The organism is Mycobacterium sp. SMC-21 (assembly GCF_045310825.1).
In the GTDB taxonomy this organism is placed as follows: domain Bacteria; phylum Actinomycetota; class Actinomycetes; order Mycobacteriales; family Mycobacteriaceae; genus Mycobacterium.
Genome location: NZ_JBJIAO010000008.1, coordinates 1 through 54187, shown reverse-complemented (window position 1 = coordinate 54187; position 54187 = coordinate 1). Strand labels below are relative to the sequence as shown.

At 67.6% G+C, this 54187-nt stretch carries 59 protein-coding genes and 1 pseudogene (1 of these 60 cut by a window edge); 26 read left to right on the top strand and 34 right to left on the bottom strand.

Annotation, left to right across the window (positions count from 1 at the left end):
• On the top strand, positions 1–26 hold the end of the coding sequence (locus tag ACJH6H_RS10755; RefSeq protein WP_406774833.1) for an APA family fibronectin-binding glycoprotein. It extends 997 nt beyond the left edge of the window; 26 of the gene's 1023 nt are visible here — the last part of the coding sequence; the start codon falls outside the window, past its left edge; its stop codon occupies positions 24–26.
• Between the two features lie 61 nt (positions 27–87).
• On the opposite strand, the gene ACJH6H_RS10750 is transcribed toward ACJH6H_RS10755, so the two are convergent.
• From ACJH6H_RS10750 to ACJH6H_RS10705, 10 genes and pseudogenes are all read right to left on the bottom strand, one after another.
• Positions 88–360, bottom strand: coding sequence for a GlsB/YeaQ/YmgE family stress response membrane protein (locus ACJH6H_RS10750; protein WP_020100188.1), 273 nt, complete (start codon positions 358–360; stop codon positions 88–90).
• A 120-nt stretch (positions 361–480) separates the two neighbouring features.
• Positions 481–1239: a lysostaphin resistance A-like protein gene (locus ACJH6H_RS10745; protein WP_406774832.1), complete on the bottom strand. Its 759-nt coding sequence runs from the start codon at positions 1237–1239 to the stop codon at positions 481–483.
• Between the two features lie 53 nt (positions 1240–1292).
• Positions 1293–1547: an Ada metal-binding domain-containing protein gene (locus tag ACJH6H_RS10740; protein ID WP_061001933.1), complete on the bottom strand. Its 255-nt coding sequence runs from the start codon at positions 1545–1547 to the stop codon at positions 1293–1295.
• Positions 1544–2254 carry a 2OG-Fe(II) oxygenase gene (locus ACJH6H_RS10735; protein WP_061001931.1) on the bottom strand — a complete coding sequence of 237 codons (711 nt, stop codon included), beginning with the start codon at positions 2252–2254 and terminating at the stop codon, positions 1544–1546. Before ACJH6H_RS10735 ends, ACJH6H_RS10740 begins: the two co-directional genes overlap by 4 nt.
• Positions 2251–2802, bottom strand: coding sequence for a methylated-DNA--[protein]-cysteine S-methyltransferase (locus ACJH6H_RS10730; RefSeq protein WP_267325894.1), 552 nt, complete (start codon positions 2800–2802; stop codon positions 2251–2253). The genes ACJH6H_RS10735 and ACJH6H_RS10730 overlap by 4 nt, the downstream gene beginning before the upstream one ends.
• Positions 2803–2857: 55 nt before the next feature.
• Complete coding sequence (locus tag ACJH6H_RS10725; RefSeq protein WP_406774831.1) at positions 2858–3382, bottom strand: RNA polymerase sigma factor; 525 nt, start codon at positions 3380–3382, stop codon at positions 2858–2860.
• A gap of 83 nt (positions 3383–3465) precedes the next feature.
• On the bottom strand, positions 3466–4680 hold the full coding sequence (locus ACJH6H_RS10720; protein ID WP_406774830.1) for an HNH endonuclease signature motif containing protein: 1215 nt from the start codon (positions 4678–4680) through the stop codon (positions 3466–3468).
• A gap of 83 nt (positions 4681–4763) precedes the next feature.
• Positions 4764–5996, bottom strand: coding sequence for an NAD(P)/FAD-dependent oxidoreductase (locus ACJH6H_RS10715; protein WP_406774829.1), 1233 nt, complete (start codon positions 5994–5996; stop codon positions 4764–4766).
• 30 nt (positions 5997–6026) lie between these two features.
• Positions 6027–6663: pseudogene (locus tag ACJH6H_RS10710) on the bottom strand (endonuclease).
• Between the two features lie 36 nt (positions 6664–6699).
• Complete coding sequence (locus ACJH6H_RS10705) at positions 6700–7032, bottom strand: TfoX/Sxy family protein (RefSeq protein ID WP_212811316.1); 333 nt, start codon at positions 7030–7032, stop codon at positions 6700–6702.
• Between the two features lie 79 nt (positions 7033–7111).
• On the opposite strand from ACJH6H_RS10705, the gene ACJH6H_RS10700 reads away from it, so the two are divergent.
• Both ACJH6H_RS10700 and ACJH6H_RS10695 read left to right on the top strand, forming a co-directional pair.
• The gene (locus ACJH6H_RS10700; RefSeq protein WP_406774828.1) at positions 7112–8161 is read left to right on the top strand and encodes an ABC transporter permease; all 1050 of its coding nucleotides are present in this window, start codon (positions 7112–7114) and stop codon (positions 8159–8161) included.
• Positions 8162–8164: 3 nt separating this feature from the next.
• Complete coding sequence (locus ACJH6H_RS10695) at positions 8165–9181, top strand: ATP-binding cassette domain-containing protein (protein WP_406774827.1); 1017 nt, start codon at positions 8165–8167, stop codon at positions 9179–9181.
• A gap of 87 nt (positions 9182–9268) precedes the next feature.
• Here the strand turns inward: ACJH6H_RS10695 and lon are convergent, their stop codons facing one another.
• The 4 genes from lon to ACJH6H_RS10675 all read right to left on the bottom strand — a co-directional run bounded on the left by lon (position 9269) and on the right by ACJH6H_RS10675 (position 13665).
• The gene (gene lon / locus ACJH6H_RS10690; RefSeq protein ID WP_318984973.1) at positions 9269–11626 is read right to left on the bottom strand and encodes an endopeptidase La; all 2358 of its coding nucleotides are present in this window, start codon (positions 11624–11626) and stop codon (positions 9269–9271) included.
• A 29-nt stretch (positions 11627–11655) separates the two neighbouring features.
• Positions 11656–12312 (bottom strand): VC0807 family protein, encoded by a 657-nt coding sequence (locus ACJH6H_RS10685; RefSeq protein WP_406774826.1) that lies wholly within the window; start codon positions 12310–12312, stop codon positions 11656–11658.
• A gap of 174 nt (positions 12313–12486) precedes the next feature.
• Positions 12487–12966, bottom strand: a complete 480-nt coding sequence (locus tag ACJH6H_RS10680) for a nucleoside deaminase (protein ID WP_406774825.1) — start codon at positions 12964–12966, stop codon at positions 12487–12489.
• 18 nt (positions 12967–12984) lie between these two features.
• The gene (locus ACJH6H_RS10675) at positions 12985–13665 is read right to left on the bottom strand and encodes a LuxR C-terminal-related transcriptional regulator (RefSeq protein WP_406774824.1); all 681 of its coding nucleotides are present in this window, start codon (positions 13663–13665) and stop codon (positions 12985–12987) included.
• A gap of 436 nt (positions 13666–14101) precedes the next feature.
• On the opposite strand from ACJH6H_RS10675, the gene ACJH6H_RS10670 reads away from it, so the two are divergent.
• From ACJH6H_RS10670 to ACJH6H_RS10660, 3 genes are read left to right on the top strand one after another with little or no spacing between them, the layout of a single operon-like run.
• Positions 14102–14725 (top strand): PaaI family thioesterase, encoded by a 624-nt coding sequence (locus tag ACJH6H_RS10670; protein WP_061001235.1) that lies wholly within the window; start codon positions 14102–14104, stop codon positions 14723–14725.
• Positions 14726–14737: 12 nt separating this feature from the next.
• Entirely contained in the window at positions 14738–15445 is a 708-nt protein-coding gene (locus ACJH6H_RS10665) for an EthD domain-containing protein (RefSeq protein ID WP_267325775.1), read from the top strand.
• Positions 15442–16209 (top strand): enoyl-CoA hydratase/isomerase family protein, encoded by a 768-nt coding sequence (locus tag ACJH6H_RS10660; RefSeq protein ID WP_133427437.1) that lies wholly within the window; start codon positions 15442–15444, stop codon positions 16207–16209. The genes ACJH6H_RS10665 and ACJH6H_RS10660 overlap by 4 nt, the downstream gene beginning before the upstream one ends.
• Here the strand turns inward: ACJH6H_RS10660 and ACJH6H_RS10655 are convergent.
• A complete protein-coding gene (locus ACJH6H_RS10655; protein ID WP_061001233.1) occupies positions 16206–16394 on the bottom strand; it encodes a bacterioferritin-associated ferredoxin in 189 nt (62 codons plus the stop codon). The genes ACJH6H_RS10660 and ACJH6H_RS10655 overlap by 4 nt on opposite strands.
• Positions 16394–17029: a fatty-acid--CoA ligase gene (locus ACJH6H_RS10650; RefSeq protein ID WP_133427438.1), complete on the bottom strand. Its 636-nt coding sequence runs from the start codon at positions 17027–17029 to the stop codon at positions 16394–16396. The genes ACJH6H_RS10655 and ACJH6H_RS10650 overlap by 1 nt, the downstream gene beginning before the upstream one ends.
• 272 nt (positions 17030–17301) lie before the next feature.
• On the opposite strand from ACJH6H_RS10650, the gene bfr reads away from it, so the two are divergent.
• Positions 17302–17781, top strand: coding sequence for a bacterioferritin (gene bfr, locus ACJH6H_RS10645; protein WP_020100210.1), 480 nt, complete (start codon positions 17302–17304; stop codon positions 17779–17781).
• Between the two features lie 113 nt (positions 17782–17894).
• Positions 17895–18377 carry a carboxymuconolactone decarboxylase family protein gene (locus ACJH6H_RS10640; RefSeq protein WP_406774823.1) on the top strand — a complete coding sequence of 161 codons (483 nt, stop codon included), beginning with the start codon at positions 17895–17897 and terminating at the stop codon, positions 18375–18377.
• Between the two features lie 4 nt (positions 18378–18381).
• On the opposite strand, the gene ACJH6H_RS10635 is transcribed toward ACJH6H_RS10640, so the two are convergent.
• Both ACJH6H_RS10635 and ACJH6H_RS10630 read right to left on the bottom strand, forming a co-directional pair.
• Positions 18382–18825 (bottom strand): nuclear transport factor 2 family protein, encoded by a 444-nt coding sequence (locus ACJH6H_RS10635; RefSeq protein ID WP_020100212.1) that lies wholly within the window; start codon positions 18823–18825, stop codon positions 18382–18384.
• Complete coding sequence (locus ACJH6H_RS10630; RefSeq protein ID WP_406774822.1) at positions 18815–20614, bottom strand: amidohydrolase family protein; 1800 nt, start codon at positions 20612–20614, stop codon at positions 18815–18817. Before ACJH6H_RS10630 ends, ACJH6H_RS10635 begins: the two co-directional genes overlap by 11 nt.
• Before the next feature lie 124 nt (positions 20615–20738).
• Here ACJH6H_RS10630 and ACJH6H_RS10625 point away from each other — a divergent pair, with 124 nt between their 5' ends.
• The gene (locus ACJH6H_RS10625) at positions 20739–21650 is read left to right on the top strand and encodes a dienelactone hydrolase family protein (protein WP_406774821.1); all 912 of its coding nucleotides are present in this window, start codon (positions 20739–20741) and stop codon (positions 21648–21650) included.
• The gene (locus ACJH6H_RS10620; protein WP_406774820.1) at positions 21647–22033 is read left to right on the top strand and encodes a cupredoxin domain-containing protein; all 387 of its coding nucleotides are present in this window, start codon (positions 21647–21649) and stop codon (positions 22031–22033) included. The genes ACJH6H_RS10625 and ACJH6H_RS10620 overlap by 4 nt, the downstream gene beginning before the upstream one ends.
• A 4-nt stretch (positions 22034–22037) precedes the next feature.
• On the opposite strand, the gene ACJH6H_RS10615 is transcribed toward ACJH6H_RS10620, so the two are convergent.
• Positions 22038–23321, bottom strand: coding sequence for a cytochrome P450 (locus tag ACJH6H_RS10615; RefSeq protein WP_406774819.1), 1284 nt, complete (start codon positions 23319–23321; stop codon positions 22038–22040).
• A gap of 81 nt (positions 23322–23402) precedes the next feature.
• Between ACJH6H_RS10615 and ACJH6H_RS10610 the strand changes: the two genes are divergently transcribed.
• Complete coding sequence (locus ACJH6H_RS10610; protein WP_406774818.1) at positions 23403–25331, top strand: flavin-containing monooxygenase; 1929 nt, start codon at positions 23403–23405, stop codon at positions 25329–25331.
• Positions 25332–25344: 13 nt separating this feature from the next.
• Here the strand turns inward: ACJH6H_RS10610 and ACJH6H_RS10605 are convergent, their stop codons facing one another.
• Positions 25345–25761: a DUF6188 family protein gene (locus ACJH6H_RS10605; RefSeq protein WP_064859370.1), complete on the bottom strand. Its 417-nt coding sequence runs from the start codon at positions 25759–25761 to the stop codon at positions 25345–25347.
• Positions 25762–25952: 191 nt separating this feature from the next.
• Here ACJH6H_RS10605 and ACJH6H_RS10600 point away from each other — a divergent pair, with 191 nt between their 5' ends.
• Together ACJH6H_RS10600 and ACJH6H_RS10595 are read left to right on the top strand one after the other, a co-directional pair.
• Entirely contained in the window at positions 25953–26405 is a 453-nt protein-coding gene (locus ACJH6H_RS10600; RefSeq protein WP_064859373.1) for a redoxin domain-containing protein, read from the top strand.
• Positions 26402–27259: a cytochrome c biogenesis CcdA family protein gene (locus ACJH6H_RS10595; protein ID WP_226518499.1), complete on the top strand. Its 858-nt coding sequence runs from the start codon at positions 26402–26404 to the stop codon at positions 27257–27259. Before ACJH6H_RS10600 ends, ACJH6H_RS10595 begins: the two co-directional genes overlap by 4 nt.
• A gap of 3 nt (positions 27260–27262) precedes the next feature.
• Here the strand turns inward: ACJH6H_RS10595 and ACJH6H_RS10590 are convergent, their stop codons facing one another.
• Complete coding sequence (locus ACJH6H_RS10590) at positions 27263–27469, bottom strand: hypothetical protein (protein ID WP_226518498.1); 207 nt, start codon at positions 27467–27469, stop codon at positions 27263–27265.
• Between the two features lie 381 nt (positions 27470–27850).
• On the opposite strand from ACJH6H_RS10590, the gene ACJH6H_RS10585 reads away from it, so the two are divergent.
• Positions 27851–29152: a hypothetical protein gene (locus ACJH6H_RS10585; protein ID WP_226518497.1), complete on the top strand. Its 1302-nt coding sequence runs from the start codon at positions 27851–27853 to the stop codon at positions 29150–29152.
• Between the two features lie 104 nt (positions 29153–29256).
• Positions 29257–30021 (top strand): L,D-transpeptidase family protein, encoded by a 765-nt coding sequence (locus tag ACJH6H_RS10580; RefSeq protein ID WP_406774817.1) that lies wholly within the window; start codon positions 29257–29259, stop codon positions 30019–30021.
• Here ACJH6H_RS10580 and ACJH6H_RS10575 read toward each other — a convergent pair.
• Entirely contained in the window at positions 30011–30748 is a 738-nt protein-coding gene (locus ACJH6H_RS10575) for a helix-turn-helix domain-containing protein (RefSeq protein ID WP_226522171.1), read from the bottom strand. The genes ACJH6H_RS10580 and ACJH6H_RS10575 overlap by 11 nt on opposite strands.
• 139 nt (positions 30749–30887) lie before the next feature.
• On the opposite strand from ACJH6H_RS10575, the gene ACJH6H_RS10570 reads away from it, so the two are divergent.
• On the top strand, positions 30888–31229 hold the full coding sequence (locus ACJH6H_RS10570) for a hypothetical protein (RefSeq protein ID WP_226518496.1): 342 nt from the start codon (positions 30888–30890) through the stop codon (positions 31227–31229).
• Here the strand turns inward: ACJH6H_RS10570 and ACJH6H_RS10565 are convergent.
• Positions 31201–32460 (bottom strand): cytochrome P450, encoded by a 1260-nt coding sequence (locus ACJH6H_RS10565; RefSeq protein ID WP_226518495.1) that lies wholly within the window; start codon positions 32458–32460, stop codon positions 31201–31203. The genes ACJH6H_RS10570 and ACJH6H_RS10565 overlap by 29 nt on opposite strands.
• 282 nt (positions 32461–32742) lie before the next feature.
• On the opposite strand from ACJH6H_RS10565, the gene ACJH6H_RS10560 reads away from it, so the two are divergent.
• Positions 32743–33207, top strand: a complete 465-nt coding sequence (locus ACJH6H_RS10560; RefSeq protein ID WP_406774816.1) for a hypothetical protein — start codon at positions 32743–32745, stop codon at positions 33205–33207.
• On the opposite strand, the gene ACJH6H_RS10555 is transcribed toward ACJH6H_RS10560, so the two are convergent.
• On the bottom strand, positions 33204–33935 hold the full coding sequence (locus tag ACJH6H_RS10555; protein ID WP_226518493.1) for a Crp/Fnr family transcriptional regulator: 732 nt from the start codon (positions 33933–33935) through the stop codon (positions 33204–33206). The two genes, ACJH6H_RS10560 and ACJH6H_RS10555, sit on opposite strands and share 4 nt — an antisense overlap.
• A gap of 149 nt (positions 33936–34084) precedes the next feature.
• Here ACJH6H_RS10555 and ACJH6H_RS10550 point away from each other — a divergent pair, with 149 nt between their 5' ends.
• Both ACJH6H_RS10550 and ACJH6H_RS10545 read left to right on the top strand, forming a co-directional pair.
• Positions 34085–34768, top strand: a complete 684-nt coding sequence (locus ACJH6H_RS10550; RefSeq protein WP_226518492.1) for a PAS and ANTAR domain-containing protein — start codon at positions 34085–34087, stop codon at positions 34766–34768.
• Positions 34769–34878: 110 nt separating this feature from the next.
• A complete protein-coding gene (locus ACJH6H_RS10545; protein WP_226522170.1) occupies positions 34879–35439 on the top strand; it encodes a DUF1942 domain-containing protein in 561 nt (186 codons plus the stop codon).
• Between the two features lie 6 nt (positions 35440–35445).
• Here the strand turns inward: ACJH6H_RS10545 and ACJH6H_RS10540 are convergent, their stop codons facing one another.
• Together ACJH6H_RS10540 and ACJH6H_RS10535 are read right to left on the bottom strand one after the other, a co-directional pair.
• Positions 35446–36789, bottom strand: a complete 1344-nt coding sequence (locus ACJH6H_RS10540) for a cytochrome P450 (protein WP_226518491.1) — start codon at positions 36787–36789, stop codon at positions 35446–35448.
• A complete protein-coding gene (locus ACJH6H_RS10535) occupies positions 36780–37163 on the bottom strand; it encodes a hypothetical protein (RefSeq protein ID WP_293019888.1) in 384 nt (127 codons plus the stop codon). The genes ACJH6H_RS10540 and ACJH6H_RS10535 overlap by 10 nt, the downstream gene beginning before the upstream one ends.
• Positions 37164–37232: 69 nt before the next feature.
• On the opposite strand from ACJH6H_RS10535, the gene ACJH6H_RS10530 reads away from it, so the two are divergent.
• The 3 genes from ACJH6H_RS10530 (at position 37233) to ACJH6H_RS10520 (ending at position 39279) form a co-directional block, all read left to right on the top strand.
• Positions 37233–37826 (top strand): TetR/AcrR family transcriptional regulator, encoded by a 594-nt coding sequence (locus ACJH6H_RS10530; protein WP_226518489.1) that lies wholly within the window; start codon positions 37233–37235, stop codon positions 37824–37826.
• 143 nt (positions 37827–37969) lie between these two features.
• On the top strand, positions 37970–38344 hold the full coding sequence (locus ACJH6H_RS10525) for a BlaI/MecI/CopY family transcriptional regulator (protein WP_226518488.1): 375 nt from the start codon (positions 37970–37972) through the stop codon (positions 38342–38344).
• Complete coding sequence (locus tag ACJH6H_RS10520) at positions 38341–39279, top strand: M48 family metalloprotease (RefSeq protein ID WP_226518487.1); 939 nt, start codon at positions 38341–38343, stop codon at positions 39277–39279. Before ACJH6H_RS10525 ends, ACJH6H_RS10520 begins: the two co-directional genes overlap by 4 nt.
• A gap of 33 nt (positions 39280–39312) precedes the next feature.
• Here the strand turns inward: ACJH6H_RS10520 and ACJH6H_RS10515 are convergent, their stop codons facing one another.
• From ACJH6H_RS10515 to ACJH6H_RS10500, 4 genes are all read right to left on the bottom strand, one after another.
• Positions 39313–41550 carry a molybdopterin-dependent oxidoreductase gene (locus ACJH6H_RS10515; RefSeq protein WP_226518486.1) on the bottom strand — a complete coding sequence of 746 codons (2238 nt, stop codon included), beginning with the start codon at positions 41548–41550 and terminating at the stop codon, positions 39313–39315.
• Entirely contained in the window at positions 41547–42119 is a 573-nt protein-coding gene (locus ACJH6H_RS10510; RefSeq protein ID WP_226518485.1) for a TetR/AcrR family transcriptional regulator, read from the bottom strand. The genes ACJH6H_RS10515 and ACJH6H_RS10510 overlap by 4 nt, the downstream gene beginning before the upstream one ends.
• 153 nt (positions 42120–42272) lie before the next feature.
• Complete coding sequence (locus tag ACJH6H_RS10505) at positions 42273–43406, bottom strand: nitronate monooxygenase (RefSeq protein ID WP_267317613.1); 1134 nt, start codon at positions 43404–43406, stop codon at positions 42273–42275.
• A 137-nt stretch (positions 43407–43543) separates the two neighbouring features.
• Positions 43544–44323 (bottom strand): HAD family hydrolase, encoded by a 780-nt coding sequence (locus tag ACJH6H_RS10500; RefSeq protein WP_406774815.1) that lies wholly within the window; start codon positions 44321–44323, stop codon positions 43544–43546.
• A gap of 54 nt (positions 44324–44377) precedes the next feature.
• On the opposite strand from ACJH6H_RS10500, the gene ACJH6H_RS10495 reads away from it, so the two are divergent.
• The 4 genes from ACJH6H_RS10495 (at position 44378) to ACJH6H_RS10480 (ending at position 49734) form a co-directional block, all read left to right on the top strand.
• A complete protein-coding gene (locus ACJH6H_RS10495) occupies positions 44378–45115 on the top strand; it encodes a glucose 1-dehydrogenase (RefSeq protein ID WP_226518482.1) in 738 nt (245 codons plus the stop codon).
• Between the two features lie 154 nt (positions 45116–45269).
• Positions 45270–48137 carry a glycosyl hydrolase 2 galactose-binding domain-containing protein gene (locus tag ACJH6H_RS10490; RefSeq protein ID WP_318984981.1) on the top strand — a complete coding sequence of 956 codons (2868 nt, stop codon included), beginning with the start codon at positions 45270–45272 and terminating at the stop codon, positions 48135–48137.
• 33 nt (positions 48138–48170) lie between these two features.
• Positions 48171–48389, top strand: a complete 219-nt coding sequence (locus tag ACJH6H_RS10485) for a hypothetical protein (protein ID WP_226518480.1) — start codon at positions 48171–48173, stop codon at positions 48387–48389.
• A 37-nt stretch (positions 48390–48426) separates the two neighbouring features.
• On the top strand, positions 48427–49734 hold the full coding sequence (locus ACJH6H_RS10480) for a competence/damage-inducible protein A (protein WP_406774883.1): 1308 nt from the start codon (positions 48427–48429) through the stop codon (positions 49732–49734).
• Between the two features lie 6 nt (positions 49735–49740).
• Here ACJH6H_RS10480 and ACJH6H_RS10475 read toward each other — a convergent pair whose 3' ends face one another.
• From ACJH6H_RS10475 to yaaA, 4 genes are all read right to left on the bottom strand, one after another.
• The gene (locus ACJH6H_RS10475; protein ID WP_226518478.1) at positions 49741–50658 is read right to left on the bottom strand and encodes an alpha/beta fold hydrolase; all 918 of its coding nucleotides are present in this window, start codon (positions 50656–50658) and stop codon (positions 49741–49743) included.
• Between the two features lie 32 nt (positions 50659–50690).
• A complete protein-coding gene (locus tag ACJH6H_RS10470) occupies positions 50691–52112 on the bottom strand; it encodes an amidase (RefSeq protein ID WP_226522169.1) in 1422 nt (473 codons plus the stop codon).
• 24 nt (positions 52113–52136) lie between these two features.
• A complete protein-coding gene (locus ACJH6H_RS10465) occupies positions 52137–53114 on the bottom strand; it encodes a TerC family protein (protein ID WP_226518477.1) in 978 nt (325 codons plus the stop codon).
• 151 nt (positions 53115–53265) lie between these two features.
• Positions 53266–54012, bottom strand: coding sequence for a peroxide stress protein YaaA (yaaA, locus tag ACJH6H_RS10460; protein WP_226518476.1), 747 nt, complete (start codon positions 54010–54012; stop codon positions 53266–53268).
• Positions 54013–54187: the final 175 nt, after the last annotated feature.

The window sequence follows — 54187 nt, the reverse complement described above, 5'->3', positions numbered from 1 at the left end:
CGCCGGAGATGGCCCCCGCCGGATAGTCGCTCAAAAGAATGAGGACCGTGCCCAACCGGGCGCGGTCCTCATTCTTTGTGTCGAGTTCTACGTAGAACTCTTCGACTTCACGAAGCGGTAGAGCAGGACGAGGATCACCGCGCCGACCAGTGCACCCCAGAACGAGTGCTCGATCGGCGGGCGGAAATCGAGCTTGTGCGGTGCGTAGACGACACTGCTCAGCGTGCCGCCGACATAACCACCTGCGATACCCAGCACGCACGTGAGGATCCACCCCATGTCGTCCTTACCGGGTACGACGAACCGGGCGATGGCTCCGACGACGAGGCCGAGAAGAATCAACCAGACGATGTGCATCATTGTCATGACCTTTCGATTGACTGATACATCTCGAGGCTAGCCCGGTTCGGCGCACGACAAACACGTCTGAAACGCAGCAATCTGGTGACGGTTCGGGGGCCACTCGCGGGGCGGGGAGGCCTAGCTGAAGTGCCAGACCGCGGCCGCGGCGAGTGCGCCCATGCCGTTGAGCGACCAGTGCAGCGCGATCGGCGCGAGCAGGCTTCCGGACCGGCGCCGCAGCCAGGTGAAGACGAATCCCGCGGCCGCGGTGGCGACGACGGCCATGGCGACGCCGGCGATCATGCCGGCCACCCCGCCGCCGAGGACGCGTGTGAACCCGACGTTGCTGCTGGTCAGGCCCAGCGAGGTGGCGATGTGCCAGAGGCCGAACAGCAGTGAGCCGGCGGCGGCGACGCCGCGGAATCCCCAGGCCCGGTCGAGTGTGCCGTGCAGTACGCCGCGGAAGGCCAGTTCCTCGGGGATGACGGTCTGCAGCGGGATGACGATCATCGACGCAAGCAGGGCGCCGGAGATCGTCGCGTAGTGGTTGTTGAGGAACATCGGGCGGGTCCAGGGCAGCAGGACGCCGACGGCGATCACCGACCCGACAAGCAGAGTGGCGCCGAGCGCGTAGCGCATGCCGGTCCGCCAGTGCGCGCGGCCGAGACCGAGCTCGGTCCAACCGAGACCCCGTTTCCGGACCAGGGCCACCAGGCCGAGCGCCGCGAGCGGCACGACGACGATGTTCGCCCAGGGGGTCGTGAAGTGGGCCAGCAGGTTGGTCGCGACCAGGACGGCCACCACCACGGCCACATCGATGTAGACGCGCGGGTGCCGCACGGCTGGTGAGCCGGTCGGTGGGCAGGGTGCAGCGGCGGCTGCCGAGGCGTCGATCATCTGTGGCGAGTGTACCGATACGGGGCAATGGGCCAGGTCACACCGGTTGGTGATCACCGACGGCCCTTCCACCGTCGGTACTGCTCGGGTAGGCACACCGCACAGGGGCGGTATCCGGCAGCGGCGGCGGTCTTCTCGTCGGCGAAGAACACCCGGTGGGCACGGTAGCCGCCGGCGGCGATGGCCCGCAGTGCCGACGGGCAATCGAGGCGCCCATAGAGCTTGCTGCGCCGGTGGCCGCCCAGGCGCCCCGGTGTCGCACTGCGATAGGGGCGGCCGGCGGCGTCGAGAAGGGTGTACCTGGTCACGCGGCGTCGTGGAAGATCAGGCCCAGCGTCATGCGGGACCCCGAACGCAGAGTCGAAACACCGTGGCGCACAGGGCCGACGGCCCATCCGCGTTTCGATGCGACCGGCCGCTCGCGGGTGGTGATGACCAGCCCGTGGCCGAACGGAATGGAGATGGCCGAGCCGCGGGACTGAGCGCGCGGCCGCTGTTCGTAGAGAAGGAACTCGCCGCCCGTGTAGTCGACCTCCGGCCGGGTCAGGTTGATGACGACCTGGAGCGGAAAGACCAAGTCCCCGTAGAGATCCTGGTGCAGCGCGCACCAGCCGCCGGCGCCGTACCTGAGCAACAGTGCGGTGGTTCGCGTCTGCCCCGCGCGGTGGCAGGTCGCCAGCCAGTCATCGAAGCTGTCGGGCCACGGCGGGTCGCGGCGCAACCTCGTCCACCAGTCCCGGGCGATCGGCAGCAGCCGAGGGTAGAGGGCGTATTTGAGCTCGGTGACGATCTCGGGATAGGGCCGGTGGAAGTAGCGGTACTGGCCTTCGCCGAACCGGTAGCGGGCCATGTCGATGGTCGACCGGAATCGGGTCGCATCGGGGTAGATCGCCGCGAGTCCGGCGGCCTCGGCCGGGGTGACGAGAGGTCCGGTCAGCGCGCCGCCGACGGTCTCGAGCTCGGTGCGGACAGCGTCCCAGTCGGTGGCGGCGACGCGCTCCTGCCAGACGCTCACGCCGCAGCCTCCAGATCGAGCAGCAGACGCTTGGCCGCCGGACCACCGAGGTAGCCGCCCATCCCGCCGTCGCTGCGGACCACCCGGTGGCACGGAACCACTACGGGCAGAGGGTTTTTCGCGCATGCCGTGCCCACGGCGCGGACCGCTCTGGGGCTGCCGGCCAGTGCGGCGACGGCGGCATAGCTGGCGGTCTGCCCATAGCCGATCTCCGGCAGGTGGTGCAGCACCGCGGCGCGGAATCCGGCGGCCAGCCGCCAGTCCAGCGGAACGTCGAAGGTCCGACGGGCGCGGGTGAAGTACTCGTCGAGTTCGCGGGCCACCGCGTCGAGCCGGGCCGGCGCCTGCAGGATGCGCGGGCTCACCTTGTCGGCGAGCTGCTGCAGCACGGCGTCATGGTCTTCGACGGCATAGGCGACACGGATCAGGCCGTGGTCGGTGGCTGCCAGCAGCAGCGGCCCGACGGGGCTGTCGACCGTGCGGTACGCGACGTCGAGGACCCCGTCGCGCTGGGCGGCGGCCGCCAGCCGGTTGTGCAATTCAGCCATCCGGCCCGGGTCGATGTCGGTGCTGCGCGTCAGGTCGCTGGTGATGGTTTCGGCGTTATTCATGGGTGTCTCTTTTCCCGAGCGCCGTGACTCCGATGAGTTCGGCGCGGTAAGCGCGTCGTAGCGTGGCGATGCCGTCGCTGGCGGCGCGGCGGGCGGCCGCGGCGGTGCCGCCGAGAATCTCGGCGATCTCGTTGTAGGGCAGGCCCCCGAGGTAGTGGTACGCGACGGCGTGCTTCTGTTTGGGTGGGAGTGCATCGACGGCGACCGCGAGATCGACTTCGATGGCCTCACTGTCACGGACGTCGCGCGGAGATGCCGGCTCGGGTACGACGTCGGTGGGAACCGGCTGGCGTGTCCGGGTTCTGGTGATGTCGATGGCCTTGTGGTGCGCGATGGTCACCAGCCAGGCCTCGAGATTCGCATCCGCCGGCAGCTCGGGATAGGCCTTGAGGGCCGCCAGGAACGTCTCTGACCAGGCGTCGTCGGCGTCGTGTACGCCGACGATGGCGGCACAGACCCGGAAGACCGTAGGACCATGGTTGCGCACCACGGCCTCGAATGGCGGTTTGGCTTTCACACCCAGTAGACGCTCCGTCGCCGGTATTTGTGAGGTTTCGATCCTCACCGATTTACCGATGCTAGGTGGCGCGGGTGGTGCGTCTAGTTCGACGACGGTGTGGGTGGTGGTTCGAAGGGTTGGTACCACCACCATTGGGCGCGTTCCCCGGTGGAGCCGGGGCACGGCGGCACATCAGGGCGGGCCGTGGTGGGTGTCCGCGCCAGGGAGCCGCCGTCGAGTTGGCGGCCCGCGGCATCGGTGACGACCAGCCGATCGGCCGGTCCGGTGATCGTGATGACCCGCTGGTGATGCAGCCGATGGTGGTAGGGGCACACCAGCACCAGGTTGTGCAGCTCGGTTTCCCCGCCGTTCTCCCAATGAATGATGTGATGGGCATGCAAGCCCCGGGTGGCCCCGCACCCGGGGACCCGGCAGCACCGGTCGCGGTGCTCCAGCGCGCGGCGCAGCCGGCGACTGATGGTGCGGGTGCTGCGGCCGACGCCGAACGGCTGCCCGTGTTTCTCGAGCCACACCTCGCAGGTGGCATCGCACAACAGCAGTTGGCGTTCCTCGTCGGTGAGCACCGACCCCAGATGCAAGGCGGCCGTGCGCTGTTCGAGGTCCGCATGCACGACGACGGTGGTGCGCTGCCCATGCGGACGCCGTGCCACATCGCTGTCCCAACCGGCCTCGACCACGCTCATGAACGCATCCACACTGTTCGGGAACGGCGGTGCCTGCTCCGACACTTGCCCTTCGGGGTCTTCGTGGTCGCGTTTCCAGTCCGCGACCATCGCATCCTGATGCGACGCCAGCGCGGCATCGAACTTCGCCGCTTCCAGTTTCGGCAGCCGGATCTTGTACGTGACCGAGCCGTCATCATGGGTGGTCTTGGCGATCGACCGCGGCACCTCGGGCTTCGGCTCGGGCTCCGGGCGCGGTTCCAGTTTCACCGCAGTCCGCAACTGGGTCACCGTGGCGCTTTCGGCGAACTGCGCGTAATGCTCATCAGAACCCTCGCCGGCATGCTCGGCGACCACCCCGACCTGATCCAGCGACAACCGGCCCGCCCGCATCGCCTCGGCGCAGCGCGGGAACTCCTCGATCCGGTGCGCCACCGCCATCATCACTTCCGCATTACGCGGCGACACACCGGTTTTCCATGCCATCAACGACGCCATCGACCGGGCACCGGTGGCACCCCAGAGCCCGTCCCGGTCGATCTCGGCGGCAATCTGCACCAGCCGCGCGTCGATCGCGTTGCGCTGACCGGTCAGCTCACCGATCTCGGCGAAGTACGCATCATGCGCTCGCACGGCGACGACTCAACATCGAAAGCCGTTGCGCTGCTGGACATAACACGATCAAACCAGAAGGGTCCGACAAAAACGGCGACGTGCTAACCGGCCAACGTCGACAACGACACCGACGGATCGGCGAGTGCCCCGACATCCACCGGCCGTCGCGACCGGATGAGCTTCTTGATGTCGTCGAGGCCTTCCCAGATGTTGACGTTCATGCCGGCCAGCACGCGGTGTCCACCGTCGAGCCAGAACATGGTGAACTCACGCGTGCCGAGATCACCGCGCGTGATGGCCATCTGGTACTGCGGCGCGTATCCGACGTACTCCATGCCGAGATCGAACTGGTCGGTGAAGAAGTAGGGCAGTTCGTCGTAAGTGGTTGCCGTGCCCAGCATTCCGTCGACGGCGACGGCCGGCTGCTTGAGGGCGTTGGCCCAGTGCTCGGTCCGGATCGGAACGCCGAACAGCGGATGCTCGGCGGCCGCGATGTCGCCGACTGCGTAGATATCGTCATCGCTGGTCTTGAGGGACTCGTCGACGGCGACGCCGCCGTCGGCGATGACCAGTCCGGAGCGTTCCGCGAACTCGACGTTCGGCTTGGCGCCGACCGCGACCAGTACCGCATCGGCCTCGACGGTGGAGCCGTCGCCGAGTCGCAGCCCCGTCGCCTTGTGGCCAGCGGTGGTGATCTCGTCGACCGTGGTGCCCAACCGCAGATCGACGCCGTGGTCCCGGTGCAGCCCGACGAACACCTCGCCGGCTTCCTTGCCCAGGGAGGCCTGCAGCGGCAGCGCGGCGGTCTCCACCACCGTGACGTCGGCGCCCAGCCCCCGGGCACTGGCCGCCACTTCGAGCCCGATCCAGCCGCCTCCGACTATCGCGAGCCGCCGGCCTTCGGTGAGTTGGGCCAGCAGTGCGGTGGCGTCGTCGATGGTGCGCAGGTAGTACACGCCGTCGGCGTCGGATCCTGGGATCGGAGGCTTGCGGGGGCGGGATCCCGTGGCCAGCAACAACTTGTCGTAGTGCTCGTGATCGCCGTCGTTGAACGCCACCATGTGCGCGGTGCGATCGAGCGTGGTGACCTCGGTGCCGAGTTTCAAGTCGACGTCGTGCTCGGCGTACCAGCTCTTGGGCTGCACCGTGAATTCTTCGATGGTCTTCTTACCGGCCATGAATTCCTTCGACAGCGGGGGACGCTCGTAGGGCAGCCGGTCCTCGGCGCCGAACAGCACCACCTGCCCGTCAAAATCCTTGCTGCGCAAGGCCTCCGCGGCTTTGGCGCCCGCCAGCCCGCCGCCGATGATCACAAAAGTGGGTGAGCCGGCCATTCGGGAATCCCTTCATCGATCTGAGTTGGTCTACGCTTCGATGCGTTCGCGGACGGTGTCGTCGAGCGACGCCCGCACGAGTGCGGCAGCCAGCCGCGCGTTCCGGTTCGGGGCCAGGCTGCCGAGCTTGCCGGCGTCCGTCGGCAGGCCCAGATCTTTCGCCGCGGCGAGTGCCCGATCGTCGAAATACGGTTGCACCCAGGTCCAGACGTCCTGGATCTCACGCAGGAAGATGTCGGCGCCCGTGCGGCCGATACCGTCGAACCCCTGCAGGGCCTTGGCTGCGGCTTTCACGTCGTGGTGCGCCCTGATCCGCAGGTTGCGCAGATCGCCGCCGTACTCGTCGTTGACCCGGGTCGCGATGTGGGTCATGCGGGTCGCCGAGCTCTCGTCGTATCTGGCGTAGCCGGCGCGTCCGAACGCCCTGATCATCTTGGCTGCGGTCGGCATCGAGTACCGCGGTGGGCGTGCGCAACCCGGCGCGGAACAGTTCTCGCGCCGCGGCGACCGCGGTTTCCGCGGCGATGGGCTTGCTCGCGAGCATGCACAGCGACAGCAGTTTGAACAGTGGCATCGGCTTGTCGCGGAGCGTTATCCCGGCTTCCTCGGCATACGTCGTACCGGCTGCGTCGAGCAGCCGCGCGACGATCTGTCGATCCCGTGCCATAACCCCCGGCATACCCGATGGCGCGGTGCGCAAACGCTACTTGGGTGGCAGCGTGCCCGCGTAGCCGACGCCCCGGTCGACCCAGGTCTGCAGTTGGCGTTTGGTTTTCAGGCCGTCGGCCGCCACCCGCAGCCAGCCCCGCATCTCGCGGCCGCCCATCACCATCAGTTCGCAGTGCGCACGTCCCAGCAACTTCTCTGTCTCATCGGGCGCAACCCGCACCAACAGGCCACCGTCGTGACTCGCGGCCACGGACATGTGGCCGTTCAGCAGGAACGCCAGCCCGCCGAACATTCGCTTTTCCTCGATGCCGCCGACCGGGCCGAGCAGCTCACGGATCCGGTTGGCCAGATCCTCGTCATAGGCCATGTGGTCAGTCTGCCCCAATCAGCCGTCGGCTTTGGCTATCTTGCCGCTGCGCAGTCAGCGAACACGTTAGATTCCACACGTGCTGATCGCGGCGTTACGTGACCTGCAGTGGCGGCGCCGCCGATTTCTCATCGCGGTCGTCGGCACTTCATTCGTGTTCGCCATGACGCTGGTGCTCACGGGACTGGCCAACGGATTCCGGGTGGAGGCCAGTAACACCGTCAATTCGCTCGGCATCGACTACTTCATGATCCAGAACGGGGCGGCCGGACCGTTCCTGGGTTCGTCGCCGTTCGCGCAGACCGAAGTCGAACGCGCGCAACGGCTTCCGGGCGTGCAGGCCGCCGCCGCAGTGGTCTATGCGGGCACGACGGCACTGGACAACGGGACGCCGCGGACCATGAACCTGTTCGGCGCCCCGACCGCCGGCCCCGGCATGCCGGCGATGTCGCAGGGTCGGCCGCCTGCCACGCCCGACGAGATCGCGGTGTCGTCGACGCTGGGCCGCAAGATCGGCGACCAGATGCACATCGCCTCGCACACACTGCAGGTCGTGGGGATCGTCGACAACTCCACCGTGCTGGCCCAGCAGCCCAATCTCTTCCTCACGACGGTGGGTGCGCAGCGCCTGGTGTACGGCGGGCAGCCCGTCATCGCGTCGGTCGGTATCCGGGGTGACCCGACCAGGGCGCTCGACGGCTACCGGCTGGTGGACCGCCGCGGTGCCATCGACGACATGATGCGGCCGTTGAAGGTCGCCGTCGATGCCATCAGCATCATGGCCGTCCTGCTGTGGGTGGTGGCCGCGACGATCATCGGCATGTTCATCTACATGTCGGCGATGGAACGCACCCGCGACTTCGCAGTGTTCAAAGCCGTTGGGGTGAAGACGAAATCGATGATGGGTGGGCTGGCGTTGCAGGCCGTGTTCATCGCCGTGTGCTCGGCGGCGATCGGCGTGCTGCTGGCGATGGTGCTCGGGCCGATGTTCCCGATGCGCGTCGACGTCCCGGCGGGTGCGTACCTGTTGCTGCCGGTCGTGGCCATCACGATCGGGCTGATCGCCAGCCTGGCGGGCATGCGCAGAGCGGTGACGATAGATCCGGCGATGGCATTCGGGGGGCCATAGACCATGAGCGGCTTACAGATTCGTGACCTGGTGGTGGAATACGGCAAGGGCGCCGACAAGGTCAGGCCCATCGACAATTTCGAACTGGAGCTGTCGGCGGGATCGCTCGCGATCCTGTTGGGTCCCAGCGGTTGTGGAAAGACGACGCTGTTGTCGTGTATGGGTGGAATCCTCAAGCCGACGTCGGGCCAGATCCTGTTCGACGGTATCGACGTCACCACGCTCGGGCCCAAGGCGCTGACCGACTATCGCCGCAATACCGTCGGCATCGTGTTCCAGGCGTTCAACCTGGTACCCAGCCTCACGGCCGCCGAGAACGTCATGGTGCCGATGCGGGCCGCGGGCATGAGCCGCGGCGCGGCCCGGCAGCGTGCCGCGGAACTGCTCGACCGGGTCGGTCTGGCCCACCGGATGACTCACCGCCCCGGTGACATGTCGGGCGGACAGCAGCAGCGCGTCGCCGTGGCACGGGCCATCGCGCTGGACCCGCCGTTGATCCTCGCCGACGAGCCCACGGCGCACCTCGACTTCATCCAGGTCGAGGAGGTGCTGCGGCTCATCCGGGAGCTCGCCGACGACCGCGTGGTGGTGGTCGCTACTCATGACAGCCGCATGCTGCCGCTGGCGGACCGGGTGATCGAGCTGGTCCCCACCGTCTCCAGCACCGAGCGGGAGCCCGAGGTCTTCGAACTCGACGCCGGGGATCTGGTGTTCGAGCAGACGACGATCGGCGACCTGATCTACGTCGTGCGGGAGGGCCGGTTCGAGATCACCCGCGAGATGCCCGACGGCGAGACGATGCTGCTGTTCACCGCGGGCCCCGGCGAGTACTTCGGCGAGATCGGGCCGCTGTTCGGGATTCCGCGCACCGCGACGGTGCGTGCCCTCACCGACGGGGTCGTCGTCGGCTACACCGTCAAGGATTTCCGGGCCCGGCTCGGGCCCGACCGCATCCACGAGCTCATCGAGCACCGCGCGATCCACCTGGCCGACGAACCGCCGTCGGCCGACATCGCCTGAGGGTTCCGTTCTATCCGCGAGCAGACACAAAACTGTCGAATCTCGGTCGAAAATGACAGTTTTGCGTCTGCTCGCGGTATTCGGTTGTCAGGCGGCGTTGGTCACGGCCTCGGCGGCCGGCTCCAATGCCTGGGCGATGATGTCGGCGACGTCGGTCATGGGCCGCACGTCGAGTGCGTCCAGGACCTCGGCCGGGACGTCGTCCAGATCCGGTTCGTTGCGCGACGGGATGAAAACCGTTGTCAGCCCGGCACGTTGGGCTGCCATCAGCTTCTGCTTGACCCCGCCGATGGGCAGCACCCGCCCGTTCAGCGTGACCTCGCCCGTCATCCCGACGTCGGAACGCACCTGCCGCCCGGTGGCCATGGAGACCAGCGCGGTCACCATCGTCACACCCGCGGACGGACCGTCCTTGGGCACCGCACCCGCGGGCACGTGCACGTGGATGCGACGGTCCAGAGCCTTCGGGTCGACACCCAGCTCCGCGGCGTGCGACCGCACGTAGGACAGCGCGATCTGTGCCGACTCCTTCATCACGTCGCCCAGCTGACCGGTCAACTGCAGACCCGGGTCGCCGTCGTTCGATCCGGCCTCGATGTAGAGCACATCGCCGCCCATGCCCGTGACGGCCAGGCCGGTCGCCACGCCCGGGACCGCGGTGCGCTCCGCCGACTCCGGCATGAAGCGCGGACGGCCCAGGTACTCGACCAGATCCGGTTCATCCACCGTGACCGCGTCGGCACCCGACGCCAGCCGCGTGGTCACCTTCCGCAGCGCCTTGGCCAGCAGCCGCTCGAACTGCCGCACGCCCGGCTCACGGGTGTAGTCCGCGGCGATCTTGCGCAGCGCCGCGTCCGTCACCGTCACCTCGTCGGTGGTCAGCGCCGCCCGTTCGGCCTGCCGGGGCAGCAGGTAGTCGCGGGCGATGGCGACCTTGTCGTCCTCGGTGTAGCCGTCGATCTGCACCAACTCCATGCGGTCCAGGAGCGCCGACGGGATGTTCTCGATGACGTTGGCCGTCGCCAGGAACACCACATCGGACAGGTCCAGATCCAGGTCCAGGTAGTGGTCGCGGAACGTGTGGTTCTGCGCCGGGTCCAGCACCTCCAGCAGCGCCGCCGCCGGATCGCCGCGGTAGTCCGAGCCCACCTTGTCGATCTCGTCCAGCAGCACAACGGGATTCATGGAACCGGCCTCGCCGATGGCCCGCACGATGCGGCCCGGCAGCGCACCGACGTAGGTGCGCCGGTGCCCGCGGATCTCGGCCTCGTCGCGCACGCCGCCCAGGGCGACGCGGACGAACTTGCGGCCCAGCGCGCGTGCCACCGACTCGCCCAGCGACGTCTTACCGACGCCCGGAGGCCCGGCCAGCACCATGACGGCGCCCGAGCCGCGGCCGCCGACGACGGCCATGCCGCGCTGAGCGCGGCGGGCCCGCACCGCCAGGTACTCGACGATGCGATCCTTCACGTCGTCCAAACCGTGGTGGTCGGCGTCCAGGATCTCCCTGGCGGCCTTCAGATCCGTCGAATCCTCGGTGCGCTCGTTCCACGGGAGCTCGAGCACGGTGTCCAGCCAGGTCCGGATCCAGCCGCCCTCGGGGGTCTGCTCGCTGGACCGTTCCAGCTTGCCGACCTCGCGCAGCGCCGCCTCCCGCACCTTCTCGGGCAGATCGGCCGCCTCGATGCGGGTCCGGTAGTCCGCGGGCTCCTCGGCCCCGGCGCTACCGTCCAGCTCGCCCAGCTCCTTGCGGATGGCATCCAGTTGCTGGCGCAGCAGGAATTCCTTCTGCCGCTTGTCCATGCCGGCGCGGACGTCCTCGGCGATCTTGTCGTTCACCTCGACCTCGGCCAGGTGCTCACCGGTCCACTCGATCAGCAGGTGGAGACGACGACTCACATCTGAGGTCTCCAGCAGCTCGCGCTTCTGCACGTCCGTCAGGTAGGACGCGTAGCCCGCGGTGTCGGCCAGTGCCGACGGCTGACTGATCTGATTGACGGCATCGACGATCTGCCACGCCTCGCGGCGCTGCAGGATGGCCAGCAACAGCTTCTTGTACTCGGCTGCCAGGGTGCGGGTTTCCTCGGTCGCCTCGGTCTCGGCGATCTCGTCGACCAGAACCCACAGCGCACTGCCCGGGCCGGATGTGCCGGACCCGATGTGTGCGCGCCGCTCACCGCGGACGACGGCGGCGGTTCCGCCACTGGGCACGCGGCCGACCTGGACGATCGACGCCAGGACGCCGTGGGTGGGGTAGCGGTCGTCGAGGCGGGGAGCGATGAGCAGCTTCCCGGCCTCGCCGGCGGCTGCGGCGGCCTGGGCCGCGTCGACCGCGGCACGTGCGGCCTCATCGAGTTCGATGGGCACGACCATGCCCGGCAGGACGATCGGCTCGGTGACAAACAGGACGGGAACAGCGATGGGCGCTGTTGTGGCGTCAGACATCCGTACCTCCAAAGTTGAATCTCCTGCGCTCAACCTTTGGGGGTGTCGATTTGTTCCAGGGTCGTCGGCTCGCCCTGTTGGCGTTCTTCCCAGCGGTTCGCGGCCCGTTTGCCGACCACGAACGTCGCAGTCATCAGCAAGCCGGTGGTGACGAGCGACAACGCCGAGGTCAGAGCGTTGGCGACGTCCACCGGGGTGGAGAAGATGACCGCCAGATGCAGTGCGGTGCCGACGAGCAGACCAACGCCCCACATCGCTGAGAGCAGAATGTGCACGCGCCGCCGGTAAGCGACCGCGGCCGGGCCGGTGTCGTGTTCTTCGGTCTGAACTCGCTCCGACACGATCTGGGTGAGCGGTGTGCCGACCACGCAGCTGCCGAGGAAGACCAGGCCGCCGAGGCCGCCCACCAACGTGTTGCCCGCCAGCAGCATTCGCGGATCCGACGTGCTGACCCCGACGGCCAGGCTCAGGCCGAAACTGAGCATGAGGTAACCCGCGAACGGGTCCAGACGGCGCGCGCTGATCGCGTCGTAGGCGACCTTGCCGCCGGCCAGCACCGTGGCGGTGAGCAGCGCCACATATTCGGACACGCCGGCGGCCCGCAGTCCGTAGTACGCGATCAGTGGCGGAGCGATGTCGAGCAGGACGCCGCGGATGATCGGTCGCATGGACTGTGCCTGGCTCACGGCGACGACAGTATGCGGCGATCCTGAGTGGTAGCCAAAAGCGGGAGCCTGCCGTCTCGGGGGTAACGGCAGGCTCCCGTACTGAATAGTGAAGCACCCGGGACGTCCGGTTCCTCGTGTCGATGCCGAAGAGTGACGTCGCAGTTGGCTAACGGTTGGGACTCGGAACAGGGCTCACGGCCGGAAGTAGGCCGCGTACAGCTCCTTCATGGTGTCGGCGAATTCATCGACGGGGCCGTCGACGGGCACGCCGGGCGCCACGGCCGAAATGGGCAGCGCCGCAACGGGGGAGGGTGCCACGCCCCATTCGCCGAGCCAGCCGCCGAGTTGCGCCGACGACGTGGCGTAGACGATGCGGCCCAGCCCCACCCAGGCGTGCGCGGCCGAACACATGGGGCAATGCTCACCGGAGGTGTAGGTAACCGCGGCGGCGCGCTGCGCGGGATCGAGATTGGTTGCCGCCCAACGGGCGATGGCGAATTCGGGGTGCTGGGTCTGGTCTCCGCCGGAAACCCGGTTGCGGTCCTCGAAGACGACGACGCCGTCGGCATCCACCAGCAGCGAGCCGAAAGGTTGGTCGCCGTCCTCCAGCGCCTCACGGGCCAGCTCGACGCAGCGGTTCAGGTGGCGCAGATCATCGGCGGTGACGGTCATGGCGTGAAGTTTACGGAGTCACAGATCGTCGATACTGATGATCCGATCCTGGATGGCGCGTGCCACCAGCGCGGCTTTCGTGCCGGCCGGGCGGCCGGCGGCGATGTATTTGGCCCGGATGCGCTGCAGGTGGGTGCGCACGGTACTGGGCGCCAGGAACAGTTGCTGCGCGACGAGTTCCTTGCTGTCCGTCCGGAACCACGCCAGGAGCACCTCCTGCTCGCGTGGCGCCAGGACCGGGCGCAGACAGAAATCCCGGTCGTCGAGAGCGGCGGCCACGTTCGGCCCGACATAGGGGAACGGGGTCACGGCCGCCCGGATGGCCTTGAGCAGGTGCTCCCGGCCTTCGGTCTGGATGAGGTAGGTCCGGGCGCCCGAATCGATCGCGGTGCGGATGACGTCGCGGTCGGTGAGATGCGAATACACCACGACGTGGTAACCGCGGTTGTCGAGATCACGCACCGCGGCGAGGCTGTTGGCTTCGTCCGCCTTGAGTCCCAGGACGACCACCTGGGCGTCGTCTTCGGGCACGGGCCGCCGCCGCAGAAACTCCTCGGTGTCGGCGAAGTAGGACGTGGTCGTCGCGCAGAGTGCGTGGTCGTCACGGAGCCAGGCCGCGATGCCGGCATGGACGACTTCGTACGAGTCGACGACGGTCACGCGTGAGACCTGACATCCAGCGAACGGATCGATCCGCATCGGCCTGAACTCCTTAACAACCAGATCCGCCGGCTCGCCGGCAGTATCCGGGATCGCATTGCCGTGTTGTCCGTCGAAGTTTGCTGCGTGCACGCCGGCGGCACTTGTGCCGAAACTCTAGTGCGCGGGTGTGACGATGTACAGCATTCCGGACAAAGGTGCGAATGTTTGGCAATTGTGCGGTACATCGACGTGGCGATGTGCTACCACGGCGCGTGATGGGCGCGGGATCGCGGAACGACGGTCTCGGTAAATCGGCTTTCGGGCATCCTGTATCGCATTTGCTGCAGCCATGTTTCATGGTTGCTACGGCCAGTGCGATCCGTCGCGGTGGTTCGCCTGCCGGAGGCCGCCGTGGCCATGGCGAAAACTGTTGCCGCGCAGGCAATGGGACCCCACTCTCGACAGCCCGATTAGAACGTGTTCTAGTTCAAGGGTGCTCGAGGACACATTGCAGAAGCTGAGCGCCGACGAGGTGGCGCGAATGCGAGCCGTCTACGAACCGCTGACGCAGTCCGTACGCGAACTCATCGACGCCACCATCCGGACAGAGGTCGCCGCCGAGGCCATCGCCGCGGTGCAGGCCGAGATCGACGCCGCCACCGCCCAGCTCCGGGCGCAGCAGCTCGAAGGCTCGTTCGGGATCCGGTTCGGCGCGCACGGCAGCGAAATGCCCTGGGGCAACGCGGTGATCGGGCTCCGCAATCCGATTGCCCCACCGGTGGTCCTGATCCGGGCCGGCGACGGCAGCGTGTCCGCCGACTTTCACCTCGGCGCCGCATATGAGGGGCCGCCCGGCCACGTCCATGGCGGGGTGTCGGCGATGATCCTCGACCATGTGCTCGGCGAGGGCGCGAGCCTGCCGGGGCAACCGCGGCTCACCGGCACGCTCACCATGCGCTACCGGCGCATGACGCGGCTCGGCGACCTGCACACCGCGGCCCGCATCGTCCGGACAGAGGGCATCAAGACCTATGCCGTCGGGCACATCGCCGATGCCGAGGGCATCACGGTGGAGGCCGAGGGTGTGTTCATCACGCCGCGCTGGGCGCGGGACTGACGGGGAGATTCGATGGAGAAGGTCATGGTCACGCTGCGGCGTGACACCGCCGACGACGCCTGGTGCGAGCGTCTGCGCACCGAGGTCGCCGGCGAGTTGCTGGCGCTGGGGGTGCCCGGGCTCGCGGTCAACGTCAAGGACGGCGCGGTCCGGGACTCCCTGATGCTCCTGACGACACTCGATCCGCCGGTCGTCGCGGTGGTCAGCGTCTGGACACAGCAGTACTACGGCGCGCAGATGACCGCGGCGCTGGATCGACTGCGGGCCGAATGCACCGAACTGGCCGCATATCTGGTCACCGAATCGGTGCCGATGGCCGGTCCGGCCATCGCCGTCGGTGAGCGCACCACGGGCCTGGCGAACGTGGCGCTGCTGCGGCGTCCCGACGGCATGGACGAGCGAGAGTGGTTCCGCCGCTGGCACCTCGACCACACCCAGGTCGCGATCGACACCCAATCCACGTTCGGTTACACGCAGAACGCCGTGGTGCGCGCGCTGACGTCCGACGCCCCGCAACTCGGCGCCATCGTCGAGGAGCTGTTCCCCATCGAGGCGACGACGAGCCTGCACGCCTTCTTCGGCGCCGCCGACGACGCCGATCTGGCCGACCGCGCCGGCAAGATGGCCGCCAGTACCTCGGCCTTCGGCGCCAACGTCAACATCGACACCGTGCCCACCAGCCGCTACATCATGCGAAACCCGTTTGGAGACAACCTGTGACCGACGCCGCGCTCGTTCAGATCGACGACACCAACCGGGTCCGGACCCTTACCTTGAACCGGCCCGACGCACTCAACGCGTTCAGTGAAGCGCTGTACGACGCCACGACCATCGCACTCAAAGAGGCCGCCGCCGACCCGGACGTCTCGGTCGTCCTGCTCACCGGCGCCGGCCGGGCGTTCAGTGCCGGAAACGACCTCGTCGAGATGCAGGAGATGGTCACCAACCCCGAATATCAGATGGGGGAGTACGGATTTCCCGGCCTGATCGAGGCGCTGACGGCGTTCCCGAAGCCGCTGATCTGCGCGGTGAACGGCGTCGGCCTGGGCATCGGCACCACCATCCTCGGCTATGCCGATCTGGCGTTCATGTCGACGACGGCGCGGCTCAAATGCCCGTTCACCAGCCTGGGCGTGGCGTCGGAGGCGGCGTCGTCCTACCTGCTGCCGCGGTTGATGGGCCGGCAGAACGCCGCCTGGCTGCTGCTGTCCTCGGAATGGGTGAGCGCCGAGGAAGCGCTGCGCATGGGTCTGGTGTGGCGGGTCTGTGAGCCCGACGACCTGCTGCCGGAAGCCCGGCGCCATGCGGAAATCATTGCCTCGCGGCCGCTTTCGAGTTTGATGGCCGTCAAGCACGCGATGGTCGAGCCGACGCGGGAGGCGATCGTCGCGGCGACGCAGCGCGAGTCCGGTCAGTTCGCCGAGTTGCTCGGCGGGGCTGCCAACGCCGACGCGCTGAGCGCGTTCGTGGGGCGTAAGGGCTAACCGGCCTTGTGCACCGGGCAGTCGGTGCGGGCCGCTTCGATGATGGCCCGCACGGTCCGGCGGCAGCGGCCGCAGTCGAGGCCGGCGCCGCATTTCTCGGCGATCTGCTTCGACGTGGTCGCACCATCCGCGACGAGTTCGGTGACGACCTGGCTCGTCACTCCGGTGCACAGGCAGACGAACATCAGTCGGCCGCCTCGATCGACGTGATGTGGGCCAGGGTCCCGACGAACACCGTGGGATAGACGCCGAATCCGGCAGCCGACATCCATTCGGCGGCGGCGTCGGGGTGGTCGATCCAGCGGCGGGCGGCGGCCTCGTTCTCGATCTGCTGCAGGATCAGCACCTCGTGGCCGTCGTCGAAGGCGCGGTACACCCAGACCTTGCACACTCCGGCCTCCCGGAACCGGGCAGCGGCGTCGTGCACCTTGTCCATCAGGGCGGGCACGTCCTCGACCGCGGTCACGACGCCGACGACGACCGACGCGACGGCATGCTGGCCCGGTGGTGGTTCGGCGAGCTCGATCTTCTCGACCACTTCACCGGCGAAGATCGCGGGGATGTCGTCCACGCCCGAGGCGTCGAAGAATTCGAATATCGCCGGCGAACGCAGAACTTCGCGGACGGAATTGGCATTGCGAATTCCGACCGTGGCCAATACGCGGCCCGGTTCCCACAACGATGAATACACGACGACGTGATGTGCGGAGAGCTCCGTCAGAATTGAGCGGTGCGATTTCAGTCGTTCCCACATCGATTCGACATCGTCGACCCGATAATCCGCGGCGAGAATGAGCGAGTGCAACGGTTGCTCGCTCATCGGTTCCTGCCATTCCGGGGGTCGTTCGTGTCCGCGGACGGGCGCCGCGGGGGTTAGTGCAGTCTAACCTTACTTAGGGCAGCCAGTCCATAGCTGCTGGCCAGCGGCGGAGTCGCCGATCGCGAAACCGGGGAATCGGCGTCGAATCGGTTGGGAAACACCGACCGATCCGGTCGCCTGTCCGGGTTTACTCGACTAGGTTTGGAACAGGCACGTTGTTGTTCCGCGCCGGTGACACTTGACCCAGCCCGATGGTGTTTAAAGGAGCCGAAATGCAAGGCGACCCCGAGATCCTCAAACTGCTCAACGAGCAATTGACGAGTGAACTCACTGCGATCAACCAATATTTCCTGCATTCGAAAATGCAGGACAACTGGGGCTTCACGGAATTGGCGAAGCACACGCGTGAAGAGTCGTTCGAGGAAATGCGCCACGCGGAAACGCTCACCGACCGCATTCTGTTGCTGGACGGTCTGCCCAATTACCAGCGGTTGTTCTCGCTGCGCGTCGGCCAGACCCTGCGCGAGCAGTTCGAGGCCGATCTGGCCATCGAGTACGAGGTGGTCACCCGCCTGAAGCCCGGCATCATCATGTGCCGCGAGAAGGGCGATGCGACGAGCGCGAACATCTTCGAGGCCATCCTCGCCGACGAGGAAGGCCACATCGACTATCTGGAAACGCAGCTCGAGCTGATGGACAAGCTCGGCGAGCAGCTCTACGCGGCACAGTGTGTGTCGCGCCCGCCGTCATAGGCGGTCCCCGTCGGACGCGGCCTCGCCCTTCGGGGTGGGGCCGTTGTCGTTCGCGCGGGATTGATCCCGGGAAAAACTAGAACTTGTTCCAGTTTTGGCGTAGCGTGCGAAAAGTGAGCCGAATCGGAGATTTCACCGACGAAGACGTAACCGCCTGGGTGGTCAAGTCACCCGACATCGGCACGGCCATGGCGGGTTTCACCAACGCCGTGTACACCAAGGGCCGCCTGCCGCTGCGCGTGCGGGAACTGGCCCGCGTGGTGATCGCGCTCGACAACGAGTGCGTGGTGTGTCAGAACACCCGCGACTCGGCGGCCGAAGCCGAGGGCGTCGACGAAGACCTGTACAACCACGCGGGCGTGTGGCAGACCTGGCCCGGCTACTCCGACCAGGAGCGCATCGCCGCAGAGTTCGCCCACCGCTTCGCCTCCGACCACACCGGGCTGCGCGACGACGAGGACTTCTGGGCCCGCGCCGCAGCGCATTTCAGCGACGAGCTGCTCACCGACCTCGCGCTGTCATGCGCAATGTGGCTCGGGATGGGCCGGATGCTGCGCACCCTCGACATCGGCCAGGCCTGCAAGATCACGCTCTGAGCGGCTACACCAAGCCGGTCGCGTCGAAAATCCACGACATGTCAGCGGTCGCGAAGTTCTCCAGCCACGACGGCGGGGCGAAGTTCGACAGCGCCCCCATGTCCCAGTAGTCCTTCCACAGCGTCACCTTGCCGTTCTCGACGCGGTGCACGGTGACGAACTTGAGGATCGCGGATTCGCCGGTCTCCCAATGCCATTCCTCGTGATGTTCGTACATGGCGTCGGCGCCGTTGGTCAGCAGCAGGCCGTCGAAGTTCTCGTACGAGGCCAGCGGCTCCAGGCCGATCTTGAGGCGTTTGACGATGTCCTCAGGGCCGCGGGCCGCGGCGGCCGGGCCCACCGGCATGTCCAGGTAGATGCAGTCGTCGGACACGAAGTCCTTCAGCCGCTCCCAATCCCGCGCTGACAGCGCCTGCCACAAACCGTGGACCGTATCCTCAACCGACACTGGCGAACTCACCTTCCTTGGCAACGGGCAGGGCTGGGGTCTGACGGGCGAACCGCAGGAAGCGGCCGGTGCGGGTGGTGCCCACCAGGTCGGTCGGCACCCCGTCGCGCACGACCTGCCGTCCGCTGACGAACACCGCCGCGACGGTGGCATCGTTGCGGTTGACCATGCGTGACAGTCCGCCGTACTGCTCGACGGGGTCCTCGGCGTAGGCGTCGAGCGAATCGTCCAGCCGTTCGGGATCGATGACGACGAGGTCGGCGCGGTCTCCGACGCGCAGGTGCCCGGCGTCCAGGCGGTACCAGTCGGCGAGTTCACCGGTCAGTCGGTGCACGGCCTGCTCGACGGTCAGGAAGGGGGTGCCGGCGCGCTCGGCGTCGCGCACGTGCCGCAGCAGGCGCAGGCCCATGTTGTAGAACGCCATGTTGCGCAGGTGTGCGCCGGCGTCGGAGAAACCGAGCTGGATACCCGGGTCGCGGGCCAGTTTCTTGAGCACCTCGGGGCGGTGGTTGGAAATCGTTGTGCGCCAACGGACATCGCGGCCGTATTCGAGTACCAGGTCGAGGAAGGCGTCCACCGGATGCAGCCCGCGGTCGACGCCGACCTGACCGAAGGTCTTGCCGATGAGGGACTCGTCGGGGCAGCCGACGATCTCGGCGTCGAAGAAGTCGCGGTGCCACACCCGTACGCCGAACTTGTTCTCGTAATCCTTGCGGAACTGGCGGCGGTACTCGTCATTGCGCATGAGGTCGTTGCGCTCGACCTCGTCGCGCAGGTGCAGAGCCGCTGCGCCCGAACCGAATTCCTCGAACACCACGAGGTCGATACCGTCGGCGTACACCTCGAACGGTACGGGCAGGTGCTGCCACCGGAAGTTGCCGCCGAGCTTGTTCACCAGCCGCGCGATGGGCCCCATGATGGTGATGGCGTACGGGTTGGCCTTGATGTCGGCGGCCGACAGCAGGCTCGTCTTGAGGTTCTCGCGGAACAGGCCGAGCGACTGGGCCAACTGCGACACCAGGTTCAGCGGGTTCTGCAGGTCCGGGCCTGACTGCAGGATGCGGCCCGAGCGGCGCAGCTGCGTCTTGAGCCGGCGGAGCTCGCGGGCCTTGGCGTAGGTGGACGGCAGCGTGCGTGACCGGCAGGTGTCGCCGTCGATCTTGTCGAAAAGCAGTTGCTGCGAAGACATTCCGACGAACCCGGCCTGCAGCGCGGCCGCGAGCATCTGTTCCATCTCGGCCTGCTCGGTGCGGGTGGGCCGGACGTCCTTGCGGGTGGCGCGGTCCAGGCCCATGACGGCGGTGCGCATGTCGGAGTGGCCGATGAACGCGGCCACGTTCGGCCCCAGCGGCCGGTTCTCGAGTGCGTTGACGTAACCCTCTGCGGTGTCCCAGGTCTTGTTGTCGTCGACGGCGGTGATGACGTGGTCGCGCGGGATGGCCTCCACCCGGCCGAACAGGTCACCGGCGTCTTCACCGCCGACATGCACCGTGGACAGCGAGCAGGAGCCGAGCATCACGGTGGTCACGCCGTGCCGCAGCGACTCGGCCAGGCCGGGGCCGGCCAGTACCTCGACGTCGTAGTGCGTGTGGATGTCCAGCAGGCCCGGCGTCACCCATTTGCCGGTGGCATCGACGACGTTCGGGCATCCGGTGTCGTCGAGGTCCACGCCGATCGCCACGACGTGTCCAGCGCGGATTCCGATGTCCCGGACCGCGGAAGGCGCGCCGGTTCCGTCGAACCAACGGCCATTGCGGATGATCGTGTCGAACGTCGTTGCAGAGGTCACCTAACTATAGAAGCGTGCCGGTCAGGCCCATGTCAATGAAAAAGTGAACACTTTCTAGAAAATGTCTACTCGTCCTGGGGAAACCTTGTGACGTCGCTCGGGATCAGGGCGGATACTGGCTCGGGTGACCCCCTTGCAGCGGTACATCGCCGAGGAAATCGCCACCGACCACGTCGACGGATTGCTGTCCCGTCGTGAGGCGCTGCGCAGGCTCGCGCTCCTGGGCGTGGGTACTGCGGCCGCCAGTGCGCTGATCGCGGCCTGCGGTGAGAATCGGGGCACCACTGCGGCTACCACGTCGAGCCCGACGTCGGGCAAGCCGTCGACCGAGCCTGGCCCGCCGCCCGGTATGGAGAACGCCATCCAGCCCGCGCCCATCACCTGGGCCGACGGCAAGCTGCAGGGATCGTGGGCCGCGGCCGCCCAGCCACGCGGCGGCGTCCTGGTGATCCACGAGAACAAAGGCCTGAACGATTGGGTGCGGTCGGTGGTCGGCCGCCTCGGCGGTATCGGGTACTCGGCGCTGGGCATCGACCTGTTGTCGGCGCAGGGCGGCACCGCGGCCTTCGCCGATCCGGCCGAGGCCACCGCGGCGCTGGGCAAGATTCCGCCCGACCAGTTCGTCGCCGACCTGCGGTCCGGGCTCGACGAAGTGCAGCGGCGGACGCCCGGCGGGAAACTCGCGGTGCTCGGATTCTGCTTCGGCGGTGGGCTCACGTGGCAGCTCCTGGCCGCCGGCGAGCCGAGGCTCGCGGCGGCGTTGCCGTTCTACGGTCCGCTGCCCGACCCGCACGACTTCGCCGGCTCGAAACAGGCTGCGGTGCTGGCCTTTTACGGCGCCAAGGACGCGCGCGTGACGGCGAGCAAGGACGCGGCGGCAGCCGCGCTCGAGCAGGCCGGCATGGTTCATCAGATCGTCGTGGAGCCCGACGCCGATCATGCGTTCTTCAACGACTCGGGCCAGCGGTACAACCCCACCGCGGCCGCCGACGCCTGGGCGCAGACGCAGTCCTGGCTGCAGAGGTACCTGGCATGACGACGAGACGCGTCCCGGCGGCGCTCGTGGTTGCCGCGGCAGTCGCCACCGCGGTGACCGCCGCGTGTTCGGCTCCGGTCCCGGCGCCGAACAGCACTCCGACGACCAGCGCGGTGCCGGTGACCGGCCCGGTGCAGGGACCGGCAATCACCATCACCGCGCTCAACTTCGGCGACCCGCTCACCGTGCCTCCCGGCGCAAAGATCACCGTCGTCAACAGTGACGATGTCGCGCATACCGTGACGTCAAAGGTGAAGGGGCAGTTCGACGTCAAGGTCGGCGGCAACGCGCAGGCGACGTTCACCGCACCCACCACGCCGGGCCGCTACCCGTACTTCTGCGTGTACCACCCGGGGATGGTCGGTGTCCTGATCGTCCGGTAACCGGTCAGCGCGGGGGTGTCCAGCTGACCGGCAGGCGCTTGATGCCGTGGATGAACTGCGACCACAACCGGTCGGGCTCGTCGGTGGCCGTCAGGTCGGGTACGCGGCGGTGAATCTCCTCGAACGCCACGGCGATCTCGCGACGGGCCAGATTCGCGCCCAGGCAGAAGTGTGCGCCACCGCCGCCGAAGCCCAGGTGCGGATTGGGGTTGCGGTGTACGTCGAACAGCCACGGGCGGTCGAATTTCGCCTCGTCCCGGTTGGCCGAGCCGTACCACAGCGTAACCTTCTGCCCGGCTTGCATTTTCACGCCGCTCAGCTCGAAGTCCTGCGTCAGGGTCCGGCGCATGTACACGACGGGGGAGGCCCAGCGGATGATCTCCTCGACCGCCGTGGGTGCCACCGCGTCGTAGTCGGACCACCACTGGCCCCGCTGCTCCGGGAACCGGCTGAGCGTCAGTACCCCATGGCTGATCGCATTGCGTGTGGTTTCGTTCCCCGCGACCACCAGCAGGATGAAGAACGACGCCACCTCGCTCGAGGTGAGTCGTTCTCCGTCGACCTCGGCCTGCACCAGGGCGGTGGTGAGGTCGTCGTGGGGGTTGACGCGCCGGTCATCGGCCAAGGCGGTGGCATAGCCGCCGATGTCCATCGCGCAGCGGAAGAACTCCTCGTAATCGGTGGTCAGATCGGGATCGCCGAAGCCGAGAATGATGTTGGTCCAGTGGAAGATCCGTTCGTGATCCGGCTCCGGGATGCCCATCATGTCGCAGATGATCTGCAGCGGCAGGGGACCGGCCAGGTCGGCCACGATGTCGCCGTGGCCGTCGGGATGGCGCTCGATCATCGACTCGACCAGGCTCCGCGCCCGGTTGCGCACCGAGGCCTCCGTCCGCGCCACCACTTTCGGGGTGAACGCGCTGCGCACGATGTTGCGCAGCCGCGTGTGCCGCGGGTCGTCCATCACGATCATCGAGCCGAAATACTCGGCCAGTTCCGGCGTCTGCTCGGGGATCGTGATGCCGTCGGCGGAGCTGAAGATGTGTGGGTGGCGACTGGCGAAGTACACGTCGTCGTAGCGCGTGAGGGCCCAGTGGCCGGGGCCCGTTTCAAATCCCTCCTGGGCCAGTTCGCCGTGGAAGGCGATGGGTGCCTCGCGACGCAGCGTGGCGAACGCACCGTCCCGGAACCCGTCGTTCCGGCCCCAGAACCGGACCGAACCGAGGTCGATGTCGGACAGTGCGAGGTCCGCCGGCGGTGCGCCGTTGTCGAGTAACGCGATGGCCATCCTCGGAGCGTAAAGCCCGGTCGTACCGCACCGCGGGAGAATCGGCTGCGAACTGTCCACCGGACGTGATAGTTCCTTGTGGTGCGCAACCCACATGCAGGACAACCGTTTACGACCTCCGATGAGGACATCGCCCGCGCTCTGCTGGACGTCAGCATCCCCACGCTGATGCTGTCGCTGGTGCACATGTCCGGTGATCCGGAGCTGATCCGCGGTGCCCTGCGCCCTGCCGGGCTGTTCCTCAACGAGGTCCAGGGCTACATGTCCGAGGACGACAAAGCGGCGGTGCGCACCCTGGCGCTGAAGGTGATCACCGACTACCGCGACCGCGGCTGCCCCGAGCCGGCACCGATCGGCGCCGAGCTGCTCAAGGAGATGATGGAGTGGCTGGTCTGCGAACCGGTCCCCGACGAATACGTGCCGATGGTGCTGGAGGAGATGGAGCTCGACGGTACGGACGTCCGCGCCGGCGCCGCAGGACGTGACGCCGAATCGGCCGCGGACTTTCCGGTCGTCGTCATCGGCTGCGGCGAATCGGGACTGCTCGCCGGTATCCGCTTGAAAGAGGCCGGAATTCCGTTCACCATCATCGAACGCGCCGCCGGTGTCGGTGGCACCTGGTGGCACAACAGCTATCCCGGCGCCCGTGTCGATGTCGGAAATCACTTCTACTGCTACAGCTTCGAACCCAGCGACCACTGGACGCAGTTCTTCGCCGAACAACCCGAACTGCAGGCGTATTTCGAACGCATCCTGGACAAGTACGGCATCCGCCCGCACGTCCGGTTCGAAACCGAGGTCACCGGCGCACGATGTGATGAGGCGACCGCGCTGTGGCAGGTCACCGTCCGCAACGCGGACGGCACGTCGGACACGGTCTCGGCGCGCGCCGTGATCAGCGCCGTCGGGCAACTCAATCGGCCTTATCTGCCGCCCATCTCGGGGCGCGCCGACTTCGCGGGCCCGTCATTCCATTCGGCGCAGTGGGATCACGACGTCGACCTCACCGGCAAGCATGTCGCGATGGTCGGCGCCGGTGCCAGCGGCTTTCAGATAGCGCCGTCGATCGCCGGAAAAGTGGCTTCGCTCAATATCTTTCAGCGAACCGCGCAATGGATGTTCCCCAACCCCAACTACCACGCCATGGTCGGCGACGGCGTCAAGTGGGCACTGAAGCACCTGCCGTTCTACGGACGCTGGTACCGCTTCCTGCTGTTCTGGCCCGGCTGCGACAAGGGCCTGGCCGCGGCCCGCGTCGACCCGGACTACCCGGACCAGGGGCGCGCGGTCAGTGAGATCAACGACGTCACCCGAATCATGTTCACCGAGTGGATCAAAGGCCAGATCGGTGACGATCCGGACCTGCTGGCGAAGGTCATCCCGGACTATCCGGCGACCGGTAAGCGGACATTGCAGGACAACGGCAGCTGGCTCCAGACGCTGACTCAGGACCACGTCGAACTCATCCGCACGCCCATCGCGCGCATCGAGCACGACGCCGTCGTGACGGCCGACGGGCAGCGACATCCCGCCGATGTGATCGTGTACGCCACCGGATTTCACGCCGGAAAGGTGCTGTGGCCCATGACCATCGTCGGCCGCGACGGCCGGGTCCTGGCCGAGCAGTGGGGTGAACGGCCCACGGCATATCTCGGCATCACGGTCCCGGGCTTCCCGAACTTCTTCTGCATGTACGGTCCCGGCACCAACCTCGCCAGTGGCGGCAGCCTGATCTTCCATTCGGAATGCCAGATGCGTTACATCTCAGAGTGTTTGGACCTACTGCTGGCCGGTCACGGTCGGTGGATGGAACCGCGGCCCGAGAAGCTCGACGACTGGGTGCAGCGCAGCCAGGCCGAGATGCGCACCATGGTGTGGTCGCAGCCGTCCATCAAGCACTCGTTCTACAAGAACGCCGACGGCGACGTCTACACGCTCAGCCCGTGGCGGCTGGTCGACTACTGGACCTGGACGCGGAACGCCGACCCGGAGGACTACACCTTCGGGTGAGCGGCCCGCGCGGTCAGGTGTTGACGGCCTCGTCGTCCGGCAGATCGTGCCGGACGACCCGCACCCGCCCGTGGGGCAGGCACGCGGCGTAGCCGTGGTGCTTGCCGTAGAGCTCCCACGAGGTGTGCTCCTGGTCGGTGGGCACGTCGATGCGGTGTCCGTCGGCGAACGCCAGATGCAGGCTGCCGTTGTCATCCCACTCGGCGTGCGTGCACTTCTGGCCGGCGAAATCGAACAACGGCCGTTCCTGCTTGCGCACGTCGGCCGGGTTGATCGCGACGACCTCCTGCGGGTCGGTCTCGGTGGCAGGCAGGGTCAGGGCCAGCGGTGCCGAGATGACGAGCTCGTTGTAGTCCTCCATGTCCAGCACCAGTCCGTCGCGGAAGGAGATCCGCTGCACTGCGCATCCTGTTATCCACTGTTCGGTCATAACCCACTGTGTTACGACCTGGCCCGGTGCGCAACATCGTGCGGTGAACTCGTCCGGTACGGGGTACGTGTACCTGATACCGGTCGGCTGAACTGGAGGTACTGACCATGGTCACCATCGCATCGCCGTCGACATACCGACTGCCGCACACCGCGGTCTGGCGCCTGGCCGTCACGATCGTCGCGGCGCTCATGTTGCTGGTCCTGACGAGCGTGAGCGTCCCGAAAGCCCGCGCCGACGACCGGCTGCAATTCACCGGCGCCCTGCTCAGCGGTGGGACGTTCAACGGCGCGAGCCTGGCCGGGCGTCCGGCGGTGCTGTGGTTCTGGACGCCGTGGTGCCCGTTCTGCAACGCCGAGGCCCCCGGCGTGCATGCGGTGGCAGCGGCCAATCCGAACGTCGCGTTCGTCGGGATCGCGGCGCACGCCGACCCGGGCGCGATGAGCGCCTTCGCCGGCAAGTACGGACTGAACTTCCCGACCATCAACGACGCCGACGGGTCCATCTGGGCGCGCTACCAGGTGCCCTGGCAGCCGGCCTATGTCTTCTACCGGGCCGACGGCACCTCGACGTTCGTCAACAATCCGACGTCGGCGATGCCGGAATCGGAACTGGCCGAACGGGTTTCGGCATTGACCAGGTGAACGGGCTGTCGCTGGCCTTCGTGGCGGGCGTCGTCGCCGCGCTGAACCCGTGCGGTTTCGCGATGCTGCCCGGCTATCTGGCGCTGGTCACGCAGGGCGGCCGCACCGGCCCCGCGCCGGCGCTGATCCGTGCGGTCACCGCCACCATCGTGATGGCGCTCGGTTTCGCGACGGTCTTCGCCGCGTTCGGGGTGCTGGCCGTGTCGGTCGCCGACCTGGTGCAGCGATACCTGCCGGTGGCGACGCTGCTGATCGGCGTCGTCCTGGTGATAGTCGGGGTGGGTCAGGTGCTGGGCCGGCCCCTGTTGTCGTTGCGGTTGGCGGGGGCGGCGGCGGCCGGCGCACCCGACGCCCGGCTCGGGTCGATGTTCGGTTACGGCATCGCGTACGCGCTGGTATCGGTGTCCTGCACCATCGCCCCGTTTCTGGCGGTGACCGGGATCGGCTTGCGGGACAAGAACATCGGTGCGTCGGCCGGCTATCTGGGCGCCTACGTCGCCGGCTTCGCGGCCCTCGTCGGGGTGCTGGCGGTGACCGCGGCGGTGTCCGGGTCGGCGGTTGCGGACCGGTTGCGGGGCTGGACGCGCTGGGCACCGATGATCGGCGGTGTCCTGCTGGTGATTTCGGGTCTCTACGTCGCCTACTACGGCGGCTACGAGTTGAGATTGCGGGGGAGTGTCGGGACCGATCCGGTGATCGCGGTCGCCGGCCGGATCCAGCAGCAACTCGCCGGCTGGGCGTACCGCCTGCCGTGGCCACTGGCCGCCGCGGCAGTTATCGCAGCCGGCGTGGCCGTCATCCTGGGTATCCGGAACCGGCGACGACGCAACGTCGCCCGCGGCCGCGACAGCTGAGCGCTACCGGTTGACGAGCGGGAAGGCCAGCGCGCAGCCGGATTCGATGGAGTGTGCCCAGGCGTCTTGCTCGGCAGAGGCCCGCAGGTGCCGGGGTCGTGCGGTCCAGCCGCAGGTGCAGGTGGCGTAGGAGCAGCCGAGGCCGCGGACATGAACGCCCACCTCGCCGTGGGACACCGAAGTCGGTGTGGTGAGTGGCGGTGCCGTCATGATGCTGACCTCCTGGCTGGTCTTGTCGACGATTCTCCCGCCGCCCCATCACGGGAAGCAGTAGCGACAGGTCACAACTAGGCCACTGCATACCTCCGCCGGCCGGCCTTCAACGTGCGGCGCACAATCGGGCCACGCCGTGCAGCATCGGCGAAGATGGCAAATACTGATAACGGTTTGAACACAGCGCCGTGGCCAACTGGCAAATCACCGCAGGTCGGTGGCTTATGGACGGGTGCATTGTGGCGCAGGTTACGGGTAAAGTCACCGGTCAAAGGGTGGCTTGTCTCACCGCGATTCCGGATAGTTCCCGCACGCCGAAGCGCGCGTCATCGCCGGTCGTGCGCCGCCGTTATGCGTTTTTCTGAAGGGGTTGTTTGCGTGGACGCGGTGCTCGGGTTGGCCATGACTCCGTCGTCCATCGGCCTGGTCCTGGTCGAGGGCAATGACGTGGACGGTTTCACCATGGACCACGACGCCGTGGAGATCATGAACTCCGACGACGCCACCGCGGCCGTGCTGCGCAGCGAGGCCCTGGCGGCGACGCGGGGGCTGCGGCTCAAGTCGATCGGGCTGACGTGGAGCGACGACGCCGACGCCGAAGCCTCGATGCTCATGCAGTCGCTGTCGGAGTCCGGTTTCGACAATGTGGTGCCGGTGCGCTTCCCGGAGGCGAACGAGGCGGTGGTCCGCGGAATCGCCGACGCGCTGGGCTGTGGCACCACCGCCGTGTGCACGATCGAGCCGGAATTTGCGATCACCATGATCGTGCACGCGGCCAGCGGCGCCGTCCACACGGCCGTGAACCACTCCATCGGCTCGCGAGCGGGGCTCACCAGCTGGCTCAGCGCGGTGTTCGCCCGCGCGGACTGGCAGCCGGAGGCCCTGGTGGTGATCGGCTCCGCCGGTAACTTCGAGGCCATCCTGCCGGGGCTGCAGGACGCGCTGTCGGTGCCGGTGTTCACGCCGGAGGAAGCTGATCTGGCCCTCGCCCGTGGTGCGGCGCTGGTGTCGGTGCGGTCGGGCGACTCGGACCTGTCGGAGCCGTACTACTTCGGCGACGTGCCGCGTCCCGACGAATGGGCCGGACAGGATTTCGGCTGGGACCCGACGTTCGATGCTTTCGAGGAGGAGTTCGAGCGACCCGCGTTCGCGCCCGCCGGTCGGCACCGGTCGAGCGGTTCGTCGCGGTGGGAGAAGGTGCCGAGCTCGCCCGCGCTGCCCCTGACCATGCTGGCCGTCGGGTCGACGGCGTTCGTGGCATCGGTGTCGATGGCTGTCACGCTGCAGTTCCTGCCCTCGCGCGGCGCTCCGTCGACGTCGGTCACCAAGAGCCCGCGGCCCGCGGCCGCCGAGCAGGCCGTCGCGCCGGTCGAGCCGCCGACGGTGCACGTGGCGCCCGCCGCCGAGCCGTCGGCCGAGCTGTCGGCACCCGTCGAAGCGCCACTGTCCGATGCGCCGGTGGTCGAGCCGCAAGCGGCTCCCGTCGTCGAACCCGAACCGGCAGCGCACCCCGACGGCCTGCCGCCTGCCGAGGTGCCACCTTCCGCCACGGACATCCCGCCGGTGGAGATGCCGTCCAACGCGGTCGCGGTCGCCGTACCGGCGGACGGCCCGGCACCGGCCGTTCCGGCGCCTGCCGATGCCGCGGCGCCGGCCGAGCCCGCCGCCCCGCCGCAGTAAATCCTCAGGTCGTTCCACATTCGCCGGGCCGGGCGCGTGCGGCTGACCGAAGTAACGTCCGGAGCCGAACTACGATATGTAGTGAACGTATCCCGGACCGGAGGATGGACCCCTTGCCCAAAACTGTGCGTTATGCGCTGGCCGTCGCCGCATCTGCGGTGATGATGCTGAGCGGCTCCGTGGGTGCTGCTGTCGCGGCGTTGCCCGAGTCCCTTCCGGTCGCCACGATCAGCCCGAGTGGCGGCCCCGCCGTCGGTGTCGGGATGCCCGTCACGGTGACGTTCAGCCGGCCGGTCGCAGACCGGGGACGCGCCGAGCGGACCATCGAGTTCTCGTCGCCGAAGATGACGAAGGCGCCCGCCGGGACGTTCTCGTGGCCCGCGGACAACAAGATGCAGTTCACGCCCAGCACGTACTGGCCGGCGCACTCGTCCATCATGGTGTCGGTCGGCGGGGTCAAGCAGTCGTTCGAGACCGCCACGGCCACCCTCGGTGTCGCGAGCATCAGCGGGCACACCTTCACGGTGAGCATCGACGGGCAGGTCGTGAAGACGATGCCGGCGTCCATGGGCAAGCCCAAGCATCCGACACCGGTGGGGTCGTTCACCGCGATGTCGAAGGAGAATCCTGTCGTCATGGATTCGCGGACCATCGGCATCCCGCTCAACGACCCCGAGGGCTACAAGCTGACGGTCTACTACGCCGTGCGGGTGACCTCGGGCGGCGTCTACGTGCACGCGGCGCCGTGGTCCGTTGCGCAGCAAGGCAGTTCGAACGTGAGTCACGGCTGCATCAACCTGAGCACCGACAACGCGCAGTGGTACTACAACCAGGTCAACATCGGCGACCCGATCATCATCAACTCCTGAGCGCCTGCGCCGTCACCTCGTCGGCGGGCAGGAACGCTTCGATGCTCAACTCCACCGCCGTGAGGTCCAGCGCGGTGCCGAAAGTGGTGACGGTGCTGATGAAGGTCAGTACCCGGCCGTCCGGGCCGTCGACCTCCAGCGGCACCGCGACCCCGCCGAGATCGGACGAGTCGACGTCGCCACCGGGGTAGGCCTCGATCTCGGTCAGCAGGTCGTGGAGCTCCTCCGACGCGCTGGCGGAAACCTCGCGGCGCAGCCTGCCGAGCACGTGGTGCCGCCACTGGCCGAGATTGCGAATCCGGGGCGCCAGGCCGTCTGGGTGCAGTGAGATGCGAAGCGCGTTGGGCGATTCGAGCAACCGCGGAGCGACGTCCTGGAGCAGTACGGCGATGCCGGCGTTGGCGGCGACGATGTTCCACAGGTGGTCGACGGCCAGGCACGGAAACGGTTCGTATGCGGCGAGGACGCGATCGATCCCGGTGCGTACCGCGCTCATCTCCGGATCGTCGAGTGACCGCTCGGCGAACACGGGCGCATGACCCGCCGCCAGCAGTAGCCGGTTCTGTTCTCGCGCAGGGACATCGAGCACGCTGCCGAGCTTGAGCACCATGGCGCGGCTCGGCGTCGATCGGCCGGTCTCGATGAAACTGAGATGGCGCGCCGAGACGTCGGCCTCGATCGCCAGGTCGAGCTGGCTGATGCGCCGCCGCTGGCGCCACTGCCGCATCAGCGTTCCGAAAGGTTGCGGCGATCGTGTCGGGGCAGCGCTGGCGGCGGTCACGATCCCAGTGTCGCGGTTGGCCGTCCCGGTGGCGACTACCTGTCAGGTAATTGCGGCAATTACCTGATGCGGACAGCCTCGAATCATGCGCACGAACCACACAACCCAACCACCGCCGCAGTCCCCGCCAGTGTGGCTGCGTGCCGTCATGGCGGCCGACCGAACCGGATCGGCGTGGTACGTCGGTACCGGATTCTTCTTCGCGCCGGTGTTGATGCTGGTGTCGCCCTGGCCCGTGCTGACGACCGTGCTGTGGGTGGTCATCGCCGTCACCGGCTTGTGGCTGGGCCTGCTCGGTGTCGCGATGGCGACGGGCCTCGCCATGGTGCTGCGCTCCGGCGAGGAGCTGTCCGACGACTACTGGCAGTCCCTGCTCGACTATCCGGGCGGGCCCAAGATCACTGCGCGACAGCTGGTTTCGCGTTAGCGCCGGTGTAGTCGACCTGCCAGTGCTTGATGCCGTTCAGCCAGCCGGACCGCAGCCGCTCCGGCTCGCTGAGCGGACGCAGGTCCGGCAGGTGGTCGGCGATCGCGTTGAACATCAGGTCGATCGTCATGCGGGCCAGGTTCGCCCCGATGCAGTAGTGGGCGCCGGTCCCGCCGAAGCCGACGTGCGGGTTCGGATCACGCATGATGTTGAACGTGTACGGGTCGTCGAACACCTCTTCATCGAAGTTGGCCGACCGGTAGAACATCACCACCCGCTGGCCCTTCTTGATCGGCACTCCGCTGAGTTCGGTGTCCTGCGTCGCGGTGCGCTGGAACGAGGTGACCGGCGTCGCCCAGCGGACGATCTCGTCGGCTGCCGTCGCCGGGCGTTCGCGCTTGAACAGTTCCCACTGGTCCGGGTGCTCGGCGAAGGCCATCATGCCCTGCGTGATGGTGTTGCGGGTCGTCTCATTGCCCGCCACCGCCAGCAGGATGACGAAGAATCCGAACTCGTCGTCCGAGAGCTTGTGTCCCTCGACGTCGGCCTGCACCAGCCGGGTCACCAGATCGTCGCGCGGGTTGGCGCCCCGGTCGGCGGCCATGGCCATGCCATACATGATCAGTTCGACCGACGCCGTGATGGCGTCATTGCCGGCGAATTCGGGGTCCATGTCGCCGACCATCTGATTGGACCAGTGGAACAGCTTCTTCCGGTCTTCCTGCGGCACGCCCATCAGTCCGGCGATGGCCTGCAGCGGCAGCTCACACGACACCTGCTCGACGAAATCGCCGTAGCCCTGCGTGGCTGCCTCCTGCACGATCTGTTGTGCGCGCCGGCTCAGTTCGTCGCGCAGTAGTTCGATGGCCCGCGGCGTGAACATGCGGGAGATGATCTTGCGCAGGTGGGTGTGGTGTGGCGCGTCCATGTTGAGCAGCACGAATTTGCCGCGCTCGATCTGCTCGGTGACAGTGCCGTCCTGGTACCGCGGGATGGCCGTCTTCACCTGGCTGGAGAACACGTCGCTGCGGCGCGACACCTCCTTGACGTCTTTGTGCCGCGTCACCACCCAGTAGCCACCGTCGTCGAAGCCACCCTTGCCCATGGGCTGTTCGTTCCACCAGATCGGCGCGACGTGGCGCAGTTCGGCCAGCTCCGTGACCGGCAGCCGCTGCGCGTAGATGTCGGGGTCGGTGAAGTCGAATCCCGCTGGGATGTTGGGTGCCGCCATGTGACGCTCCTCACTCTGCAACGTGTTCCAATTTAGTACCGCGTGCCGGTCGGAGCCGCAAGGTTATGCCGATAATTCGGCCCGGATTCTGGGCGAATGGCGATGCCCGCCGAACGTACGGGCACTATTCGTCGTAGCCGATCCGGCTGTTGCAGGTCCGCCGCGGCGCGGGACGCCAGCCGGGATTCGTACGGCCGCACCACATTGATCCGGCAAATTCCCAGCAATACCGCAGTCACCTGTAGCACCATTGGTTACCGGAGACGGACGGGAGGGCAACACATGAGAATCCTGGACAGCGTCAAATTCCGCGCCGTAGGTCTGGCCTGCGCAGCGTTGCTGCTGCCGGTCACGCCGGCCGCCGCCGCGTGGGCCGACGACACCGCGCCGGTCGACCTCTCGGCCGCGCCGATCGATCCGCCGCCGCCCGTGGCTCCCAAGCCGGCTCCGGTCGGGAAGCCGGTCCCGGTGGCGAACGCCGCACCGGTGCCGCACCTGTCCAGTCCCGAGAATCTGCCGCCGTACACCACGACCACTGCGGAAGGTTCGCAGGACACCGACCAGCTGTCGTATCTGCGCGATGTGTGGCACGCCGTCCAGGAACGCGAGATCAGCCCGAAGCAGGCCCTCGTGCTGCTGGCGCAGCGCCCGATGGACGCCGACGCGGCACCGCCCGCGGGGATGCCCGCCGGTCCGCAGGCACCGGTCGCAGCTCCGGCGCCCGCGCCGGAGGACCCGGTCGGCTAGTTCGGCCGGCCCGCGTCGCGCACGGCCGTGAGTGCCTGGTCGACAATCCGATAGCACTCGCACGCGATCTGCCGGAGTCCGACGCGGTCGACGATCTCGATGTTGCCGCGCCGGTAGGTGATCAAACCCTCGCGCTGCATCCGCGCCGCCGTGTCCGAGATGGTCGGACGCTGCACACCCAGCATCTGCGACAGGCTTTCCTGGGTGCTCGAGAATTGTTGGCAGTCGTATCGGTCATGGGCGGCCAGGAGCCAGCGCGCCAGCCGTGCCCGCACCGAGTGCTGGCTGATGCACAGCACGTTCTGGGCCGTCTGGATGAGCAGATAGTCGGTGAACCTGTCGATCGCGTCGTGCCACGGACCCCCTTCTGTGGTCGCCCGGAGAAATTCGGCAACCGGTACGTAGGCGGTGTCGCCGGCACACCAGCAGATGACGGTCTGGCGGCTGTTGCGGGCACCCAGGTGACCGGCGATGCCGACCAGGCCTTCTGATCCGACGGTTCCCACTTCGATACCGGTGCCGTGTTCGGATTCGGCCAGCACCGAATAGACCGAGTCGAGGGGAAAGTGGATGTGGCTCAACGGGGTTCCGGCCCGTTGCGCGACGTGGCCGATGGGGCTGAAGTCGACCTGGATGTGCGGCAGCAATCGATCGAGGCGGTCGCTGTCGAAGGTTGCAAGCACCGCGTTGCGGTGCAGATCGCTCACCGAACCCCCAAGCCCACTCATGCAAGCTACTCGACAGGTGTGCCGTGCCGATATGAACTCGCCACTTTGGCGTTTGCTATGTCAGAGAGCTGACATAGCGGCTAGTATTTGCGGGCCGACCGTCAGCGCGGCCCGGCTTAGCCCTCATAGAGATCGACGATTGGTTCTGTATGCCTGATGCACTGGCCGATGCCGCCGATGCCGCCGATGCCGACAACGCGTCCGAGCACTGGGAGGTCGCCGCGGTACTGGCCGGCGGGGATTCGCCGAAGGCCGGGGGATTCAAGTTCTTCGTCGCCGATCAGCGGTGGGTGTGGTCCGCAGAGGTGGCCCGCATGCACGGCTACGCGCCAGGACAGGTGGAGCCCACGACCGAGTTGCTGCTGAGCCACAAGCACCCTGACGACCGGGCCCGGGTGGCAGAAATCCTGGACCGCGTGCGGTCGGGAGGCCTGTTCAGCAGTCGGCACCGGATCATCGACGTCGATGGCAAGACCCACTGGATGGTGGTGGTCGGTGACCACGTGACCGACGAGTCGGGTCGGGTGATCGGGACGCAGGGCTACTACGTCGATGTCACCGAGACCATGCAAGCCGACCTCACCTCGGAGATCAAAGAGGTCGTGAAGTCCCGCGCCATCATCGAGCAGGCCAAGGGCATCCTGATGGCGGCATACGGCATCGATGCCGACCGCGCGTTCGACATCCTGACGTGGCGCTCGCAGCTGACGCACGTCAAGGTCAAGGCCGTCGCGACACAGTTTCTCGAGGCCGTCATGCGGGAGGGGTTGTCGCCCGAGAGCGTCAGCACGATCGACCGGCTGCTCCTGCCGACCGACCCGGTTGCTACCTAGGTGTGATGTCCGGCGAGGTCTGCGCACAGGCCTGGTACAAATAGATCTACGTAGTAAGTACGTAGATCTATTTGTCGGAGGAGGCACAGGTGCGCATTGAGGCAAGGGTGATGGTGGCGGGAGCGGCATTGGCGGGTCTGGCTGCTCTCGGGGCGCCGCCGGCAGGTGCGGCTGCCGAAAAATGCCCGCATGAAGTGGGCTCACATCAACGGCTGACCGATGCAGGCGGCGCAGTGGTGCAGGATTGGACGCTGACCGGGCTGCACGCCAGCGCCGACGCCGCTCCCGGGTACCCCCTGGCAGGGCGGCTGTGGGAGGCGACGGTGACGGTCCGGGCGGTCAGCGGCGCGGTGACCCCGGTGATTCCGAACTTCTCGGCCATGGGGACCGACCACCGGAGCTACCCTGTGTTGTGGCAACTGGCCAGCCCGGCAGGGGTGTCCGGCGCAACACTGGCCGAAGGTCAAACTGCCACCGGCAAAGTGTATTTCGACGTCACCGGCGCCGATCCGGCGATGGTGTCCTACTCGTCCGGTGGCCCCAAACCTGCGATGATGTGGTGTGACATGGCCGCAATGGGACCGATGATGAACATGCCGATGGACGACTGCCCGTGCTGTGGCCCCGACTGCGCATGCTGTGGTCCTGGCCGCAATGGCATGGGCGGATAACCGGACTCAATCCTGACCTGTTGCCGAATTGCCGGCGGTGATCCGCAGTACCGCGCCGTGGCGCGGCACGGTGGTGATGTTGCGGACGCGCTCGGGCTCCTCGGGCCTGGTGGTGCGCAGTTCCCAGCGGGTCAGAATTTCGGTGAGGATGACGGTGGCCTCGGTGGTGGCGAACCCGGCGCCCAGACAGCGGCGGACGCCGCCTCCGAACGGCAACCAGGTGTTCGGCGGCGGGTTCGTCCCGAGGAAGCGCTCGGGACGGAATCGGTCCGGTTGCGCGTGGTTTCGAGGATCCTTGTGGGCCAACAGAATTGACGTATTGACTACCGTTCCGCGGGGGAGCGATTCACCACCGATCGTCATTGGCTCCGTGAGCTTACGGGCAGTGGAGACGATGACGCTGTGGCGGCGCAGACCTTCCCGGAACACCGCGTCGAGGTACTTGTCGTCGCCGCGGTACGCGGCGGCCCGTGCTGTGGACTGAATTTCGGGGTGCGAGGCCAGTTCCCACAGTGTCCAGGCCAGTGCGGCGGCGGTCGTCTCATGACCGGCGAGCAGCAGCGACACCAGCTGGTCGCGCAACTCGGCGTCGGTCAGCGGGTCGCCGATCGCTTCACCATCGGCTCGGATCAGCCGTGACAGGACATCGCTGCGACTGGCGAGATCAACAGCCGTACGGCGCGACTGAATCTCGCGGTAGAAGATGGCATCGATGCGTTGCTGATTGGCTGCGAAACCCTTCCAGGGCGAAAACTGTTGCAGAAGAGGGAATCTGAATCCTGCGAAGATGGCCGGTGAAATGTTGATGATGGTGCGCAGCCGGTCGACGAGTTCGGCCTTGACCGTCGGATCGGTGACCCCGAACACGACCGTGATGATGATCTCCAGGGTCAGCCGGTTCATCGCCGTGAGCATGGCGACGTCGGTGTTCGGCGCCCATGCCGTCACTTCGGTCCGAGCCTGATCGGTGATCATCGCGCGGTATTCACGCAAGGCTGCGCCGTTGAACGCGGGCATCAGAAGTCCGCGCACCCGGCGATGCGCCTCCTCGTCGACGAGCAGCACCGAATGCTCGCCCAGCACTGCCCCGAGAATCTGGTTGCCTTCGCCGGCGTGCAGCTGGCGCGGGCCGGCCCGGAAGATGTCACCGATGGCCGCAGGCGTGGAGAAGACGACGAGGTCGTCGGCATAAGGCGGTACGTGCAGGCTGAAGACATCGCCGAATCGCTTCCGCAACAGCGGAAGAAACCACTCCCGGTACCTCAGGTACAGCATGCTCTGGAGGTACTTCGGAAGCCGGGGGCCGGGCGGCAACGTCCGCTGGCGTGGCGTCGTCCTCGTCACGCCCATGCCAGCCCCGCCTCGGATACCCGCTCGCGCAGCACGCGGACAAACGTGGCCGCGTCCGTTCCTGTGCCGGCGAAATCGTTCGGGCCCATGACGAGTCGGTGTCCGTCATCGGTGACCGCGACGACAGCGGGGGTGGCATCGCCGGTCAGCTGTGCGACTTCGGCTGTGCGTTCGTTGCGGTGTACCAGGTCGAACGGCACTGCGAGATTGCAGACGACGTCCTTCCACTCCGGGTTGGACCGGAGACCGCGGTGGGTGATTTCGCAGAGCGCGCATTCGGTCGTGCCGCGCAGCTTGCCCAGGACGTAAGCCAGCTCGCCTCGAACTCCGCCATCGCCGTTGTATACGCCGACCAATCCACGAACGACAGTCATCGCCGCCCTCCCCTTTGGTAAACAAATGTTTATGTCAACAAACGTATGTTTACCTGCTAAGGTCCGAACATGCAAGCGGTGGGTAATCGGGACAAACTTCTCGGCGGTGCGCTGGAGTGCATCCGCACCCTCGGGTACGGGGCCACGTCATCCCGCGACATCGCCCGTGCCGCCGGCGCCAATGTCGCATCGATCAACTACCACTTCGGCGGCAAGGACCAGCTTCTCGAACAGGCCCTGACCGCGTGCTTCGAGGGCTGGACCGAACGTCTCGAAGCGGCGCTCGCCGCAGGTGGCGAGGGCGGCAGTTTGCGCGAGCAATTGGTCGGCATCTTCCGCGCCACCGTTGACAGCTTCGCCGAAACGCGCCCCGCGGTCGTTTCCTGCATTGAATCCTGGGCGCCGGCATTGCGATCGGACACCATCCGCGCCGCGCTTGCCGACGGATACGCGCGGGTGCGGGATCGCGCCGAAGAACTAACCCGCCAGGCCCTTTCGCCGCGTGACGGTGATACGTCACTGAACCTCAAGGTGATCACATCGGTCACCCTCGCGGTCATCGACGGGCTCATGGTCCAGTGGATCGCGGACCCCGCCGCAACCCCGAACGCCGAGGAGATCGTGGACGCACTGGCAGCACTTGGTGCCATTGCCGCGTCGTAGCCGGCGGCGCCCGCTGGTCGTGGTGGCGACTCCGATCGCTCGCGACTACTGTCGAACTGCGTAAATCGGGCGGTTCGGCCGGGCCACGTGCGTGGCGAGTCGCGGACGCCTGCGCCTCGCAGTCACGGTGGGAAAGGGATTCAGTGGCACGCGGATTCGGTGATCTGGAGAAGGTCGTGATGGATCGGCTGTGGACCCGCGCGGGCGCCACGTCCGTGCGGGAGGTCTTCGAGGAACTGCTTACGGACCGTGAGATCGCCTATACAACCGTGATGTCGACCATGGACAACCTGCACGGCAAGGGCTGGCTGACGCGCGAGCGCAGCGGCAAAGCGTACCTCTACGCCCCAGCCATGACGCGCGAGCAATACAGCGCCCAACTGATGCGCGAAGCTCTCGACGCCGGCGGCAGCACCGAACTCGTTCTCACGCATTTCCTCGACCACATCTCCGACGACGAATCCACACAACTGCGTAAAGTGCTGCAGCGTTCGCGAACCCGAAAGACCAAACCGTGAGTGTCGCGGCCTGCCTACTGCTCTATGCGGTACTGGCGGCCACTGTCGCGCCGCCCCTGCTGTCGTGGCCGGCGCGGACGGGTTGGGCCCCGCGCGCCGCCGTCGCGGCGTGGCTCGCAGTCGTGGGCAGCGTTGTGACGAGTTGGACGGCCGGCGCGGTCGGCATGACCGTCGACGTCGTGGACAACTGGCGCCAACCCGACCCGATGGGCCTGTCGGTGTGTCTGGCGCGGCTCTTTTCCGTCAGTACCGGCACCGGACTGCTCATCGAAGCCGTGCTGGCCACCCTCTCGCTTACCGTCGCTGTCGTTGCGGCGGTCCGCGTCATCCGGGTGATGCACGGCGGGCGCGTGCGCGGTCGCCGTCACGCCGAGTCGGCACGCATGGTGGGCCGACAGCTCGCCGGCCTCGACGGCATCCTCGTCGAGGCGCCCAACAAACTGGTCTACTGCGTCGGTGGCAAGGCCGGTGTGGTCGTGGTGACCAGTGCGGCGCTGGACGCATTGTCCCGTCCCCAATTGCTGGCAGTCCTGGACCATGAACGCGCCCACGTCTCGGGCGGGCATCACGGACTGATCGCGGTCACCAAAGCTCTTGCCGCGGCGATGCCCAGAATGAAGCTGTTCACTGTCGCACACGCCGACATCGCCCAATTGGTGGAAATGTGCGCAGATGATGCCGCCGCCCGGCGCCACGGAACCCCGGTGCTGTTGGCGGCGATGCTCGCCCTGGCCGGCGGGGGTCCGATGCCGGTTGGGGCGTTGGGCGCCAACGGAATCGGGATCGTGGGCCGCATCAACCGGCTTCACCGACCGGGTACCGCCACGCAACGCTGGGGCAGCCGCATCACTCTCGCCGCGTCGTCGTGCGCCTTCATCGCCGCACCGTTGTGGGTTGCCGTGGGCCTGGGGACCTGCGTCCTGATGGTCGCGTGATGGTGCCGCGCGCAAAGCCACCCAGGCATCCGGCTAGACCGTCAGCGCCTCGATCCGGGCCGGCACGTGCTTGTGCCACGGGGTCCCTGCGAACGCATCGCGCCAGTCCGCCGAGGTGAGGTTGTTGGGTGCCACACCGGGCACCCGCTTCTCGCCGTCGGCCTCGGTGAAGTCGACGCCGAACCCGTTGGGCAGCGACGCATGGCCGGGCAGCATGACGTCGGTGACCTCCACCGAGGCTTCCGCGGTACCGGCGGCCGTCGTGATCCGGGCCCGCCCGCCGTCGACCAGGCCCAGCGCCGCGGCGTCTTCCACGCTGACCCGCAGCGCGCCGTCGGCGTCGCGCTTGCGCCAGCCCGGATCGCGGATGATGTCGTTGGCGGTGAACGCCCGGCGCTCACCGGCCGACAGCACGATCGGGTACTCGTCGGAGATCAGCGGCGGCCGGTCGGTGGCGAGCGCCGCGAGTTCGGTGAGCATCTCGGGTATCTCGAGGACGAACCGGCGGTCGGCATGGGTGACCAGACTCCAGTCGTCCGCGTACTCGTGCTCCGTGAACGTCACCCCGGAGCGGCCTTCGAGGATCGCGGTGAACAGCGCGTTGCCGTCGGCATGGCCGGCCCGCCGGACCGCATCGGGATACGTCATCGCCGTCTTCTGCGCCAGCCCCCACAACGCGGCCGCACCGGCCAATCCATCCGGCAGCGTCGGGCCCAGGGTTTCGTAAAGTACGTACGGCAACACCCGGCCGAGCGACGGATTGGCGCCGACCGCCCCGAAGAACGCTCCGAGGTACGCGTCGAGGCCCTCGCGGGCGGCCCGGCGCAGCGGGTCGAGTTCAGCGTCGTCGACGACGCCGAGCGCGCGCACCAGCCGCGCCCAGATCTCGGGTTCGGGCAGGGTGCCGGGCAGCGGCGTCATCAGGGGGTGGCGCAGATGAAAGGTGTTGTGCGGGAACTCGAGATTGAAGAACGTGGCCTCGGGCTTCTCGAACTGGCTCGCCGCCGGCAGCACGTAGTGGGCGAGTCGGGCGGTCTCGGTCATCGCGACGTCGATGACCACCACCAGTTCCAGCGCGCCGAGTGCGTCGCGCACGGCGTTCGAGTCCGCGATGGAGTGCGCCGGATTGCTGCTCTCGACGATCATGGCGCGGAAGCGGTCCGGATGGTCGGTCAGGATCTCCTGCGGCACGACGTTGGACGGCAGCAGCCCGGCGATGATGGGTGCGCCTGTCACCGGCGAGCGGCCCACGCCGCCCGCCGCGAACAGCGGCGCGAACGACGAATGCAGATGCTGCGCACCGCGTTTGGCGAAGTTGCCGGTCAGGATCCACAGCATCTTGTTCAGGTAGGAGCACAAGGTGCTGTTGGGCGCCTGCTGAACGCCGAGGTCCTCGAACACCGAAACGCTTGCCGCCCCGGCAATCCGGCGCGCCGCGGCGCGCAGCAGCTCGGCGTCGACGCCGCAGCGCCGGGCGAACTCGTCGACGTCCACGGCGCGCAGGGCGTCCCGCACCGGTTCGACGCCGGTGACGTGTTCGGCGAGAAACGCCTCATCGCAGAGGTCTTCCTGGACCAGTACCGCAGCCAGGGCCGACAGGCACCACGCGTCCGTCCCGGGTCGGACCCGCAGGTGGAAGTCGGCCATCTTGGCGGTGTCGGTGAGTACGGGATCGATGACGATCATCGACCGCTGCGGGTCTTTCGCGATGTCCTGCAGCACGGTACGGGCGCGCGGGAAGCTCTGCGACATCCACGGGTTCTTCCCGATGAACACCGATACCTCGGCGTGCTCGAACTCGCCGCGGGTGTGTCCGCCGTAGAGCTGTGCGTCGACCCAGAATTCACCGGTCTTCTCCTGCGCCAACGCATTTGACCGGTATCGGCTGCCGAGTGCCTTGAGGAACGCGCCGCTGTAGGCGCCGCCCAGGTGGTTACCCTGGCCACCGCCACCGTAGTAGAAGATTTTGTCGCCACCGTACTCGTCGCGGATCCGCGAGAAGCCCTCGGCGATCTCGGAAATGGCTGTGTCCCAGTCGATTTCCTCGTAGGTGCCGTCGGGCCGCCGGCGCATCGGCGAGGTCAGGCGGTCGCGGTTGTTCTGATAGTGGTCCAGCCTCAGTGCCTTGTTGCAGGTATAGCCCTGCGAGGCCGGATGTGCCTTGTCCCCACGGATTTTCGACAGCGTCCGGCCCTCCAGCTGGACGACGATGCCGCAGTTGCACTCGCACAGGATGCATGCGGTGGACTGCCACTCCTGGGTTTCGGTCATGACAACGCCTTCCGTTCCGGGTCGGTTGCGGCAGTCACGAGGGCGCGCAGCTGCCGATGCACGAGGTCCAATGGGGTGGTGGTGCCGGTGGTGCGCGCCACCAGCACGGCGCCTTCGATGGCGGTGGTGGCGAGCATGGCCAGTTCGGCGGCTTGTTCGGCGGACACGCCTTCGGTCCGCAGCTGCGCTTCGAGCCGGCCGAGCCAGCGGGTGAAGGCGGCGGCGGCGCGTTCGATGACGGGCGGGTTGTCGGCCTCGACGGCGACCGCGACCACGGGGCAGCCGGCCCGAAACCCGGTCTCGGTGAGTTGGGTCCGGAAGCCGTCGACCAGCACGTCGAGTGCCTCGAGTGCGGTGCCGGCCTTGTCGATCCGGCGGGCGATGTACTCGCCGGCGAAATCGATTGCCTCGCAGAGCAGTTGGGTACGCCCGCCGGGAAAGTGGTGGTATGCCGAGCCGCGGGGTGCCCCACTGTGGGCGAGCACGTCCGCGATGGCCGTCGATTGCGCGCCGCGCTCACGGATGAGCAGTGCCGCAGACACGATCATGCGTTCACGTGGACCAGCCATCCGCGCCCTTCCGTCGGATTATGTATGTAACCATACATAATCCGTGGGCACGGGTCTATGCTCACGTTGAAGCGTTACGCCGCGGATTGCAGCCACATGTTGGCTGCGATCCGCGGCGTAAGCGGCGTTGTGCCCGGAAAAGCCCGGCCTCGATCACACGGACGCGGCCGCGTTCAGTTCCTCGAGCCGACCGGTGGCCTCCAGGTACTCCCGCACCCAGCGCTCGATCACCGCGGCGGTCTTCTCGACCTTCGTGAACTGACCGACCACCTGGCCGACGGGGTTGAACGCGACGTCGACGCTCTCGTTGGGGTACTTGTGCGTGGCCGCCACCGCCATGCCGGAAACCATGTACTGCAAGGGCATTCCGAGCGGCTTCGGGTTGCCTTCCTTCTCCCAGGCCTCGGTCCAGTCGTTGCGCAGCATCCGCGCCGGCTTGCCGGTGAACGACCGGCTGCGCACGGTGTCCTTGCTGCTGGCCTTGGCGTAGGCGGCGTGCTGCTGCTCGGAGTGTTCGCTCTCCTCGACCATCACCCACTGCGAACCGGTCCACGCGCCCTGTGCGCCGAGCGCCAGCGCCGCGGCGATCTGCTGGCCGCTGCCGATGCCACCGGCGGCCAGCACCGGGACGGGCGCGACCTCCTTGACGACCTGGGGCCACAGCACGATCGAGCCGATCTCACCGCTGTGCCCGCCGGCCTCGCCGCCCTGGGCGATGATGATGTCGACGCCGGCGTCGGCGTGCTTGCGGGCCTGCGACGGCGAGCCGCACAGCGCGGCGACCTTGCGGCCCTCGGCATGGATGTGGTCGATCATGTCCTTCGGCGGGGTGCCCAGCGCGTTGGCGATCAGCGTGCACTTCGGGTGCTGCAGCGCGACCTCGACCTGCGGGGTCGCGGTGGCCTCGGTCCAGCCGAGCAGCTGCAGGGCGTCGTCGTCGCTGTGGTCGACCGGCACGCCGTGGTCGGCGAGGAGTTTCTTCGCGAAGTCCAGGTGCTCCTGCGGCACCAGCGCGTTGAGCTGCTTCTTGAGCACCTCGGGATCCAGGTCGACCTGGTCCATGCCCTCGTACTTGTTGGGGATGACGATGTCGACGCCGTAGGGGTGGTCGCCGATGTTCTCGTCGATCCACTTCAGCTCGATCTCGAGCTGTTCGGGGGAGAAGCCGACCGCGCCCAGGACACCGAAGCCGCCGGCTTTGCTGACTGCCACGACCACGTCGCGGCAGTGGGTGAAGGCGAAGATCGGGTATTCGATGCCGAGTTGGTCGCAGATAGCGGTACGCATTGGGGTTCCTTGTGCTGGGGCCGAGGCGGAAGCGGCAAAACTGAAACGTGTTCTAATTTAGTACCGCGTGACGGTCCGGCGCGCAAGGCTACGCGCGGATTCGGGCCCAGATTTCGGGCGACGGCCGTTCCAGAAGCTCAGCGACGGGTGAGTCGTCGTAGCCAGCCCGGTCGAGCGCTGGGCGCGGCCGCCGCGCGGACCACCGTCCACCCGAGTCGCTCCGCTTCGGCTGCCAGCCCGGGCCGTGGATTGACCGGAATCGGGTGCCCCACGACGCGCATCAGGGGCAGGTCCTCGTCGCCGTCGGCGTAGAAGTAACTCTGTTGCAGGTCAACCTGATTCGCCTGACTGAACGCCTCGACCGCAGCGGCCTTGCGGTGGCCCCAGACGATGGGCCGCACGATGTCACCGGTGAGGGTGCCGTCGGCATCGACGGTGAAGTGATTGCAGATGACGTGCTCGACGCCGAGATAGCGGGCCAGCGGCATGACGTGCATGGTCAGCGCCGACGAACTCAGCACCACCGTGTGGCCGGACCGCTGGTGGGCGCGCACGACCTCGCGCATGGTCGGGAAGATCTTGGCCTGTACGTGACTGTGGAACAGCTGCTCGCCGAGTGCCTCCTGCTCGGCGAGGGATTCGCCGCGCAGGTAGCCGGCGGCGCGCACCAGCAAGCGCTCGAACTCCATGCGGCGCAACTTGTATCGCACCGTCGCCTCGAGAATTCCGGTGAGCTCGCCGAAAGCCGCCTGCCGCTGCCGGAACCGGTGGGCGGCGTGCACGGTCGCGATGAAGCCGGACACCAGCGTGCCGTCGACGTCGAAGAAAGCACCGACGCGCGAGCTTGTCTCGCCGAGGTCATCGGCGTCGACCGCTGTGATGGGCCCGGTGATCGGCTCTGCGTTCAGCGCAGACATGCTGACCAGTATGCCGGGATTTTCTTCATCCGCCGGACGGTAGCGTGACCCGTCATGGGACGCGTGGACGGAAAAGTTGCACTGATCACTGGCGGCGCTCGGGGGATGGGCGCGGCACATGCCCGGATGCTGGTCGGCGAGGGCGCCAAGGTCGTCATCGGCGACATCCTCGATGAGCCCGGCGAGGCACTGGCCGCCGAACTCGGGGACGCTGCCCGCTATGTCCACCTCGACGTCACCGACGCCGACCAGTGGGCAGCGGCAGTGGCCACGGCCACCGAACAGTTCGGCCTGCTCAACGTCCTGGTCAACAACGCCGGAATCAGTGCCCTCGGCAAGATCGGCGAGTTCGACATGGCCAAGTGGCAGAAGTGCATCGACGTCAACCTCACCGGCACCTTCCTGGGCATGCAGGCCGTGGTCGCGCCGATGCGGGAGGCCGGCAGCGGCTCGATCATCAACATCTCATCCATCGAGGGCATGCGCGGTGCGACGCTGCTGCATGCATACGTCGCGTCCAAGTGGGCGGTGCGCGGCCTGACCAAATCGGCGGCCATCGACCTGGGCAAGGACAAGATCCGCGTCAACACGATCCTGCCGGGCTTCATCCGCACGCCGATGACCAAATACTTTCCCGACGACATGATGATCGCGCCGCTCGGCCGGCCCGGCCAGTCCGATGAGGTAGCGACCTTCGTGGTCTTCCTGGCCAGTGACGAATCGTCGTTTGCCACCGGCAGCGAGTTCGTCGTCGACGGCGGCCTGACGACCGACGTGCCACACAAGTTCTGACCTCAGCGATTCCGGAACTGCCGGTCTGACGGGGCACAATGAGGTGCCCCCACATCGCGCGTTCGGTTGTAGAAGCGCGTTCAGATGCTGTCGTTTCGGAGGGAGCAGGGCTATCTCGACCGAGTTGCGCCGCGGTGCAGTGCTGGGTGCCGTCATGTCTCTGGTGCTGCTGTTCGCGTGCACCGGCGATCTGCCGCGCCTGCTGAGGCCCATGAGCGCGGCCGCCGAAGTAGAACTCGCACAAGGCTGGCAGCTGTCCTCCGCGCAGGGCATGGTGGCCACCGGCGCGCAGCTCAGCCTCGACGGATTCCCCGCTGCCGGGCCCGGCTGGCACCAGGTGCGGCACATGCCGGCGACGGTGCTCGAGGCACTGCAGGACGACGGCACGTACCCGGACCTCTACTACGGCGACAACCTGCTGACCAAGGTGCCGCAGGACCTGTACAAGCAGGACTGGTGGTACCGCACCACTTTCGTCGCGCCGGCGGGGCACTCGACGTACCGCCTCAACTTTCCCGGCATCAACTACCGGGCCGAGATCTGGCTGAACGGGCATCAGATCGCCGACAGCCGGCAGATCGCGGGCATGTACGTCGACCACACCCTCGACGTGTCGAGGTGGATCGACCGCGGCCGCACCAACACACTCGCCGTCAAGGTGACCCCGGAGCGCGCGCTGCAGGACGTCGACGGCGTGGAGCTGGCCGACAGCTGGTTCGACTGGATTAACTGGAACTATCTCGGCTATCAAGGGCCTGGCAAGAACCCGGCCAACGGCAACTCGTTCGTGGCGGACCGCAACGCCGGCATCCTCAAGCCCGTCACCCTGAAGATGTCCGGCGACGTGGCGATCACCGACGCGACCGTGAACAGCCAGCTGCCGTTGCCGCGCACCGACAGCGCCCAGCTGAGCGTCCGGTCGGGCCTGACCAATTACTCCGACCAGCGCGTCAACGGTGTCGTGCGGGCGACCATCACTCGCGCCGGCAAGGCGGACATCCACATCGAGAAGCCGGTGTCGCTCGGGCCGGGGGAGAGCCGCGACGTCACGTTCAGTCCCGGCGACTACGAGGCATTGCGCCTCTCCCATCCGGACTTGTGGTGGCCGTACACCATGGGCCGGCCCGACCTGTACGACCTCCGTATCCAGTTCCTGCAGTACGGCCAGGCCACCGACGAGTTCAAGCAGCGCTTCGGCATCCGGTCCATCGAGCAGGGCCGCGACGGCAGCGAGGAATTCCCGCAACTGGGCTCCGGCGGCAACTTCTTCCTCAAGGTCAACGGTCGCGATTTCCTGGCGCGCGGGGCCACATACACTCCCGACCTGCTGTACCGCGATGACCCCGACCGAGACAACGCGATCCTGCGCTACGTCAAGGATCTGGGCCTGAACATGATCCGGATGGAATCGAAGATTCCCGGCGCGCGCTTCATCGAGCGGGCCGACGAACTGGGTATCCCACTCATGGTGGGCTGGATGTGCTGTAACCAGTGGGAGAAGTGGCCGCAGTGGGGCCAGGAGGACCACCGGGTCGCGCAGGACAGCCTCCGCTCGCAGATCATGATGCTGCGATCGCACGCGTCGGCATTCGTCTGGGCCAATGCCAGTGACGGGCACCCGCCCGCCGACATCCTCGAGCAGTACCACGAGATTCTGCGAAAGCTGCACTGGCAGAACGCCGTTGTCGACACGGTGTCGTCGTACACGACCGATTCGTCGGGCAACCGCCTGTGGGACGGCATCCAGATGGCCGGCCCCTACACGTGGCGGCCCCCTGCGTACTGGTTCGACGGCGACTACGCCGCCGCGCGCGGCGCGTCGGCCGAACAGGGCGACAACGAACACATCCCGCCGTTCGCGAGCCTGCGCAAGTTCATCCCGCCGGACAAGCTCTGGCCGATCAACGACATGTGGTACTTCCACGCCGGTTCCAATCCCGGCAACGAGGCTCTGGCCAGCATCCGCGACGCCGTCGTGCAGCGTTACGGATCGTCCAGCGGCGCCGAGGAATTCACGCGCAAGGCCCAGCTCGCCCATTACGAGGCGACACGGGCCCAGTTCGAGTCGTTCGCCGCGCTGGGCTGGGCGGACCACAAGATGACGATCTACTGGATGCTCAACAACCACTGGCCGTCGTTCTTCGGCAACATCTTCGACTACTACCTGCGGCCCGGCGGTGCGTACTACGGCGCGAAGAAGGGCCTGCAGCCGCTGTCGGTGACGTTCGATTCGTACGCGACGGGCGACCACAGCACCGCCAAGGTCAGCATCACCAACCAGAGCCCGGAGAACGCCGTCGGCCTCCGGGTGCGAACCCGCATCTACGACATCAACGGGAACGTGCGTGACGACCGCACCAGCGACCCGTACGACGTCGTCTCCGGTGCCGCCGCCGTGGCGATGACGCTGCCGCGCGAAGTGCCGGACTCCCGCGTGTTCTTCGTGCGGTGCGAGCTGCTGAACCCGGTCGGTGAGGTCATCGCCGACAACGACTACTGGCAGTCGCAGCAGGACGACATCGGAGACCCCCGCAAGGACGTCGCCTTCGAGCTGCACCAGACCGCGTGGGCGGACATGACGCCGCTCAACTACATGACGAAGGCCCGCTTGGACGTCAGCGCGGTCGGTTCGGTGAACGGTGACGGCCAGCAGGTCGTCGACATCACGCTGCGCAACCCGACCAAGCAGGTGGCGTTCTTCGAGCGGGCCGAGCTGACCACTGCTCCGAATGCCGACGAAATCCTGCCCATCGAGTACAGCGACAACTACGTCACGGTGTATCCGGGGGAGACCGCGCATGTCCGGGGCCTGGTGCCCAAACCGGGTGTGAACGCGGGCTGGGTCCGGGTCGGTGGCTACAACACGCCGCCGGTGACGGTCCCGGTGACGGGCAGCAACCGGCCGGCGGACTCAGCGGAGGCGGCGTCCCGCGCCGCGGTGGCCGACCCCGGTCTGGCCGAGCCCGACGTCCGGCCCGCGGCGCCCGACGCGGTACCGCGGTTCCCGAGGCCGGGCGCATAGGACATGATGAAGGCACACACGAAGGAGAGACAGATGGCTGACGAACGTTCCGCACTGGCCGAGCGCACCGCCGCAAGCGGGTGGCAGCGCCACACGGACGACCGCGTCGACGTCTACCTGCGTGGCGCGTCCCGGGTGCGGGTCATCTGGCGCGGTGACGACGCGATCAGCGGCGGCACGCGTTTCGACGAAGACATCATGGAGAACTACACCCGCGACCTCGACACCGTGCGCGCCTGGCTGGCGGGCTGACTCAGTCCGCGGTGCCCGCCGGCAGCGCCGTACTGTGATCGCCATGGGCGTGCGTGCGGGCATCGTGGTGACCGGGACCGAAGTTCTCACCGGCCGGGTCCAGGACCTCAACGGGCCGTGGCTGGCCGATCGGCTGCTCGAACTAGGTGTCGAACTCGCGCACATCACCATCTGCGGTGACCGGCCCGAGGACATCGAGGCCCAACTCAATTTCCTTGCCGCACAAGGTGTCGACCTGATCGTCACGAGCGGTGGCCTCGGGCCGACGGCCGACGACATGACGGTCGCCGTCGTGACCAGGTTCTGTGGCCGCGAGCTGGTGCTCGACGAAGCGCTCGAGGAGCGCATCGCCGAGATCCTGCGGTCCTTCATGGGCCGCTTCCCGGGCGCCGACTTCGAGGCGGTACGGGCGGCCAACCGTAAGCAGGCGCTGGTGCCGGCGGGCGGGAGCGCCGAGGGTGTCGAGATCCTCGATCCCGTCGGCACGGCGCCGGGCGTCGTCGTCACCCGGACCGGCGGTGCGCCGACAGTGATCGTGCTTCCCGGGCCTCCCCGCGAGCTGCGGCCGATGTGGAGCCGCGCCATCGAGACCGCGACAGCGCAGCAGGCGATCGCGGGCCGCACCGTCTACCGGCAGGAGACCATCCGGATGTTCGGCCTGCCCGAGTCGGGGCTGGCCGAGACCCTGCGGGAGGCGGAAACCCTGGTCACCGGTTTCGCGGGGCTGGAGATCACGACGTGTCTGCGCCGCGGCGAGCTGGAGATCGTCACCCGCTACGAACCCGGCGCCGCCGAGAGCTACCGGCAACTGGCCGCGCTGCTGCGAGAGCGGCATCCGCACGACGTCTTCTCCGAGGACGGTGCCCTGGTCGATGATCAAGTGGCGCAACTACTTTCGGGTCGCACCATCGCGACGGCCGAGTCGTGCACGGCAGGGCTGCTGGCGGCGCGGCTGGCCGACCGGCCCGGCTCGTCGGCCTACCTGGCCGGTGGCGTGGTGTCGTACTCGAACGAGGCCAAGGCCGACCTGCTCGGCGTCGACCCCACGCTGATCGCGGCCCACGGAGCGGTGTCGGAACCGGTCGCCGAGGCCATGGCGGCCGGTGCGCTGCAGCGGTTCGGAGCCGACGTCGCCGTCGGTATCACCGGCATCGCCGGACCCGGCGGCGGTAGCGACGAAAAGCCGGTCGGCACAGTGTGTTTCAGTGTCGGGCTGGCCGACGGCGCGTACCACACCCGGACCTTCCACCTGCCCGGCAACCGCGCCGACGTCAGGGAGCGCTCGACGACCGTCGCCATGCACATGCTGCGCCGCGTCCTCAGCGGTCAGCCCGCGACGGTCTGACCCTCTCTACTGGGCGGCCAGGTCGGCGTCCCAGACCTCGAGAATCTTGGTCAGGATGTCTTCGGGCACACCGAGACCCGCGAGGTGACTCTCACCCGGCAGCGTGTACATCTCGGCGTCGGCGATGCGCGCCACCGCGTGCTGACCGTGGGCGTAGGGCACGATGTGGTCGGCATCGCCGTGCCACCAGCGCACCGGCACCGTGATGTCCGCCAACCTGAAGCCCCAGTCGCGGGCGAACACGACGATGTCGGCGAACGGTGCCGCGAGCTGCTTGCGGCTGCCGTTGAGCAGGTCGTCGAGGAACATCGCCTTGAACTCCGGACGGCTCAGCAGGTTCCGGTCGCCGTCGGGGGAGATGCGGGCGTACAGATCCAGGGCAGGCGAGCCGAACGGCGCGATCACCTTGATGAGTGAACCGGCCACCCAGCGGATGGGGGTGTCGGCGACCTCGATGATCGGCCGGACGATCTTGGCCAGCTCCATCAGCCCGCTGCTGATGCCGTCCTCGCCGATCAACGGCGCGACGCCGCCCAGCACCGCGGCCATCACGACCCGGTCGGGCATGGCGGATGCGGTGGCCAGCGTGTAGGGGCCGCCGCCGGACAGGCCGATCACCGCGAACCGGTTGATGCCGAGGGTGTCGGCGATGGTCCGCAGATCCTCGGTGAACCCGAGCACGTTCTCGTACTGGTATGGCGTCGAGGAGCCGATGCCGGGGCGGTCGATGCCGATCAGCCGGATGTTCTTCTGGGCGGCGAACGCGCGGGCCTCGGTCGGGATCTGCCGGCGTGCGCCGGGCGTCCCGTGCAGCCAGAAAACCGCGCGTCCCTGCGGATCCCCGAACTCGGCGAAACCGATCTGGCGGTCCTCGCCGACGGCGATGTTGCCTTCCAGCTTCGGGCGATCGATCGACATGACCATGCCCGAATTGTTGCACGGCGCGGTGGGCGGGCTCAGGGGCGTGGGTAGCGGTCGGCCCAGGGCGCGGCGTGCTCCAGCTGCCGGGCCAGTTGCAGCAAGATGGTCTCGTCCGGCGCCATCAGTTGGACGCCGATGGGCAGTCCGTCCGCGGTGCGGCCCAGCGGCAGGGAAATGGCGGCCCAGCCCGTCACATTGGCCAGTGACGTCCAGCCGGTGGTGGCGAATTCGACGTCGAAGAATTCCCGGGTGCCGGCGCGGGCCTGATTGAGCAGGCCGTACGGCGGCGGTCCGGACAGCAGTGTCGGCACCAGCAGGACGTCGTGGCCGGCCATCCCGGCGGCGAACCGCCGGGTCTGGTCGTGGACGGCCGCGATGGCTTCGGCGTAGGCCAGGCCGGTGGTGGCGAATCCCTCGCGGATCATCATCCAGGTGCTCGGTTCGAACTCGTCTTCGCGCGGCGGGCGGCCCAGGTGCGCCGCGGCCAGCTCATGCAGTTGGACGTTGCTGACCCGGTGCAGCACCGCGACGGCGTCGGCGACAGCGTCTGGATCGATGGTCGGCGCCGACGGCTCGACGTGGTGGCCCAGGCTCGCCAGCAGCGCGCCGGTGGCCTCGACGGCAGCGGCGACGTGCGGGTCGGTGCCAGGCCCGGGGAACGGCGAATCCACCGCGATCGCGATGCGTTGCGCCGCCGGGGTCTGCGCGATGGCGTCGAGGAACGGCCGGGCGGGCCGGGGCGCCGAGTACGGGTCGCCCGGCGCGCTACCGGTGACGGCATCGAGCAGCGCCGCGCAGTCGCGGACGGTGCGGGTGAGGGCATGCTCGTTGACCAGCCCCTCCAGCCCGTGCCCGCCGCTCGGGGCGAACGAGGTCCGGGCGCGGCGCGGTTTGAGGCCGACGACGCCGCAGCACGATGCCGGCACCCGGATGGAGCCGGTGCCGTCGCCACCAGAGGCGGCGGGCACGATGCCGGCCGCGACGGCGGCGGCGGACCCGCCGCTCGATCCGCCCGGGGTGACCTCCGGTGACCACGGATTGACCGTCGGCCCGAACAGGGACGGTTCGGTGGTGCAGTGGTTGCCCCACTCCGGGGTGTTGGTCTTGCCGAAGATCACCAGCCCGGCGTCCAGATACCGCTGCACGATCCAGGCGGTCTGGTCGGCGACATGGCCGCGCAGCGCCCGTGACCCCATGGCCTCCGGGGCGCCGGCCAGCGACGCCCCGAGGTCCTTGAGCAGGAACGGCACCCCGGCCAGCGGTCCGGCCGTGCCGGTGCGCAGCGCGCCGGACTCATCGAGCCGGCGGGCCTGTTCGCGGCCGCGGTCGAACAGATCGGTGATCACGGCGTTGAGCGGGCGCGCCGATTCGAGCCGGGTGATCGCGGCCTCCAGCAGCTCGGCGCTGCTCACGGCGCCGCTGGCCACCAGCTGCGCCTGCCCGATGGCATCGTCCATGAGATCGGTCACCAGGGCAGCCTGTCAGGCGGTAGCGGCCTTGTTGTCGGCGCGGGTCTTCCACAGGCTCGCCACCGTCGTGATGACGAGCGTGACGATGATGACCGCCAGCGACAGCAGCGTGGGAATCTGCGGTACGTGCACGGGCTCGCCGCCGTTGATGAACGGCAGCGTGTTCTCGTGCAGCGCGTGCAGGACCAGCTTCACGCCGATGAACGCGAGGATGAAGGCCAGGCCCTGGGACAGGTAGACCAGCCGCTTGAGCATGTCGCCGAGCAGGAAGTACAGCTGGCGCAGACCCATCAGCGCGAAGACGTTCGCGGTGAACACCAGGTACGGCTCCTGCGTGAGGCCGTAGATCGCCGGGATCGAGTCGAGCGCGAACAGCAGATCGGTGGTCCCCAGCGCGATGATGACGAGGATCATCGGGGTCAGCACCCGCTTGCCGTTCACGACGGTGTGCAGCTTGCTGCCGTCCCACTGGTCCGAGGCCTTGAGGTACTTGCGGGCGAACCGCACCATCGAGTTCTCGGCGTCGTCATCGTGTTCGGTGTCCCGGGCCAGCTTGATCGCGGTGTACACCAGGAACGCGCCGAACAGGTAGAAGATCCACGAGAACTGCGAAATGGCAACGGCGCCAAGGGCAATGAAGATGCCGCGGAAGATCAGCGCCAGGATGATGCCGATCAGCAGCACCTCCTGCTGCAGCACCCGAGGCACCTTGAAGCTGGCCATGATGATCATGAAGATGAACAGGTTGTCGACCGACAGGCTGTATTCGGTGAGCCAGCCCGCGAAGTACTCGACGCCGTATTCGCCGCCGTGGAACTGCCATACCCAGATACCGAAGGCGACCGCGAGGCCGATGTAGAGCGCGAGATAGCCCGCGGTTTCGCGGGTGGTGGGTTCATGTGGGCGGCGGCCGATCACCACCACGTCGAAGAGCAGTACGGCGATCGTCACCCCGAGGGTGATGGACCATTCCAGCGTCGAAACATTCATGCGAGGGTGCCTCCGGGCGTCAGTGAACGACCGAGGTCTCTACCACCGCCGAAGCGGCCCACGGCACCGGCTGCCCGACATTGGGCAACGTGATGACGACACCGCGGCGAAGGAATACTCCCCTCGAGAACCATTATCGCAGACGCCGGCGTCACGCCGTGACCAGGACGGTCAACTGTGCCCCGTCGCGCTCGACGCGCATGCCGGCACGACGCGCGACGGCGGCGACGCCGGCAGCGTCGTCCGGCTCGGCGCGGCTGCCGGCGAGTGCCCGGGCCAACCGGCCCTTGTGGGCCTTGTTGAAGTGGCTGACGACGGTGCGCCGCCCGTCGGGGTGTTCGGTGTAGACGTCGACGGTCACCGCGCCGGGAATCTTGCCGAGCGCCTCGTAGGAGCCGGACCGCAGATCGACGATCAGCTCCTGTTGCTGGAGTTGGGCCAGTACGGGTTCTAGGACGGGCTTCCAGCGGCTGGCGAGGGTGCCGCCGGCGGGCAGCTTCGATGCCGCCGAAAGCCGGTACGCCGGAATCGGGTCGTCGGCGCGCAGCAGTCCGAACAGGGCCGATCCGACGGCGAGCCGGGAACGGGCGCGGGTTGCGGTCGCGCCGCGCAGCGAGCCGATGTCCAGGGCGTCGTACAGCACCCCGGTGTAGCGGTCGATGGCCGGCATCGTCGGGGCGCTGCGCAGTTCGGCGTTGCGCTGGATCTCGGAGTCCTGTGCCGCGGAGATGGCGAGGGCCTTACGGCTGGCCTCCGGGCTGCCCGCGAGCTCGACGAGTTCATCGACCAGCGCCGCGCGCAGCGGCGTGAGTTCCGGCACACTGAGCGCGCCGAGCTGCAGCGGCGCTCCGTCTCCACCTGGGCGCTTGGTCTCAGAGGGCGGCAGCAGCACGATCACGGCGAAGACGGTAGCCGACGTTGCTTGGTACGGCGCGTACCATCTACCTGTCAATCATGGGTGTTTGCTTTGCCGCTGTGGTCGAGGTGGCCTAAAGTGGCTCTTCACAGATGAGGGTGTAGAGGTGGTTGGCGCGTCGTTGCCGGGATAGAGGTCGAGGTCTCTCGAAAATGAG

What these genes read in the sequence shown, in the direction of transcription:
- ACJH6H_RS10515 (WP_226518486.1), bottom strand. Translation starts at nt 41,550, where the DNA reads ATGACCGAAACCCAGGAGTGGCAGTCCACCGCATGCATCCTGTGCGAG.
- ACJH6H_RS10605 (WP_064859370.1), bottom strand. Translation starts at nt 25,761, where the DNA reads ATGACCGAACAGTGGATAACAGGATGCGCAGTGCAGCGGATCTCCTTC.
- ACJH6H_RS10620 (WP_406774820.1), top strand. Translation starts at nt 21,647, where the DNA reads ATGACGACGAGACGCGTCCCGGCGGCGCTCGTGGTTGCCGCGGCAGTC.
- ACJH6H_RS10665 (WP_267325775.1), top strand. Translation starts at nt 14,738, where the DNA reads ATGGAGAAGGTCATGGTCACGCTGCGGCGTGACACCGCCGACGACGCC.
- ACJH6H_RS10535 (WP_293019888.1), bottom strand. Translation starts at nt 37,163, where the DNA reads ATGACTGTCGTTCGTGGATTGGTCGGCGTATACAACGGCGATGGCGGA.
- ACJH6H_RS10475 (WP_226518478.1), bottom strand. Translation starts at nt 50,658, where the DNA reads ATGGTCATGTCGATCGATCGCCCGAAGCTGGAAGGCAACATCGCCGTC.
- ACJH6H_RS10540 (WP_226518491.1), bottom strand. Translation starts at nt 36,789, where the DNA reads ATGGGCGTGACGAGGACGACGCCACGCCAGCGGACGTTGCCGCCCGGC.
- ACJH6H_RS10550 (WP_226518492.1), top strand. Translation starts at nt 34,085, where the DNA reads ATGCCTGATGCACTGGCCGATGCCGCCGATGCCGCCGATGCCGACAAC.
- ACJH6H_RS10570 (WP_226518496.1), top strand. Translation starts at nt 30,888, where the DNA reads ATGCGCACGAACCACACAACCCAACCACCGCCGCAGTCCCCGCCAGTG.
- ACJH6H_RS10490 (WP_318984981.1), top strand. Translation starts at nt 45,270, where the DNA reads ATGTCTCTGGTGCTGCTGTTCGCGTGCACCGGCGATCTGCCGCGCCTG.
- ACJH6H_RS10500 (WP_406774815.1), bottom strand. Translation starts at nt 44,323, where the DNA reads ATGTCTGCGCTGAACGCAGAGCCGATCACCGGGCCCATCACAGCGGTC.
- ACJH6H_RS10565 (WP_226518495.1), bottom strand. Translation starts at nt 32,460, where the DNA reads ATGGCGGCACCCAACATCCCAGCGGGATTCGACTTCACCGACCCCGAC.
- ACJH6H_RS10465 (WP_226518477.1), bottom strand. Translation starts at nt 53,114, where the DNA reads ATGAATGTTTCGACGCTGGAATGGTCCATCACCCTCGGGGTGACGATC.
- ACJH6H_RS10485 (WP_226518480.1), top strand. Translation starts at nt 48,171, where the DNA reads ATGGCTGACGAACGTTCCGCACTGGCCGAGCGCACCGCCGCAAGCGGG.
- ACJH6H_RS10655 (WP_061001233.1), bottom strand. Translation starts at nt 16,394, where the DNA reads ATGTTCGTCTGCCTGTGCACCGGAGTGACGAGCCAGGTCGTCACCGAA.
- ACJH6H_RS10495 (WP_226518482.1), top strand. Translation starts at nt 44,378, where the DNA reads ATGGGACGCGTGGACGGAAAAGTTGCACTGATCACTGGCGGCGCTCGG.
- ACJH6H_RS10680 (WP_406774825.1), bottom strand. Translation starts at nt 12,966, where the DNA reads ATGACCGTCACCGCCGATGATCTGCGCCACCTGAACCGCTGCGTCGAG.
- ACJH6H_RS10715 (WP_406774829.1), bottom strand. Translation starts at nt 5,996, where the DNA reads ATGGCCGGCTCACCCACTTTTGTGATCATCGGCGGCGGGCTGGCGGGC.
- ACJH6H_RS10745 (WP_406774832.1), bottom strand. Translation starts at nt 1,239, where the DNA reads ATGATCGACGCCTCGGCAGCCGCCGCTGCACCCTGCCCACCGACCGGC.
- ACJH6H_RS10675 (WP_406774824.1), bottom strand. Translation starts at nt 13,665, where the DNA reads ATGCGGATCGATCCGTTCGCTGGATGTCAGGTCTCACGCGTGACCGTC.
- ACJH6H_RS10555 (WP_226518493.1), bottom strand. Translation starts at nt 33,935, where the DNA reads ATGAGTGGGCTTGGGGGTTCGGTGAGCGATCTGCACCGCAACGCGGTG.
- ACJH6H_RS10650 (WP_133427438.1), bottom strand. Translation starts at nt 17,029, where the DNA reads ATGAGCGAGCAACCGTTGCACTCGCTCATTCTCGCCGCGGATTATCGG.
- ACJH6H_RS10560 (WP_406774816.1), top strand. Translation starts at nt 32,743, where the DNA reads ATGAGAATCCTGGACAGCGTCAAATTCCGCGCCGTAGGTCTGGCCTGC.
- ACJH6H_RS10590 (WP_226518498.1), bottom strand. Translation starts at nt 27,469, where the DNA reads ATGACGGCACCGCCACTCACCACACCGACTTCGGTGTCCCACGGCGAG.
- ACJH6H_RS10505 (WP_267317613.1), bottom strand. Translation starts at nt 43,406, where the DNA reads ATGCGTACCGCTATCTGCGACCAACTCGGCATCGAATACCCGATCTTC.
- bfr (WP_020100210.1), top strand. Translation starts at nt 17,302, where the DNA reads ATGCAAGGCGACCCCGAGATCCTCAAACTGCTCAACGAGCAATTGACG.
- ACJH6H_RS10730 (WP_267325894.1), bottom strand. Translation starts at nt 2,802, where the DNA reads ATGGCTGAATTGCACAACCGGCTGGCGGCCGCCGCCCAGCGCGACGGG.
- ACJH6H_RS10470 (WP_226522169.1), bottom strand. Translation starts at nt 52,112, where the DNA reads ATGGACGATGCCATCGGGCAGGCGCAGCTGGTGGCCAGCGGCGCCGTG.
- ACJH6H_RS10530 (WP_226518489.1), top strand. Translation starts at nt 37,233, where the DNA reads ATGCAAGCGGTGGGTAATCGGGACAAACTTCTCGGCGGTGCGCTGGAG.
- lon (WP_318984973.1), bottom strand. Translation starts at nt 11,626, where the DNA reads ATGTCTGACGCCACAACAGCGCCCATCGCTGTTCCCGTCCTGTTTGTC.
- ACJH6H_RS10575 (WP_226522171.1), bottom strand. Translation starts at nt 30,748, where the DNA reads ATGCGGCAGTGGCGCCAGCGGCGGCGCATCAGCCAGCTCGACCTGGCG.
- ACJH6H_RS10695 (WP_406774827.1), top strand. Translation starts at nt 8,165, where the DNA reads ATGAGCGGCTTACAGATTCGTGACCTGGTGGTGGAATACGGCAAGGGC.
- ACJH6H_RS10510 (WP_226518485.1), bottom strand. Translation starts at nt 42,119, where the DNA reads ATGGCTGGTCCACGTGAACGCATGATCGTGTCTGCGGCACTGCTCATC.
- ACJH6H_RS10580 (WP_406774817.1), top strand. Translation starts at nt 29,257, where the DNA reads ATGGACCCCTTGCCCAAAACTGTGCGTTATGCGCTGGCCGTCGCCGCA.
- ACJH6H_RS10615 (WP_406774819.1), bottom strand. Translation starts at nt 23,321, where the DNA reads ATGGCCATCGCGTTACTCGACAACGGCGCACCGCCGGCGGACCTCGCA.
- ACJH6H_RS10705 (WP_212811316.1), bottom strand. Translation starts at nt 7,032, where the DNA reads ATGGCCTATGACGAGGATCTGGCCAACCGGATCCGTGAGCTGCTCGGC.
- ACJH6H_RS10750 (WP_020100188.1), bottom strand. Translation starts at nt 360, where the DNA reads ATGATGCACATCGTCTGGTTGATTCTTCTCGGCCTCGTCGTCGGAGCC.
- ACJH6H_RS10600 (WP_064859373.1), top strand. Translation starts at nt 25,953, where the DNA reads ATGTTGCTGGTCCTGACGAGCGTGAGCGTCCCGAAAGCCCGCGCCGAC.
- ACJH6H_RS10545 (WP_226522170.1), top strand. Translation starts at nt 34,879, where the DNA reads ATGGTGGCGGGAGCGGCATTGGCGGGTCTGGCTGCTCTCGGGGCGCCG.